Genomic DNA, 56,460 nt, shown 5'->3' on the forward strand with positions numbered 1-56,460 from the left:
CTGACCGGCACCCCTCTCGGCGGAACCCGCACCTCCCACCTCGAAGCCCTCATCCTCGCGGCCTGAGCGCCCGAATTACGCCTTTGCCAGCAGAGTCCTGAAGGCCGGGGCATCCTCCGGGGATCCCGGTGAAGCGCCCGGTGGGCGTCTTGCGTGGCTGGCCCCGCTCGGCGAGCCGGTTCAGCTTGGATGGTGTTTCCTCATGCCGGGCCGTAACAAATCTGCGGGTCGGCCCCACTACCTCACAACAGCACTTTCACCGAGGCTTACGGGAGGTACCGGCGGTGGCCGATGGATGAGACTGACGACGCAGACCGCTTCACTGCCATATACGACGCATGCCGACAGCGTGTATGGGCCTACGCTGCCGCACGCGCCGGACAACAGGCCGCCGACGATGCGGTCAGCGAGACGTTCGCCGTGGCATGGCGACGGATCCGCGACGTCCCGGAGTCGCCGCTGCCCTGGCTGCTTGGCGTCGCCCGCAACGTGCTGCGCGACAGCACCCGCGCGAACAGGCGGTGGCAGTCGTCCGCAAGCCGTCTGCCACCCAGTTGGACGGACCCGGCTGAGGAGGACGTCGCCGTCCTCGTCACGGAGCGCATGACGCTGCTGCGTGCCCTGGCCACCCTCCACGAGGACGACCGCGACCTGCTGATTCTGACCGCTTGGCAGGGTCTCGACCAGCGGGAGGCCGCGCAGGTCCTCGGCTGTGCTCCGACCACGTTGCGGGTGCGCCTCCACCGGGCTCGCAAGCGGCTCGTACGGGCCCTCGACAACGTGGTGAACGAGGCCCGGGACGGGACCTCGACGGGCGAAACGGCTGGGTCTTCGGGCCTGCATCCGACTACACCCCGCCCCCGTGTCCGAATCGCAGGAGAGGAAGTCCGTTGAAGCGCTCGATGAACCACGATGTGATGCAGCGTTTGGCCAACGCCCGCCCCGCCCACTTGGATCCCGACCTGCCGGTGGCTCCGCAGACACGGACGGCCGAGTTGCAGCGGGCAATGCTCAAAACCACAGGCACAACGGCTGTTCCGGCCACACGTCGCCGCTTGCCGGTCCGCCCGGCCTGGGGCATGCTCGCCGCCGCCACGGCCGTCGCCGTCGTCGTGGTTGCCACGGCCTCCGAACCCGGCAGCCACCAGCAGGCTTACAACTGGCACTTGGGGACACCGCGCGCGCAGGCCGACAAGCTCTCCGCCAGGCATGTTCTACTGGCTGCAGCTCAGACGGCACTCAAGGAGCAGCCCGCCGAGGGCCGCTACTGGCGGGTCGACTACGACCTGTGGCAGCAGTTCGCGGCGCGCAACGGGGACGACAAGTACGCTGTCGCCGGCGGCTACCACGCAACGGACTGGTCGGACACGAAGACCGGCACGTTGCACGGGCCTGCCGAGACTGTCCCGTACGCTCCGGCAACCGAGGCGGACGAGGCGGCATGGAAGCAGGCAGGGTCGCCGAACCCGGTACCCGTTCAGGAGGGTGTGCCCTACCTACCGGTGGGGTTCGAGGAGGGTGACAAGCTTCGGATCCTGGGCGACCCGGCAGACGCCGCCCAGGTCGAGCGGGTCTCCCGCCCCGGCAGCGCCCCCGGCAAACCGTACGTGATCGGTCGGGCGGTCGACTTGCCCGAGCTGCAAGCCTTGCCTGCCGATCCGGACAAGCTCAAGGCCGACCTCCTCACCGGTTACACCGGCCGGGCGAAGCGGCTGAGCGCGTCCCGCGAGGAGTTCTTGTTCGATGCGGCCCAGGGACTGATCCTCGACCTTCCGGTCAGGCCTGCCGTCCGCGCCGCGGCCTTCCGGATGCTCGCCGATTTGGACGGCATCACCGTACTCGACCACGTCACCGACGTCAGTGGCCGGACGGGCACAGCTGTCACTATCAACAAGGAGGGCAGGGGCGGGGGAACGGCTCAGCACCGGATCATCTTCGACCGGGCGACGTCCCGTGGCCTCACCGCCGACACGGTGGTGGTCGAGCCCACCGGGGACTACGTCGGCTTCAAGCCAGGTGCAATCGTCTACTCGCAGGTGGTCAAGAAGACCGAGTGGACGGACGAGAAACCTGCGGAGACGACCGGAAGCTGACCCTGAAGGCTGTCCGGCCTGGTCACCGCCGGTTCAAGTTCTTGTCCGGGCCAGGCGAACGCCTGGCCTCGGGCCCTGCAGGACGCGACGCCGCCGGTGCGTTCGAGACGGGCTAGCTCGTATGTTGAGGTTCGCGGCGCGCGTGACGCCGCTTCGAGGGCGTTGATGAGCTCGTCCAGGTATCCCTCCGCCCAGGCGCGTGCCGCGTCCAGCAGCTCGAGGTCGCGTACGCCTACGGACTGCGACGCAACGAGACGAGGGCTCTCGACCTCACCGACTTGGTTCGCGTGGGCGTATCAGCGGCAAGCACGGCTGGACGACGCGCGAAACCTGGCTGTCCATGCAGCCGACGGGGTCGAGAGGGACCACAGCGACACCCCGGCGGGATTGCGCGTATGGGGCGGCCTGTGTTGATGTCGGCTGCCACAAGCCACGCCCGGAGCGGCGACTACGAGCGCGCCGGCGACATGATGGTGACGGCCGAAACGGCAGCGGAGCGGCTCGCCAAGATGCCGACACCACAAGACGGCAAGCTACTGAGCGTCTTCAGTAAGTCCTCCGTTCGCATTGAACGAGTCCGGCTGGCTGTCCAGCACGAACGGCCGACCGAGGCTCTGTCTTGCTCGTGGAATGCGTCTGTCCAAAGACACGCCGCCGTCATGGCGAACCTGGCTGCTGCTGGATGTCGCCCGCGCACACACGGACCTGGGCAACGGGGAGGGGGCCGTCAAGGCACTGGAGTCGCTGAGACGCCACGCTCCCGCATGGATGCGGCACCACACCCTTGCTGTGGCCATCGTGCGTGACCTGTGGAACTGGCCGTCACATCCCGCCGGAGTCAGGCCACTCGCCCAGTTCCTGGGCATCGTCGATTAGCGTCCTGAGACTACGTAACGCGTTCCCTGTTGTTCCTGCTCAAGTCTCGCCAGGCTCGGCCTGTCAGGACCCCCGCGACCGTGCAGCCGGCCCGGGGGCGTGGCCAACGCTGAAGAGGAGCGCCAACATGGAGCACATTACTGCGCGAATCGTGGAAGGGCTGCGCCGGTTACTGTCTCCGGCCTCAGCACGTCATCGGTCCCTCGGCGTCCCGACCCCCATGCGATCCGTCGATACTCCCACCTTGACGCTTCCACGAATCCTTGCCGTGCCGATCGTCGACTACGACCCAGCTCCGCCGTACGTGGACGCGTACCTGCGGACGTGCGAGGGCACCCGGTGAGCGCGGCCACGCCATCACATGAGCCTCACGAGGGTTCCAGCCCGCACCCCACCCCACGGGAGCTGGAGCAGCGCGCGGAGGCTTTGGGCGAGGAAGTCCGCAAGCAACTGGACCGGTGGCGCGGGGGCGAAGTCGCCCATGGTGCGCCGGTGTCCCCGCCCATCGGTGTGGTGGTACATGTCGTGGGGGCTAGGCGGTGACCGGGTTGAACGGTTTGCGGCTGCTGCCATGGTCCAGCCCGGACGGTCGGCCGTGCTACTTGGCTGCGGACGGCACCGACAGCCGGCTGAGCCGACGGGCAGATGAACGCGTCTGCCGGTGGACAGCGACAGTCAGGTCGATTCCGAAGGCGGCGCGGACTGCGGCAACGTGTCAGGCAGCGGAGGGGAGACATCGTGACCCACTGGGAGATCAGCCCCGTCCCGGGGCGGGGCCTGCATCGCGCCGACGCTGGCGCCCTCGCGCTGCCGCTCCGGATCAGCAGCGGTGGGCAGCACCTCGCCGTCGCCGAACTGCGGCTGACGCTTGCCTCGGCGGAGCAGTTGCACGCGGCTCTGTGCTACGCGTTGGACGGGCAGCTCCCGCCCGACGGCGCCCCCGAGTGCCGTCAACCGGTCCACTACCCGGGCGGCCGACAACGGTACTGAAACAAGCCGCCTGCCCTTGCCGCGGCCTGCCCCGAGGCGGCAGGGACGGGCGGCTTCCCTGCGGCAGCGTGGATCACACCGGCCGCCCCGTCAGTTCACCGCTACCCAGGAGTAGCGGTGTTCGGGGCGGCCGGTGTCGCCGTATTTGAGGGTGAGGCTGATCCGGCCCGCGTGTTCCAGGTACTTGAGGTAGCGCTGGGCGGTGGAGCGGCTGATGCCGGTGCGCTCCGCGACCTCATGTGCGGAGAGCGGGTGTTCGGCCTGGTCCAGGGCGCGGCGGATGAGGTCGACGGTCGGCGCGGAGTGGCCCTTGGGAAGCGCGGTGCGGGCGGTCGCGTCGGGGGCCCGGAACGCGCCGAAGATACGGTCGACCCGCTCCTGGCCCGTCTCACCGCGCCCGCCGACACCCTCGAGCGTATGGCGCAGCGCCATATAGCCGTCGAGCTTGGCCCGCAGCCCCGCGAAGTTGAACGGCTTGACCAGGTACTGCAGCGCGCCGTACCGCATGGCGGCCTGGACGGTGGCGACGTCGCAGGCCGCCGTCACCATGATCACATCAGCGTGGTGGCCGAGCTGCCGCATCCGCCGCACCAGGGTCAGCCCGGTCTCGTCGGGCAGGTAGTGGTCGAGCAGGACGAGGTCGACGTGGGTGCGCTCCAAGGTGGCCAGGGCCTGGGCGGCGGTATGGGCGCGGGCGGCGACCCGGAAGCCGGGCACCTGGGCCACATACGCGGAGTTGATCTCGGCGACGTGGAAGTCGTCGTCCACGACGAGGACGTCGATCATCGTGACTCTCCCGCTGCGGTGAGCTGCTGGATGGGCGTGTTGTCTGCGTGGCCGCCGCCGGCCGGGACCTTTTCCCGCCCGGACGAGACAGAGGCCGGGGCCGGGATCAGCTCCGGGTCCGGGGTCAGGTCCGGGTCCGGGGCCAGCTCCGGGGCAGGGGCTCCGTCCAGGTCGAGCGCCTCGGGGAGGACGACGGTGAACACCGCGCCCCCGCCCGCCCGGGCGGTGACCCGGGCCATGCCGCCGTACCGCTCGGCGAGCCGCCGCACCAGGGCAAGACCGATGCCCCGGCCGCGCGGGGACAGCGCCGGGGAGGGGGCGGCCCGCTTGGTGGACCAGCCCTCGGCGAAGATCTGCTCGCGCATCCCGGGCGGCACGCCCGGCCCGTTGTCGCTGACGCGCAGTACGGCGGTGGTGCCCTCGGCGCGCAGCTCGACCTCGATGAACGGGTCGGGGCGGGGCTGCGAGGCCACGGCGTCCAGCGCGTTGTCGATCAGATTGCCGAGCACGGTCACCAGGTCGCGCGGGTCGACCACCCGCTCGGACAGCAGCGACTGGGGCGAGACGCGCAGGGCCACCCCGCGCTCCGCCACGATGGCGGCCTTCCCGACCAGCAACGCCGAGAGCAGCGGATCGCGCACCCGCTCGGAGATCTGCTCGGCGGAGGCCCGGTGGGTGTCGGTGAGGCCGGAGATGAATTCCGCCGCCCGCTGGTACATCCCGAGTTCGAGCAGCCCAAGCAGGGTGTGCAGCCGGTTGGCGTGTTCGTGGCCCTGGGCGCGCAGCGCGTCCAGCAGCCCGCGGGTGGAGTCCAGCTCCCGGCCCAGCAGCTCCAGCTCGGTGCGGTCGCGCAGCGTCGCCACCGCACCGCCGTCCTTGGTCGGCATGCGGTTGGCCACCAGGACCCGGCCATCGCTGACGGTCAGCAGATCGGCCCCGTCGGCCCGCCCCGCCAGCACCTCCGTGGTACGGCCCGGGGGCAGCGCCTCCTCCAGGCTGTGTCCGGTGGCGTCCGCGCCGACGCCGAGCAGCCGCCGCGCCTCGTCGTTGATCAGGCGTATCCGGCCCTCCCGGTCGAAGGCGACGACGCCCTCGCGGATGCCGTGCAGCATCGCCTCGCGCTCGTCGAGCAGTGCCGAGATATCGGCGAACGCGACCCCGTGTGTCCGGCGGTGCAGGCTGCGCGAGACGACGATCGCGGCCAGTACGCCGACGCCGAGCGCCAGACCCGCGTACAGCAGCAGCCGGGGCAGGGTGGCGAGCAGCTGCTCGTGGACGCTCCCGTAGCCGATGCCGACCGACACCGCGCCGACGATCTTCCCGTCGGCGGTGCGCAGCGGCACCTTGGCGCGGGCCGAGCGGCCCAGCGTGCCGACGTCGATCTGCATGACCTGCCGTCCGGAGAGCGCCGCCTTCGGGTCGGTGGAGACGTGTTCGCCGATGCGCGCGGTGGTGGTGTGCGACCAGCGCACACCGCGCCGGTCCAGCACCACGACGTACAGCGCCCCGGTGGCCCGGCGGATCCGTTCGGCCGTCTGCTGCACCGGCCCCCGCGCGCTCGGCTCGGTGGTCTGCAGATCGTGCGCGAGGCCGGGATCGGCGGCGGTGGCCTGGGCGATGGAGAGCGCCTTGTGCATCGCCTGGTCGTCGATCTCCGAGCTGAGCGGGGCGAGGAAGAGCCCGGTGGCAAGCACCATCACCCCGACGGTGATGGTCAGCTGCACGGCCAGCACCTGGGCGGAGACGCGTCTGGGCCAGCGGATCCGCATCTCGGTCACTCCGTCTCCAGGTCCTCCGCACAGGCGGTAGGAGCTATTCCGTTTATGTCGCTGCAATCGCACGGTAAGGGCGCTCTGTGGTGGTTGCCCAGGGTCCGTAGCGGATTCGTTGCCGTAGCGCGAGCTAAACGAGCAGAACGGGGTCTGTGCGCACAAGAGCGGGTTGTGCCCACAAGGCTGCCGGTGTGGCCCGCGCCACTCCTAGCCTCCCGGCCATGAGCAGACAAACCAGCCCTGCGATCGAGCTGCGGGGCACGAGCAAGGTGTTCCGGACTCCGTCCGGGGGCCTCCACACCGCCGTCAGGGATCTGGACCTGACCGTCGGGCGGGGCGAGTTCGTCGCCGTGGTCGGCCCCACCGGATGCGGGAAGTCCACGACGCTGACCCTGGTCAGCGGGTTGGAGGAGCCCACGGAAGGCGATGTGCTGGTGGCCGGTGAGCCGGTCCACGGCATCGGGTCCAAGGTCGGCTTCGTCTTCCAGCAGGACGCCGTCTTCCCCTGGCGCAGCGTGCTGTCCAACGTGATGGCCGGGCCTCGCTTCCGCGGCGTACCGAAGGCGGAGGCGAAGGAGCGGGCGCGGGAGTGGCTCGCCCGGGTCGGCCTCTCGTCCTTCGAGGACCGCTATCCGCACCAGCTGTCCGGCGGCCAGCGCAAGCGGGTCGCGCTCGCGGCCACCTTCGTCAACGACCCCGAGATCCTGCTCATGGACGAGCCGTTTTCGGCGCTCGACGTCCAGACCCGGGCGCTGATGTCCGACGAACTGCTCGAGCTGTGGTCCGGGACCGGCGCCTCCGTCGTCTTCGTCACCCACGACCTGGAGGAGTCGATCGCCCTCGCCGACAAGGTCGTGGTCATGACGGCCGGCCCGGCCACCGTCAAGGAAGTGTTCGAGATCGATCTGCCCCGGCCCCGCAAGGTCGAGTCGGTGCGGCTGGAGCCCCGGTTCATCGAGATCTACCGCGAGATCTGGTCCTCGCTCGGCGAAGAGGTACGGATCACCCGCGAGAGAGGAGCCTCGCATGCCTGAGGCCACCGCTGCCGCCACCCCCGTCAAGAGCGGCATCAGCAAGGACGGCGGGACAAACCGTACGACGGCCAGAGCACGGGCCGCCCGCAAACGCGCGATCCTCGTCCAGAGCACCCGGGCGCTGGTGCTGGTCGCGGTGCTCGGACTGTGGGAGTGGTTCGCCCGTACCTCCGTCATCGACCCGTTCAACTTCTCGATGCCCTCGAAGGTCTGGGACCAGCTGAAGGAGTGGATGCTGCACGGCACCGCGCAGGGCCCGCTCTGGGAACAGGTCTGGACAACGCTCCAGGAGGCGCTCATCGGGTGGGCCATCGGCGTGGCCGCGGGCGTCATCCTGGGCATCGGACTCGGCCGGGCCCGCTTCCTCGCCGACGTACTCGGCCCCTACATCAAGGTGCTCAACGCGCTGCCCCGTATCGTCCTCGCCCCGATCTTCCTCATCTGGTTCGGCCTCGGACCGGCCTCGAAGGTCGCCTCGGCGGTCGTGCTGGTCTTCTTCCCCGTCTTCTTCAACGCCTTCCAGGGCGCGCGGGAGGTCGACCGCAACCTGGTCGCCAACTCCCGGATCCTCGGCGCGAGCAACCGCCAGGTCACCCTCCAGGTCGTGATCCCCTCCGCCACCTCGTGGATCTTCACCAGCCTGCATGTCAGCTTCGGCTTCGCGCTGATCGGCGCGATCGTCGGCGAGTACATCGGCGCCACGAAGGGGATCGGGCTGCTGGTCGCGACCTCGCAGTCCACGTTCAACGCGGCCGGGGTGTACGCGGCGATGGTGATCCTCGCCGTCGTGGCGCTGCTGGCCGAGGGCCTGCTGACCTTCCTGGAGAGGCGGCTGTTCCGCTGGAAGCCGGTTCAGTCAGGTGCCGACCACTGAGGCGCCCCTCTCCCTCCCCTCTTTCGAATTCCCCTCTCCTCTTCCCCAAGGACGTGTGACATGCGCAGCTACGCCAAGATCTCCGCGGTGGCGGTCGCCGCGGCACTCTCCCTGACCACCCTCACCGCATGCGGCAGCGACTCCGGCGGGGACGGCAAGGACGGCAAGGTCAAGATCATGGTTGGTGGCCTGGACAAGGTCATCTACCTGCCCGCGATGCTCACCCAGCGGCTCGGCTACTTCAAGGACGAGGGCCTCGACGTCCAACTCCTCACCGAGCCGGCCGGCGTCCAGGCCGAAACCTCGCTGGTGGCCGGCGAGGTGCAGGGCGCCGTCGGCTTCTACGACCACACGCTGGACCTCCAGGTCAAGGGCAAGCAGGTGGAGTCCGTCGTGCAGTTCTCCCACGCGCCCGGCGAGGTGGAGATCGTCTCCAACAAGGCGGCGGGACAGATCACCTCGCCCAAGGACTTCAAGGGCCAGAAGCTCGGCGTCACCGGCCTCGGCTCCTCCACCGACTTCCTCACCAAGTACCTGGCCGTGAACAGCGGCGTGAAGACCAGCGAATTCAGCCCGGTCGCAGTCGGCGCGGGCCAGACCTTCATCGCGGCCCTGAAGCAGGGCTCGATCCAGGGCGGCATGACCACCGACCCCACCGTCGCCCAGATCATCGACCAGAAGCTCGGCAAGATCCTCCTCGACATGCGCACCCCCGAAGGCTCCAAGGCAGCCCTCGGCGGCCCGTACCCCTCCTCCAGCCTCTACATGAACACGTCCTGGGTGAACAGCCACAAGGACACGGTCCAGAAGCTGGCCAACGCCTTCGTGAAGACCCTCAAATGGATGTCCACCCACACCCCCGAGCAAATCGCCGCCAAGATGCCGGCCGACTACGCCCAGGGCGGCAAGGCGCTCTACGCTCAGGCGATCAAGTCCACCCTGCCGATGTTCACCAAGGACGGCGTCATGCCGGCGGACGGCCCGGCGACGGTCGAGCGCGTCCTGAAGTCCTTCAACCCGAACCTGAAGAACGCCAAGGTTGACCTGGACAAGACCTACACCACGGAGTTCGTCAAGAAGGCGGGCTGACCGGCCCCCGACCGGTCGGACGGCTCCCGGCGGACACCCACGTCCCGCTCCGGGAGCCGCCCACCGCACGTGCCCAGCGCACGCGTCTTGCCGCCCGCCTTCCCGGACTCCTACTGTGAACGTTCACAGTTGCTCGGCCGTGCACCACCCCCCCACCTCTGCGCGGAAGGGAAAACAACGCATGAGCCAGGTCAGCAGAAGGACCCTCGTCCGGGGTGCCGTCGTGGGAGCCACCGCCCTCGCCGCCGGCCCCGCCCTGAACATCGGCCAGGCGTCGGCCGCCGCCTTCGTGAAGGGCGCGGACATCAGCTGGCTGCCGCAGATGGAGGCGGGCGGCTACACCTTTCGCAACTCCAGCGGGACCCAGCAGGACTTGTTCACCATCCTGAAGGGATACGGCATCACCGCCGTCCGGCTGCGCACCTTCGTCAGCCCCTCCAGCGACCCCTCGAACGGCCACTGCAGCATCGATGAGACCGCCGCGCTGGCCAAGCGCGCCAAGGCCGCGGGCATGCAGGTGATGATCGACTACCACTTCGGGGACACCTGGAACTCGGTGGGCGTCCAGAATCCGCCCGCCGCCTGGGCAAGCATGTCGTACGCCCAGATGCTCGACGCGATGTACGACTACGTGTTCCACACCATGAACGTGGTCAAGGCGAACGGCGTCACCCCCGTCTGGGTACAGATCGGCAACGAGATCAACACCGGCATCTGCCGCCCGACCGGCGCCCTGGCCTACCACCCGGACCAGATGACCGGACTGCTGAACGCCGCCCACGACATGGTCAAGACGGTCTTCCCCAGCGCGTCGGTCCTCATCCATCTCGCCCAGCCGCAGAAGTACGACGCGATCAAGGCATTCCTCGATGCCTACGTCGCCCACGGCGGAAAGTGGGACATCACCGCCTTCTCCTCCTACGGCAGCGCGAGTGCGGCGCCGGGCATCGTCGGCAACATGAACTCGGCGCGGCAGACCTACGGGAAGCCGGTGATGCAGGTCGAGTTCGGCGGCCGCGTCGACCGCCCGGACGCGACGCGGGCCGCCCTTGAGGCGTACATAACCAACCTGAAATCGATCGGCGGGCTCGGTCTGTTCTACTGGGAGCCAGAGGGCTACTCCCCGTTCACCAGCTACAACATGGGCGCCTGGGACGCGAGTACGAGGCGGCCCACCACCGTGATGAACGGCTTCCTCAACGCCTGACCGAGCGGCCTCTGACACAGGGGGCGGCCGACAGTGATACCGAAAACGGCCGCTGGCCCTTGCGCCTCAGCGGACGTAGGCCTTCAGGATGTCGGTGTCGAGCGTGATGCCGAGCGGCTCGGGGAGCACGACCTGCTCCCCGAAGGGGGCGCGGTGGATGTCGCGGTAGCAGCCGCTCTTCGGGTCGGGGTTGGTATGCACGACGACCTCGCAGGCGTCGCGGTCCACGAGGAGGTAGGCCGGGATGCCTGCGGCCGCATAGGCAGCGGGCTTCTCGATGCGGTCGCGGCGGTCGGTGTCATGGTCATACGACGTGACCTCGACCGTCATCAGCACCCCGTCGGGGTCGGACCACTCACCGCGTCCCGCGAAGTGCTCTTCAGGTGCCAGTACGCCATCCGGGCGGGCGCGCCCCTTGCGGTATGCCTCGACCTTCAGACCACATTCCCCGGAGTAGAGCCAGAGGTCGGACCGGTGCTGCATACAGCGCCTCTGCAGCCACCTGATGATTTCGCTGTGGTCCCCGTCCGGCACGTACTTCTCCTCGATCCGTCCGTTGATGAACTCCAACGTGACGGTTTCGGGTGCGGTGGAGGCGAGCTTCTCGAAGGCCTCCACCAGCGTGTAAGACGTGCGCTCGCTCATAACCGTCATGTTGCACCCCATTCCTGGATGAAGCCAGCGTGCCTGGGTGCGTACGCGGCTGGGGCGCACTCCGCGGTAGATCACTCCTGCGAGTGATTGTGGCCCGAAAATGCGACTGGGGTTTCTCGGAAAACCGAGAAACCCCAGGTCAGTGCCCATAAGGGCCAAGGTGCGCCGCCAGGGACTCGAACCCCGGACCCGCTGATTAAGAGTCAGCTGCTCTAACCAACTGAGCTAGCGGCGCCTGCTGACTCGTAAATACTACCTGGTCCGGAGGGGTGCCCCTGACCACCCGGTCCTCGGCCCTCGCCCTTCAGATCGTGAGGGACAGCAGCACCGGGGCCGCCTCCCGGTTCAGGGTGTACGCGGCCTGGCGCAGGCGGTGGGCGTGTTCCAGGGGGAGGGAGAGGGCCAGGCAGCCGGCTGAGCGGCCGGCGGTTATGGGGACGGCGGCGCAGACGGTGCCGATGGCGTATTCCTGCAGGTCAAGGACGGGGACCGTGGCGGGCTGGCTTTCCAGCTTGCGGAAGAGGACCTTTTCGCTGGTGGTGGTGCGGGAGGTGAAACGGACGGTCTTGTGGCGGGAGAAGTGGTCGCGGCGGCCGTCGTGGTCGAGCTGGGTCAGCAGGCACTTGCCGACGGCCAGGGCGTGGGCCGCGGAGCGGAAGTCGACCCATTCGTTGACCTTGGGGGTGCCGGGGCTGTCGGCGTACTGGGTGATCCGGACCTCGCCGTCGATGTAGCGGCTGAGGTAGATCGCCGCGCCGACCGAGTCGCGCAGGGCGGCGAGCGACTTCTGGAGCTTGTGCTCGACCGCGGTCTGGCGGTCGGGGCCGGAGGAGCCCAGGAGGGACAGGGAGGCGCCGCCGACGTAGGCCCCGTCCGAGACCTGCTCCACATAGCCCTCGCGGCGCAGCATCCGCAGCAGCTGGGCGAGGTGTGCCGGTGGCAGGCCGGTTTCGCGGGCGATGCCGGCGTCGGTCACGCCGCCCGCGTGGTGGGAGACCACTTCGAGGACCCGGAGGGCGTGCCGTACCGAGTGGAACGGCGCGGTCGACTCGGGCTTGAGCGCCACGGTTTCCCCCTAGCAGGTTGTGACCGCTTGCGTCGGCGCCGTCGCCGCAGGTCATGGCCACAGGGTCAGCACCTAAGGATCAGCACCCCAGGATCACGCTGGCGGCTTTGCGCGGCGCGGCTTCGTACCACGATAGCCGCCAAGCGGGCGATTCGGTGCGGGTGTTGAACATATTGCTGGCGTGCGGCGGGCCGCTCAGCAGCGCTGCGCCACCCTGGCATATGCCATAGGCATGCTCTGTGGGCGGCGGCCCGACGGTGATCCCGCCGGTCCGCCGCCCTCGCGCCCGCTACAGCACGGCGCTCAGAAACTCGCGAGTACGCTCGTGCTCCGGCTCGGTGAAGATCTTCTCCGGTGGCCCGGCCTCGATCACCCGGCCCGAGTCGAACATCAACACCTCGTCGGAAATGTCCCGGGCGAAGTTCATCTCGTGCGTGACGCAGAGCATCGTGATGTCCGTCGTGTGAGCGATATCACGCAGTACGTCCAGCACCCCGGCCACCAGCTCCGGGTCCAGCGCCGAGGTCACCTCGTCCAGCAGCATCACCTGCGGCCGCATCGCCAGCGCCCGCGCGATCGCCACCCGCTGCTGTTGCCCGCCGGACAGCTGTGTCGGGTACGCGTCGCACTTGTCGCCGAGCCCGACCAGGTCCAGCAGCTCGCGGGCGCGCGTCTCGGCCTCGTCCTTGCTCAGGCCCAGGACGTGGACCGGGGCCTCGGTGATGTTCCGCAGCACCCGCATGTTCGGGAAGAGGTTGAACTGCTGGAAGACCATCCCGATCTTCTTGCGCACCTCGCGGGTGTGCTTCTCGCCCGCCTCGACCAGCTTTCCGCCGTGGTGCTCATGGGTGAGGTAGTCACCGTCGACCTTGATCGTGCCCTGATCCGGCTTGATCAGCGTCATCAGCAGCCGCAGGATGGTGGTCTTGCCGGACCCGGACGGGCCGATGAGGGTCACATGCTTCCCGGAGGACACCGAGAAGTCGAGGTCGTCGAGGACCGTGTTGTCGCCGAAGCGCTTGGTCACCCGGTCGAAGCGGATCAGTTCGCTGCCGTCCACGGCAGGGTTCGTGTGCTCGGTTTCAGTGGCCAAGGCGACGCTCCAGAGCTCGCATGAGAAGGGATGCCGGATAGGCGATGAGAATGAAGGCGATGCCGACCATCGTGTAGGGCTCGATGTACTCGAAGGACGTGGCGCCGTGCGCCCGTGCCTTCTGCAGCATGTCGACGACCCCGATGAGTGCGAGCATCGGCGAGTCCTTCAGCATCGCGATCACGTAGTTGCCGAGGGCCGGCACGACCCGGCGGATCGCCTGCGGAAGGATCACCGCGATCCAGGTGCGGCCGCGGGAGAGGCTGAGCGCGGTGGCCGCCTCCCACTGGCCCTTGGGCACTCCGTCGATGCCGGCCCGGTACACCTCGGCGGTGTACGTCGAGTAGTGCAGGCCGAGCGCGATCACCCCGGTGGTCAGCGCGGAGAACTTGATGTCCCAGGTCGGCAGCACGTAGTAGAAGAAGAACAGCTGGACCAGCAGCGGGGTGTTGCGGATGAACTCCACCACCGCGGCCACCGGCCAGCGTACGAAGCGCGTCGGCGAGCGGAAGGCCATCGCCCACACCAGCCCCAGGGCGAAGGACAGCACCGAGCCCAGGGCGGTCGCCTCAAGGGTGATCAGCAGCCCGTCGCCCAGCTGGGGCAGGAAGTCCTTCGCGACGTCCCAGTTCCAGTTCACTGGGCACCTCCCGCGGTGATCAGGTTGGAGGACTGCTCGTTCTCCTGGGTGGCGGACAGCTTCCGGGTCACCATCGGGCCCTTCCGGCGCCGGTCCGGCGCCTGCCCGATGGCCGCCTTGGCGCGCCGTTCCAGCAGCCGCATCAGTCGGGTGAGGATGAAGGCCAGCACGAAGTAGAGGGCGAGGATGATCGAGTAGATCTCCAGGCTGTCACCGGTCGCCAGGCGCGAGAGCTGGGCGGCGAAGGTGATGTCCGCGACGCTCACGGCGGAGACCAGCGCCGTCGCCTTCAGCAGCTCGATCAGGAGGTTGTTGAACGGCGGGATCATCTCGGGGATCGCCTGCGGCAGGATCACCCGCCGCATCCGCTGCGCGGGCGTGAAGCTGAGCGCGATCGCCGCCTCGCGCTGCGCGGGGGACACGGCGGCGAGCGCGCCGCGCACGATCTCGGAGCCGTACGCGCCGTACGTCAGGCCCAGGGCCAGCACCGCTGCCCACATCGGCACCAGCTGGAACTGGAACCCCAGCGGCATCACGAAGAAGAGCCAGAACATCAGCACCAGGGCCGAGGTGCCGCGGAAGACCTCGACGTAGAAGCCCGTGAGGAAGCGGACGATCCACAGCCTCGAGGTACGGGCGATGCCGACGCCGAAGGCGACGACGGTGGCGAAGAGCGCGCTGTAGAGGGTGAGCTGGATGGTGATCCAGACCCCCGGAAGGAGCCATTTCTCCCACAGTCCGGTTGTCATCGACACAGCTCCTTGGCAGTCAGACTCGTCATCTCGGCCTTGGTGAAGCCGAACGGTCGCACGATGCGCAGGAGTTCGCCGCTCTTCTTCATCTTGTGCAGCTCGACGTTGAAGGCGTCCCGGAGCTTGGTCTCCTCCGGGCGGAAGGCGAAACCGCCCGCGCCGATGTCCGGCTTGCCGTCGAGCAGCGCCTGGAACGGCTCGGTGGCCTCGACCCGGCGGCCCCCGCTCTGCCGGATCACGTTCCGCACCGTCACCGCCGTACCCGCGAAGGCGTCCGCGCGGCCCTGCTCGACCGCCAACAGCCCGGCCAACTGGTCGGGGAGCACCATGATGTCGCTCTCCTTCACTCCGGCGTTGACCGCGTAGCCGATCTGGGCGTACGCGGAGCCGCTGGCGAGCTTCGCCCCCGTCTTGACGATGTCCTCGTACTTGTGGAGGTTCTTGGGGTTGCCCTTGCGGACGATGAACGAGTCACGGACGCGGTAGTCGGGATCCGAGAAGATCACCTGCTGGCAGCGATCCGGATTGATGTACATACCGGCGGAGACCACGTCGAATTGCTGCGCGCGCAGCCCCGGGATCAGCGACGCGAACTCGGTCGGAACCGGCTGGACATGTGCCACCCCCAGCCGTTTGAAGATCACCTTCGCGATCTCCGGCGCCTCGCCGGTGAAGTCGCCGTTCTTGTCGATGTATCCGAACGGGATCTCACCCGCGATGCCCAGCCGTACCGTGCCCTGCGACCGCAGGCGATCCAGCAGGTTACCCCCGTCCTTGGAGTCGGCGCTGGACACCCGGCTGCAGCCCGTGGCGCCCAGCAGACCCATGGCCGCCCCGCCCGCCAGAAGCGCGCGGCGGTTCAGCCGTCTTCCGCTGATGTCCTTGTGTGTCCGTCGTGGTGGAGCCATGGGCGCGCGGCTACCCGACCGCGCGGAATATATGCAGATCGTTTTCGGCCCTTGACGGTTGGCCCTGCTGGGTAGGGGCTCCCGGCAACAGGTCAGGAAACGAGTGGGAGGAATGTCATGGCTGATCGGTTTATCGAGGTATCGCTCGCCAAACGAGGCGTGAGCTGCACGGCGAAGCTCCTCGACGACCGCGCGCCCATCACCTGCGAGGCGGTGTGGAACGCGCTGCCCCTGGGCGGCGACGTCTACCACGCCAAGTACGCGCGCAACGAGATCTACGCGCTGGTGCCCCCGTTCGCCCCCGAGGAGCCGCCCCTGGAGAACCCGACCATCACCCCCATCCCCGGCGACCTGTGCTACTTCAGCTTCACCGACACCCAGCTGGGCACCGCCTCCTACGGCTATGAGCAGCAGGCCAAGCACCAGGGGCAGCAGCAGGTCGTCGACCTGGCGCTCTTCTACGAGCGCAACAACCTGCTGATCAACGGCGACGCCGGGTGGGTGCCGGGCATCGTCTGGGGCGCGGTCGTCGACGGCCTCGACCGGATGGCCGACGCCTGTCAGGACCTGTGGCGGGCCGGCGCCCTGGGGGAGACGCTGAGCTTCCGCCGGGCGTAGCGCGGCGGCCGGCGCCCGGTCCCGCCCCATCCGGGCTGTGCGGCCCGGATGGGGCGGGGCGGTGGGCGGCGGGGTGGCCGCCGTCGTCAGCCGGCCGACGTCGGCGGCCTGACGCCGTCCGCCAGTCCCGCCTCGTACAGCGCGTGCGCTGCCCGCAGCACCACCGCGTCCGCGTGGCGGGCGGCCACCAGCTGAACGCCGATCGGCAGCCCCTCGGCGGACAGCCCGCAGGGCAGGCTCGCCGCGGGCTGCTGGGTCAGGTTGAAGGGGTAGGTGAAGGGCGTCCAGCCCGTCCACCGCGTATGCCGCGACCCCTTGGGCACCTCCACCCCCGCCTCGAAGGCGGTGATCGGCAGCGTCGGAGTGACCAGCAGGTCGTACGCGGAGTGGAACCGTCCCATGGCGTGGCCGAGCGCCATGCGCACATCCACGGCGGCCAGATAGTCCAGCGCGCTGTACGAGGCCCCCTGGGCGCAGATCTCGCGCAGCCCGGGGTCCAGCAGCTCCCACCGGTCCTGCCCGAGCGGCTGCACCACCCGCGCCGCCCCGCTGAACCACAGCGTGTGGAACGCCTCGACCGGGTCCTCGATCCCCGGATCGATCTCCTCCACGGACGCGCCCAGACCGGCCAGCAGGTCCACCGCGCGCCGGACCGCCGCCGCCACCTCCGGGTCGACCGCCGCCGACCCGCCGAGCGCCGGGCTGTAGGCGACGCGCAGCCCGTCCACGCCGCCCCCCTCCGCCGTGATGGCGTCACGGAAGCTGCCCTCGGGGGGCGCGAGCTGGGACCAGTCGCGCCAGTCAGGCCCGGAGATCACATCCATCAGGAGAGCCGCGTCGGCCGCGTCCCGGGTCATCGGACCCACATGCGCGAGCGTCCCGAACGCGCTCGCCGGATACAGCGGAACCCTCCCATAGGTGGGTTTCAGTGCGAAGATGCCGCAAAAGGACGCCGGGATGCGCACCGAACCGCCGCCGTCCGTCCCCAGGCTCAGCGGACCCGCGCCCAGGGCCACCGCGGCGGCGCTGCCCCCGCTGGAGCCGCCCGCGGTGCGCCGCGGGTCGTACGGATTGCCGGTCACCCCGTACAGCGGGCTGTCCGTGACGCCCTTCCAGCCGAACTCCGGGGTCGTCGTCTTGCCCAGGAACACCGCGCCGTGCTCGCGCAGCCGGGCCACCGAGGGCGCGTCCTCGTCCCACGCCTGGCCCTCGGCCGCGACGGTCAGCGAGCCGCGCAGCGTGGGGCCGCCGCGCTGCAGCAGGATGTCCTTCACCGACACCGGCACCCCGTCCACCAGACCGGCGGGTTCGCCGCGCCGCCACCGCTCGGCCGACTCCTCGGCCTGCCGCAGCGCGGCCTCCGCGTCCACACGGCTGAACGCGTTGACCTCTGGCTGGATCTGTTCGATCCGCTCCAGTGTGGCGCGGGTCGCCTCGACGGGGGAGAGGTCGCCGGAGGCGTACCGCTTGAGGAGTTGAACCGCTGTCAGATCGTGGATATCGGTCATCCACCCTCTCCTTTTTGGTCGACCGGTACGTATCCCAGGCGCTTGTCGACGACGTTGAGCAGCGGTTTGCCCGCGGCCCAGCGGTCGTAGTTGTCCTGGAACTGCTGGGCGAGCTGGTCCCGCCAGCCGACCGTGTCGCCGCTCATATGGGGCGAGACGAAAAGCCCCGGGACGTCCCACAGAGGGTCGTCGGCGGCCAGCGGCTCGTGCTCGAACACATCCAGCGCCGCGCCGCCGATGCGCCGCGCGACCAGCGCCGCCACCAGGTCGTCCTCGACGACCAGCGGCCCGCGCCCCACGTTGATGAACAGGGCGCTGGACTTCATCCGGGCGAAGGCGTCCCGCCCGAACATGCCGCGCGTGCCGCCGGTCAGCGGCGCCGCGCAGACCACCCAGTCGGCCTCCGGCAGCAGCTTGTTCAGCTCGTCGGCGCCGCGCACGCCCTCGCGCGCCGTACGCCCCACCAGGTCGACCACGATGCCGAGCGCGGCCAGCGTACGGCCGATGGCCCGGCCGATCGGGCCGGCGCCGACGACGACCGCCCGGGTCCCGGCCAGCCGCACCGTCTCGCGATGGCGCCAGCGGCGCTGACGCTGCAGCTCCCAACTTCCGTAGAAGTCCTTGGCCATGGCGACGACGAGCCCCGCGACGTACTCGGCGATCGGCTGCTCGAAGACGCCCCGCGCGTTGGTCACCACCGTGGCGGACTCGGTCAGTTCCGGGCACATCAGCCGGTCCACGCCGGCGCTCGCGGTGTGGACCCAGCGTGGTCGGCGCCCGCTGCCGGGCCAGGCGGCGCGTACCGCCTCGGAGGTGAAGTCCCAGACCAGCAAGGCGTCGGCGGTGGGTAGCAGTTCGGGGAGCGAGGACTCGTCGCACACAAGGATCCTGGCCCGGCCGGCCAGCCGATCGAGACGGGCGGGAGGGTCGTCGCCGAAGACGACCACGGTGCTTTCGGTCATAGGCGGGAAACCGTTTCGAAACGTAGGTCCGCTTGGCTGTCGGGGGTGTGGTGGAAATCGCCTCAGAGCGAGGATTGACCACGCTAGGCAGCGGAAACTACCGTCGTCAACAACGGTATCGCTCCGGCATCTGTCCCGACGTCCCGGCATTCAGGCCGGCTCTTTTCCCTCTGGCCAATGGTCCAGCCCTCCGTTGTGTATTGGGGCTCGATAATGGACGTCTCTTTTCTGGGTGGCCCGCAGCCGCAGCGCGGTGTGGGCGTCGTAGCACCATTCGATTTCGCGCTCGACCGTGAGCTGTGGCGCTGGGTGCCCGACAAGGTCTCCTTGCATCTGACCCGCACTCCGTTCGTTCCGGTCGAGGTGAGTCTCGACCTGGCGCGGCTCGTCAGCGAGCACGAGACTCTGCACGAGGCGGTGCGCGCCCTGTGCGCGATCGCGCCCGAAGTGGTGGCGTATGCCTGTACATCGGGCAGTTTCGTCGGCGGCGTCGCCGGTGAGCGCGCGATGTGCGCGGCGATGACGCAGGCGGGCGAGATGCCGTCGCTCACCACGTCGGGAGCGCTGCTCGAAGCGCTTCAGGAGATCGGCGCCCGGCGCATCGCCGTGGTGACGCCCTACACCAAGTCGGTGACCGACTCCCTGGAGGAGTACCTGGGCGAGGCCGGGATCACCGTGACCGGGCGGGCGTACCTCGGGCTGACCAGTCACATCTGGAAGGTGCCCTACCGCGACGTGGTCGACATGGCCCGGCAGGCGGTGGTCGGCGCGGCCGACGCGCTCTTCATCAGCTGCACCAATCTCCCCACGTACGACGTGATCCCGCAGCTGGAGGCCGAACTGCGGATGCCCGTCCTCTCGGCGAACCAGGTGACGATGTGGGCGGCGCTGCGGGCGATGGGCGAACGGGCGGTCGGGCCGTACCAGGCCCTGCTGGACCTGGCGGCCCGGCGCGGGCCGGCCGGGATGGAGGGTCCGGCGGGGATGGCCGACTCGGCGGGCCTGGCCGGGATGGCGGGTGTGGCGGGGCTGGCGGGTCCGGGCAGCCCGATGATCGACCCCGCGGATCCCGTCGCGGGGGCGATAAATCACCTGGTCGGGCCGGTGGAGCCCGTGGTGATTCCCTCCGTGCCGCTGGCCGATCCCGCCCCGTCCGTGGCCATGCCGGAGCCCGAGGCGGCGCTGGCCGGGTCGCCGCAGGCGCCGGATGGTGAGCCCGGGGACGGGCTGGACTCGGCGTTCGGCTCCGGGATGGGGGACGCCCCGTACCGGGATGAGTCGGGAGGTACTCCGCCGGCGATGTGAGGGAACGCGATGGGCGGCCGCGGTGTATGAGAAGTGTCAGGCGGACGGGGCGGCGCCCGAGGGGGCCGCTTGAGAGGGAGGCAGCCATGGTGGAAGCGGCGACGGGCGGGACTGAGGGCGAGTCGGCGGGCGACACCGTGGGCTTCCTCTACCCGGGATACTCCGCCGAGGACGACTATCCGCGGCTCGAGGGCATCCTCGGCGCCGGTGGCGCCGGTGTTCGGCTTCCCCTCGTCCATACCGACATCGGCGAGGACGCCCATCGTGTGGACGCCCTGCTGGAGATGGGCTCGGCCGCCCGCCTCGGAGCCGGGGTGGGGGAGCTGAAGGCGCGCGGCGCCCAGGCCGTGGTCTGGGCCTGCACCAGCGCCAGCTTCGTCTTCGGCTGGGACGGCGCGCATGAGCAGGTGCGCGAGCTGTCGGAGACGGCGGGCCTGCCCGCCTCCAGCACTTCCTTCGCCTTCGCACACGCCGTGCGGGCGCTCGGCGCCGAGCAGGTGGCCATCGCCGCGACCTATCCGGAGGATGTCGCGGATCACTTCAGGGCCTTCCTCAAGGCGGCGGGGGCGGAGGTCGTCGCGATGCGTGGCAGCGGGATCATCACCGCCGCCGAGGTCGGCACCTGGGGCCGGGAAGAGGTTCTGCACCTGGCCCGCGCCGGTGACCATCCCGACGCCCAGGCGGTGCTCCTTCCGGACACCGCCCTGCACACCGCCGCCTGGATACCCGACCTGGAGGAGGCCCTCGGCAAGCCGGTGCTCACGGCGAACCAGGTCACCGTCTGGGAGGGGCTGCGGCTGCTCGGGCAGGACGTGTCGTCCGACCGGCTCGGGGAGCTTTTCCGCCCCGCGTGAGCCCTCCCGGGAACAAGCGGAGCCCCTGCGGGAATAAAGCGGAGCCATTCTCCGGTTGGCAGTCTGCGGTGCGGCGTGACGCACACTGAGCAGCGCGGACAGGGCGACAGGGAGGCGGGCCACCGTGGCCGACCAGCAGGACCGGCAGGGCGAGCAGAACCGGCAGCAAGACGGAGAAGGCCGACAAGGCGCGGAGAGCGGGCGCGACCTCCGGCATGAGCAGGGCGGGGCGCAGGACCATGGTGTCTATGCCACGCCCCGGGGAAGCGCCCCCATTCCGCTCTCGGTGCTGGACCTGGCGACCGTCGGCAGCGGGCTGACCGCCGCGCAGGCGCTGCGGACCACCGTGGCGCTCGCCAAGCTCACCGAGCGGCGGGGCTTCCACCGGTTCTGGGTGGCCGAGCACCACTCCATGCCCGGCGTCGCCAGCTCCTCTCCGGCGGTGATCCTGGCCCACCTGGCCGCGCATACGGAGCGGATCCGGCTCGGCTCCGGCGGGGTCATGCTGCCCAACCACGCGCCGCTCGTCATCGCCGAGCAGTTCGGGACGCTGGAGGCCCTGGCGCCCGGGCGGGTGGACCTGGGGCTGGGGCGGGCGCCGGGGACCGACGGGGCCACGGCCGCCGCACTGCGCCGCACCGACCGGCTGGGCGAGGGCGCCGACGACTTCCCGCAGCAGCTCGCCGAGCTGCTCCGGTTCCTCGACGACGACTTCCCGGACGGCCACCGCTACGCGCGCATCCACGCCGTCCCCGGGCCGGTGCAGGGCACGGTGCCCGGCGGGGTGCAGTCCGCCGACCGGCCCTCGGTGTGGCTGCTGGGGTCCAGCGGCTTCAGCGCCCGGCTCGCCGGGGCGCTCGGCCTGCCGTTCTCCTTCGCCCACCACTTCTCCGCGGCGAACACCCTCCCCGCCCTCGACCTCTACCGCGAGTCCTTCCGACCGTCCGCGATCCTCGACCGGCCGTACGCCTCGATCGGGGTCTCGGCGTTCGCGGCCGAGGACGAGAAGGAGGCGCGCCGCCAGGTGCTCACCGGCGCGCTGTCGATGGTGCGGCTGCGCACCGGGCGGCCCGGCCTCGTGCCGACCCCCGAGGAGGCGGAGGCGCATGAGTTCAATGCCGTCGAGGAGGACTTCGTCAACAGCTGGCTGACCAACGTCGTGTACGGCACCCCGGACGCGGTGCGCGACGGGCTCGACGGGCTGATCAAGCGGACCGGCGTGGACGAGATCAAGATAACGAGCACGGCCCACGGCCCCGAGGCCAGGCTGCGCTCGTACGAGCTGATCGCCGACGCCTACGACCTGCCGACGGCCGCGGCCTGACCTCTCCCGTGTCTGGTCCGTCCCGTGACTGACCCGCCCGGCGCCTGACCTCTCCGGCCGGCCCGACGCCCGCCCCTACTGCGCGCCCGTGGCCGCCGGATGGCCGCCGACCATGGCGGAGATACGGTCCGGCGGCACCGGGCGGGAGTAGAACCAGCCCTGCCCGGTGTCGCAGCCGATCCGCGCCAGCCGCTCCGCCTGTTCGGCGCTCTCCACACACTCGGCGGTCACCGTGAGACCGAGCCGGTGCGCGAGCTCGACGAGCGCTTGGACGATCGTTTCATCGGCCGGGTTCGGGTGTTCCTCCGCCCGGAACCCTTGGACGAACGACCCGTCGAGCTTCAGCGTGGAGACGGGGAGCCGGCTCAGATAGGCGAGGTTGGAGTAGCCGGTCCCGAAGTCGTCGATGGCGATGGCCACACCCATCTCGCTGAGTTGCAGCAGCGCCTGCAGCGGCTGCCCCGCCGAGCCCATCACCGCGGACTCGGTCAGCTCCAACTGCAGCAGATGCGGCGCAAGTCCCGTCTCGGCGAGGATCGAGCCGACGTCCGCGACCAGGTCCGAGTCCCAGACCTGACGGACCGCCACATTGACGCTGACGATCAGCGGGTTGCGGGGGTGGGCCAACTGCCAGTCGCGGGCCTGCCGGCATGCCGTCCGCAGCACCCACCGCCCCAGGGGGACGATCGCGCCGTTCTCCTCCGCCAGTGAGATGAACCGATTCGGCGACAGTCTGCCGAATCGCGGATGATCCCACCGCACCAGCGCTTCCACGCCCTTCACCGTGCCGTCGACCAACCCGACCAGCGGCTGGTAGTCGAGCACGAACTCCTCCCGCTCGACCGCCGGACGCAGCGTGCTGGACAGCGCCTGTCTGGTCATCCGGTGGGCGTTGCGCTCCGGGTCAAAAAGCGTCCAGCGCGCCTTGCCGTCCTCCTTGGCCCAGTACAGCGTGGTGTCCGCGGCCTGCATCAGCCAGGTGGTGTGCGTCCCGGCGGCTGGCCGCTCCACCACGCCGATGCTGGCCGACACCGACAGCCGCTGCCCGGCCACGTCGAACGGCCGCTGCAGCGCCGCCAGTACGGACTTGGCCAGCTCGCACAGCTGCTCCGTACCGGTGGAGTCCCGGACCAGCAGGGCGAACTCATCGCCGCCGAGCCTCGCCACCAGATGACCGCCGGGCGCGGCGCACTCGGTGAGCCGCTGGGCGACCGCGCCCAGGAGCCGGTCTCCGACGCGGTGGCCGAGCGTGTCGTTGATCGCCTTGAAGCCGTCGAGGTCGAGATAGCAGAGCCCGATCCGCCCGGTGCCGCCCCGGTCGTACGTGGCGGCCTCCAGCGCGGAGGCCAGCCGCTCGAAGAAGAGATTGCGGTTGGGCAGCCGGGTCACCGGGTCGTGCATCTGCAGATGGCGCAGCCGCCCCTGCAGATCGCGCCGCTCGCTGATGTCGGCCATCGACAGCAGCACACTGCACCCGTCCGGCACCGGCTCGACGGTGATCTCGGCCCACAGGGCATGGCCGTCGGGGCGCTGCAGCCGACGGGTGCAGCACAGCCGCCGGCGGCGGCCGTGCAACACCTCGCGGTACTCGCTCCAGATTCGCGGATCCTCGCGCAGATCGGCCAGGTCCGCGGCGCTGCGAGCGATCAGCCGGGCCGGCTCGGTGCCCAGCAGCACGCCGAGCGCGGGGTTGGCGTCGAGCACCACGCCCTCACGGTTGACGACGGCCATGGCGAGCCGCGCGGCGTTGAACGCGGCCCGGTAGTCACTCGGCGCGGTGCCGGGCGGTGGTGTGCCCCCAGGGGGAGTGCTCCCTGAGGGAGTGTTCCCCCCGGGGGCGACCTCTGCGGGCGCGACCCCCGCGGGGGTGCTCCCTACGGGGGTGCTCCCGGGCGGCCCGGCGCTGGGCGCCGCGTTACGTTCCGTGATCGTCGGCAGAGTCGCGCCGGGCGCGCGGCCCTGGCCGTCGGGGGATCCGCTCACCGCTCGCTCCCGCGTGGCGCTCGTCTCGTACAGGTCTGTCGTACACATCTTGTGCATGTCTCACACCGGGTGCCGGACGGGCCGTGAATGCCCGCCCGAATAGGGAGTCCCCGCTGGAAATGTGCCGATCATAGAGGCTCGTGCTCCGACCGTTCCAACAATGCGATCGTGACCATTGATGCGTTGTACATGTGTTTGGTCGTATCTGTTCGACTCTGCACGGACCCACTGCCCTCACGACCGACTGTGACCGTCTGTTACGTACCCGCATCGGGGCCGGTTCACTCGACTGGGCCAGCCGAACAGGGCGTACCGCTCGCATCCGCCTCAGGGTGGACGGGGTGGTCCGACTATGTCCGGGAGGTCGACATGGCGCGTCCTCAGCTACCCGAGGGGGTGGGCCGACTCCCCGAGGGGGTGGGGCGCCCGCCTCGGCTGCGCCGCACCGGGGCCGTGCTCACCTCCCTCAGTGCCATGATCGCGACCACCGTGGTGTCGGGCCCCGCCTTCGCGGCCGGCGCGGGCGGGCCGTGCACGCTGGAGCGCACCGGCGCCCACCACTCCGAGGGCGTCGACACCTGGAACGCGAGCTACCCCCGCCCCGCCCACACCCTCCACGCGGCCATGGTCTTCCTCTCCTTCCCGGACGCCACGCCCAAGGTGACTTTGCGACGGCTGGCCGCCGACCACATCCCCGCGACCACGGCATTCTTCCGGCGCGCCTCATACGGGCAGTTCAGGCTGCGGGTGCACGCCGCGAAGCGGTGGATCACCATGCCCGAGGCGTCCACCTCGTACGCCATAAGGCGTGACTGGAACGCCGGGCGGCGGGCCGCATATCTGCGCGACGCCATCGCCGCCGCCGACCCCTCCATCGACTTCGGCCGCTATGACGTCGTCTACCTCGTCGCCGACCCCGACGCCCCGGGCGTGGACGCCGACGCGACAAAAGTGGTCAACTTCGAGCAGCCGCTGCGCGCCGACGGCGTCGAGCTGCGCCGACTCGTCACGGTGTTCGAGCACCATCCGCCGGACCGGAATGTGCTGGCCCATGAGACCGGCCATGTCTTCGACCTCCCCGACCTCTACCACCGGCCGAAGAGCGCCGACGGTGAAGGCGACTGGGACACCTATGTCGGGGACTGGGACCTGATGGGCAGCCAATTCGGACTGGCGCCCGACCCCTTCGGGTGGCACAAGTGGAAGCTCGGGTGGCTGCGCCCGCGCCAGGTGCAATGTGTGCGCGCCCCCGGCGCGACCCTGCACACCCTCGAACCCCTCGGCGCGCCCATGGCGGGCGGCGGCCCGGCTACCGACAGCCGCACCCGCCTCGTCGTGGTCCGCACCGGCCCCACCACCGCGCTGGCCATCGAGGCACGCGGCGCGTACGGCAACGACGCCGGCACCTGCACCGAGGGCGTGCTGGTCTACCGCGTGCGCAACGACACCGCCTCGGGCAACGGTCCGATCGAGGTGCTGGACGGCCACCCCGGCACCGGGGCGTGCTGGAACGAGTCGGTCTACCCCGAACTCGCCGATGCGACGCTGGGCGTCGGGGAGACCCTTTCCGCGCGGGGGGACAACGTGCGCGTGACCGTCACCGGCCGCACCACGGGCGGCGGCTGGACCGTGCAGATCGACCGCAAGGCGCGGTCGACCTGACGGCCGGGGAGGGGGCGTCCCGGCTACCGCTGGGAGGTACCCCCACCCAGCGGTGGCCGGAGGCGAACCGAGCCGCAAAAGCAGGCGCCACATGGGCTCACCTCGAGTGGGTGCTCTTCCGGTACGCGGAGGCCGCATACGCGCCGAACACCGCGAACCACCCCGCCAGCACCACCACCGCGCCGACCGCCGGCAGCGCGCCCTCGGACACGTCCCACCCCAACTGCGCGAAGCGATTCGTGGGCGTCCACTCGGCGATCGAGCCGAACCAGTGCGGGAAGGCGCTCAGCGGAATCCACAGCCCGCCGATGATGGACAGCCCCATGCTGGCCGCCGTGTTCACCATGCCCGTGCTCTGGGCCGACAGACGGTAGCCGTTGCCGAGGCCCAGCAGCGTGAACGGCAGGGTGCCCAGCCACAACACCGCCACCAGGGCGAGCGCCCGCAGGACCGGCATCCGCACCCCGTTGACCAGGAACCCGGCCCCCAACACCGCCACGATCGACGGCAGCACCACCAGCGAACCCGTCACCGCCCGCGCGCCCACCACCTGCAGCGGTGTCAGCGGGGTGATCCGCAGTTGCCGCAGCCAGCCGCGCCCCCGGTCCTCCGCCACGCCCGTGCCGTTCGCCAGGGCCGCGCCGAGCGCGCCGTACGCCGCCATCCCGATCATCGCCGCGGTGTCCCGTGAGTCCCCGTCGCCGTCACCGCCGCCGACGTTGGTGAAGAGCAGGTACATCACCACCGGCAGGGCCACCCCGAAGGCCAGGAAGGCGATGTCACGGGTGGTCCTGCGCAGCTCCAGTGCGATGGACGTCAGCATCAGACCACCGCCTCCTCTCGGTCCTCGTAGCCGTCGTTCTCATGGCCGTCGCCGGCCCTGTGAGCCTGCGAGCCCTCCTGGCCGTCCAGGTCGTCCTTGCCGGTGGTGAGCGCGACGAAGGCGTCCTCCAGCCGGGACACCCGCACCTCCAGATTCCGTACGTCCCCGCGCTCGGCGAGCGCCAGCACCGTCGCGTCCGAATCGGCGCTGCGCAGATACGCCCGGCCGCGCCGGATCTCGACGCTCGTCACCCCCGGGAGCTGCTCCAGCCCCTCGGAGGAGCGGTCCCCCAGCTCGAAGGCGACGACATTGCCGCCCACCGTCCGCTTGATCTCCTCACCCGTGCCGTCCGCCACCTTGAGGCCCTTGTCGATCACCACGATCCGGTCGGCGTTCTCGTCGGCCTCCTCCAGATAGTGGGTGGAGAACAGGACCGTGTTGCCCCGCGCCGCGTAGGAATGCATCGCCGCCCAGAACTCCCGCCGGGCCCCCACGTCCAGCGCCGCCGTCGGCTCGTCCAGCACCACCAGCTCCGGCCCGCCCGCCATGGCGAGCGCGAACCGCAGCCGCTGTGCCTGCCCGCCGGAGAGCCGGTCCGCCCGCCGCTGCGCGAGCTCGGTCAGCCCCGCCAGCTCCAGCGTCTCGGCGACCGGCAGCGGCCTCGGGTAGGTGCCGGCCACAAAGGCGACCAGCTCACGGACCGTCACACGGGTGATCAGCGCACCCTCCTGCAGCATCGCGCCGATCCGCCCCGAGCGGACCGCCGCCTCGGGCGTGTCGCCGAAGAGCCGCACCCGGCCCGCGCTCGGCGGCAGCAGACCGAGCAGTATGCCGATCGAGGTGGACTTGCCCGCGCCATTGCGGCCGAGCAGGGCGATCGACTCGCCGCGCCGGATGGTCAGGTCGATGCCCTTCACCGCGCGCACCGCGCCGTAGTGCTTCGCCACACCGGCGAACTCCACCACGGGCGGCCGCCCTGTCATCGCTGTGCTTGTCATGGAACAGACGCTACGGAACGTAACCAGGCGGCGGCAGTGTCGACAGTCCGCAGTCCAGCAGGACAAATGTCATGGCCCCAGGTATGACCCGCACAGGTTTGCCTCTTGTCCTATGACCTGTCCAAGTTCGAGCCGCCTTCGAGTCGCCGCCCCGACACTTTCTTCGAGCCGCCGCCTCGCTGCCTCGACACCTCAATGCCCCCTACCGAGGTGGCGAGGCGGTGTGGGGCCGGGTCCCGTCAGGCGCTGGGGAGACGAGAATGCACCGACATGCGAATCTGGCCGAGGCCCTGATGGACCGGGCCATGCTGTGCGCCACCGGCGAGGCGCTGGTCCACCCGGCCGAAGGGGGCGGCGAACAGCGGATCAGCTACGCCGCCCTCGACGCCCACGCCCGCGCCGTAGCCGCCTGGCTGCGCGCCCGCGACGCGCCCGGCCGCCGGGTGCTGCTCGTCCTCGACCCCGGTCCGCACGCGGCGGCCGCGCTGCTCGGCTGCCTGTACGCGGGGGCGGTCGCGGTCCCCGTCCCCGCACCGACCGCCTCCCGCACCGAGGCGGAGCGCACCGCGGCCATCGCCAAGGACGCGGCAGTGGACCTGGTCCTGACCGAGACCGCACACGCCACGGAGACCTCCCGCAGGCTTTCGCTCATCGGCCGCACCGGCATCACCTGCCTGGCCGTGGACGGCCTCCGCCCGCACGCCCACGCCGCCCCGCACGCCCACGCCGCCGCGGCCGACACCACCCCCGTGCGCACCACGCCCGACAGCCTCGCCCTCCTCGCCTACGACGCCGGGCCGGCCACCGCGCCGCGCGGGGCGCTCATCACCCACGGCAACCTCCTCGCCGCCATGCCCGCCCTGCGCCAGGCGCTGGGCACCGGCCGCCGCTCCCGGATCGGCGGCTGGCTGCCGCGCCACCACACCCCCGGCCTCATCGGCCAGCTGCTGCACCCGCTGTGGCTCGGCGCCACCGCCGTACCCCTGCCCGGACGCCCGCACCTCGCCGACCCCGTCGCCTGGCTGCGGGCCCTCAGCCGCCACGGCATCACCCACACCGTCGCGCCCGACACCTGCTACGCCCGCTGTGCCGCCGAGGCCACCGACGAGCAGCTGGCCGGGCTCGACCTCTCCCGCCTCCGTACGGCGCTCAACGCCGCCGAGCCGGTCTCGGCCGCGACCATGGCGGCCTTCCACCGCCGCTGCGCGGCCGCCGGGCTGCGCCCCGGGACCCTGGTCGCCGGATACGCCCCGGCGCAGGCGGCGCCGTTCCTCACCGCTGAGGGACGGGGTCCGGTGCCCGGCCTGGACCTCCGCGTCGTCGACCCGGCGACCCGGCGACGGCAGCCCGACGGCGTGGCCGGTGAGATCTGGGCGCGCGGCCCCGCCGTGGCCGCCGGCCACTGGGGCCGCACACCCGACACCGAGTCCGCGGCGGGCGGATTTCTGCGCACCGGCGACCTCGGCATCGCGGGGGACGGCGAGATCCGGATGACGGGCCGCACCCATGAAGGCGGCCTCGCCGACAGCCTCATGGTGGACGGGATGACCCTGCATCCACAGGATGTGGAGCGCGAACTGCTGCGCTGTGGCAGGCCGTTCGGCTCCGCCCGGGTGTTCTGTGCGGGGCCGGGCACCGGGCCCCTGGTGGTGGTCCAGGAGGTCCGTACGGCGGGCGGTTCACACGCCGTACTGGCCGGGCTGGCCGGGCGGGTACGCGACCGGGTGGCGGAGGAGTTCGGCGCCGCCGCGGGTGGGGTGCTGTTGGTCCGCCCCGGTACGGTCCGCCGTGCCGGATCCCACAAGGTGTCCCGCGCCACGCTTCGCGAGCAGTTTCTGCGGGGGGAAGTCCGGCCCCTGTACCAGGATTTCGCGCCCTTGCTGCACGAGCCCGTCGCCGGAGGTGCCGCGTGACGGTGGACGGCTCACCCCCGCCGCCACTCTCGCCCCCGCCTCCTCCACCACCACCCGTGTCACCCCTGTTGCTGACCGGGCCCGACGGCCCCTGGCGACCAGTGCGGGAGGCATATGCAGCGCACGGCCGGGCGGTCGTCCACGGCCGGTGGCGGGAGTGGCTGCCGGCCGGCCCCCAGGACGTGGCCCTCGACCCGGTCCTGCGCGGAATGCTCGACGACCGCGACCGGCGGCGCCTGCGCACACTGCCCCGCCCGGCGGCCCGTGGGCGCTTCATGGCCTCGCGACTGCTGCTGAAACACCTCGTCGCGGCGGTGTCGGACACCACTCCCGAGGCGGTGTGCCTCGCGTACGAGCCGGGCGGGCGGCCGTACGCCCGCCGTGTGGGGGCCGACCGGGTGGAAGTGGGCCTCAGCCACACCGGGGAACTGCTCGTCGCGGGCGTCAGCCGGCGTGGCCGCATCGGCGTGGACGTCGAGGCGGCCGGGCGGCCGATGCCGTACGCCGACGTGGGCCGGCGGCTGTGCGCCCCCGCCGAGCGCGCGGCGCTGGCCGGCCTCGTGGAACCGGAGCGCGAGCGGGCGTTGCTGCGGCTGTGGACATTGAAAGAGGCATATACAAAAGCGCTGGGGCGTGGAATGCGACTGGCATTCGATGAATTCGAGTTCGATGCCGTCGTGTCGGGTGGCGGATGGCGATGCGCCGTTTCCCAAGTGGACAGTGGTCATCCGAGTAGCAGTCATATCATAAGCTCGGTGTGGCGACAGTACGAGTGTTCGGTGGGCGGATTCGGCCGAGAATTGGTGGAGCGGCCGAGAAGATTTGGGAATAATCGTATGCGGGCATACGGCGGGGGTTGAGCAGGCAGGGGCAGGGCGACGTGGTAAGAGTGCTGATAGCCGAAGACATGCACATGCTGCGCAAGGCGCTTGTCGCACTGCTGGAATTCGAGCCGGACATCGAGGTCGTCGCCGAGTTCTCGAGCGGTGCCGAAATCCTGCCGCGCGCGAAGGAGCTCCGCCCGGATGTCGCGGTCCTCGACATCGATCTCCCCGGCATGGACGGCCTGACCGCCGCCGCCGAGCTGCACACCGCCGTGCCCGAGTGCCGGACGATAATGCTCACCAGCCTTGGCCGGCCCGGCAATCTGCGCCGCGCCCTGGCGGCCCATGTCTCGGGCTTCCTGCTCAAGGACAGCACCCCGGACAAGCTCTGCGACGCCATCCGCGCGGTCGCGAAGGGCGAGCGGGTCATCGATCCGCAGCTCGTCCTCGCCGCCTTGGACGACAAGCCGCAGCCGCTGACCCCGCGTGAGCTGGAAGTACTGCTGCTGGCCTCCCAGGGGGAGGGCTCCGCGCAGATCGCGGCCCGGCTCTACCTGTCCGTGGGTACCGTGCGCAACTATCTGACGTCCGTCGTCACCAAGCTGAACGCGCGCAACCGGGTGGACGCCATCCGGATCGCCCGCGAGGCCGGCTGGCTCTGACGGCGATGCCGCTACGCCGTCACGGCCGAGCCGTACTCGTCCTCCGTACCCCGCTCACGCCCCTCCGGGGCTGAATCCACGGGCAGTTCGAGCTCGGCCCGGAGCTCGAACCAGCCATCGTCCCGTACGCCCGCGCGCAGCCGACCGCCCAGATTCTCCAGCCGGACCTTGAGGTTGCCGATTCCGCTGCCGCCGTCCGACCTGTCGGCGCTGTCCGCACGCAGAATGGTCGAGGGCTTGCCCACCCCGTCGTTGGAAAGCGTCAACCGGACGGTCTGATCGGCGCGCCGCGCCTCGATCGCGCAGTGCTCCGCCTTGCTGTGCCGCAGCACATTGGTCAGCCCCTCCCGCAACACGCTCGCCAGCACGGTGTCCACCAGGTCGGGCAGCGCCCCGCAGTCGACCTCGGCCGTGGTGCTGATGCCGACCGCGGCCAGCATGGACTTGGCCGTGCCGGCCTCCGCCGACAACGACATCTTGCGGTATCCGCTGGCCACGGCCCGTACGTCCGCGAGCGCCTGGCGCGAGGTCTGCAGGATCTCGGAGAGCTCCTGCTGGGCACGGGAGTTCTCCGGCGGCACCAGGCGGTGGACGAGTTCGCACTTGAGGGTGATGGTGGACAGGCTGTAGCCCAGCAGGTCGTGCAGATCGCGGGCGAACCGCAGCCGCTCCTGGGCCACCGCCAGCCGGGCCAGTTCGGCCCGTGACCGGGACACCTCGGCGACCAGCCCGGACAGCCGCGAGAGGCCGAAGACCACCAGGCCGGTCAGGGCGGTGGAGACGGTGGTGTACGCCACCTCGCCCCACCCGAACCCCACCTGGAACAGCAGCACATCGGTGCACCCCATGATGGCGGCGAAGGCCACCCAGGACAGCGGGGGCGCCAGCACCAGCAGCGAGGAACCCGCCAGGAACCCCGGCATGCCGAGCCAGGCGTGTTTGAAGACCGCGAAGGGGAGGAAGGTCAGCAGCGCCTGCAGCCCCAGCGTCCAGTGCCGCGCCCCGCTGAGCCGGGGCGCGAGCCCGGGGAAGGAGTGCGTCAGCTGCAGCCCCAACAGGGCGGCCAGCACGGGGAGCAGCGCCAGCATCAACAGGGCGGCGTCCAGGGCCCGTCCCGACGGGCGCGCGTCGACCACGTAGGTGACCGCGACGCAGAAGTAGCCCACGAGCACCACCGCCGTGATCACCACGGCCAGGCGCGGCGCGAGATCGTCGCGGTGACGAGCCGAGTCGCTCCCGGCGTCGTCGGGCAAGGGGATGCCCTGCACTCGTCCTCCGGATGGTCGGGCTGGATTGGGTAACTTGCCCGAGAGTATCCGATCTTTTCCGGTCGTGGAGAGGTGGCGTAGGGCGCTGACTGTACACAGAGGGTTACTTGATCTCACAGTCGATCACAGGTGATTACAGAAAAAGGGGGACAGGGTTGAGGTGGTGGTAGGGGGTCGGTTCCGCCAGCCGCCCCAGGGCCACCGGCGTGTGGAAGAGCCGGCCGGGCGCGAAGCGGGCCCAGTGCGGACGCAGCCCGGGCACCAGCACCTTCGCCACGGGCAGCCCGACGTCCGGCCGCGTCTGGTCCAGGACGAGCAGCTCCATGCCGCGCCCGCGGACCAACTCGGCTATGAGGTCAAGGGTGTCGGCGCCATGTGGACCGGGGGTGCCCGCGCCCTTGGCCACCGCTCCTGACGGGGCGAGATAGGGCTGGTTGGCGACGGTCGCGGTGCGGAACCAGCACAGCGCCTCCGGGTCGGCGCTCACGCCGTACCCGTCGCCGTCGGCGCGGGCCTCGACCACGGGGGGCAGCATCTGGTTGAGCTCGGCCAGGGCGTGACGCAGCGCGGTGTGCCGGTCGAAGTGGGCACCGAAGCCCAAAGTGATGTCCTCGGCGGGCTTGTCGGTACGGCGGGAGACGGCCGCCACCACGGGGATGCCGAAGTCGGAGGTGAGGTCGAGCGCCCACACCTCGCGCCGCAGTCCGGCGTGGACGTGCCGCAGTTCGGCGATCCACGGGTCGTCGTAGGCGTCGAGGTCGAGCGCCGGCTGGCGCGTGCGGTTGTACCACCAAAGGGCGACCGCGTCCCGCTCCACCAGCTCCAGGAAGCCGCGCACCACCGCGTCGGCCAGACTGCCCCCGGCGGCCGCGCCGTTGGAGTCGGCCCGGCAGTAGCGCCGCCCGGCCGGCTGTGGGGTGCCGTAGTACAGCAGGGCGGTGGGCAGCAGCCGGTGCCGCTGTGCGGTGAGCGACCACACCGGCGTCCAGTCGAGCTCCGCCCGCTCGTCGAACGGATCGCAGACCCGGTGGCGCGCGGAGGTGCCCCGGTCGCGGAACTGCCGTGGGTCGAAGAGCTGCACCGCGTTCGGGTGCACGGCGTCGTCGGGGTCGAGGTCGCGGTAGCGGGCGCGCTGTCGCGGCTCGTCCCCCTGGAAGTGGCCGCTGTAGTGCTCCAACGCCTCACACAGCGCGCTCGCCTGAGCCTGCTCGGAGGTTATGCCCTTGCCGTGGGCGGCGGTGCGCAGCCCGGCCCGTACGGCGTCGAGGCCGGGGGGCGCCCCTGGGCCGGTGGGATCGGCGCGGCCGGTGAGGCCGGCGGGGGAGGCGGGGGTGAGGTCGACGGCGGCGTACGCGGGGTGCCTGGCGTGGAAGCAGTTGAGGAAGGCGGGCCCGCGCGGGTCGCGGCGGATCTCGCTCACCAGCCCGGTCACGGGGCTGATCAGATGCCCGTACGTCTCCATGATCCGTCGCGGTGGGCTGTCGGCGATCTGCCACGGGGCGTCGTCGGCGCGCGGGGCCAGTGTCAGGGGCGTCCGTATCCGCGCCGCGACCAACCGCGGGTCGCCGCAGGCGGGGCACTGTGGGCGGCGGCTCACCGCGTGGTGCTCCAGGGCGGAGGTGAGGGTGTCCAGGGTGCACAGCGCCCGCTGCCCCGGGTGGCGGTGCCCGGCCAGCCAGGTGGCCGCTTCCAGCGCGGCCAGCTGCAGCGCGGCGGCGCGGCTGGCGGCCAGCGACGCGGGCGGGCGCGGCACCGGGCCCTGACGGCCGAGTCGGTGCTGGAGGTGTGCCTCGGCCTGCCGTCGTCGCCACAGCCGGTCGGCCAGGCAGGACCAGCACGGGTCGTCCTGGGCACCCAGGAACGGGCCGATCCACGCCGTCGTGCCGACCGGCTTGACCGGCAACCAGCGGCGGCCGGACGCGCGGTGCTCGGCGTCGAACGCCGCGAGGCGTGGATCGAGGTAGTCGTCACAGACCACAAGAGTGAGGTAGGCGTCGCCATGTTGACGCCTCTCGATTTGACATGTTCCGTCCGCCCCGTCCCCGTCCCCGTCCCCGTCCCCGTCTCCATCCCCATGCCCGTCCCCTTCCACGGCGCGGATGCCCGCGGCCCGCAGCGCCTGGACGGCCTCGTCCCGCTCGGTGCTGCCGAGGGCCACGGGGACCACGACGGCGGACCGCAGGTCGTCGGCGCAGGGGGCCCTCGGGATGGCGGCGGGGGCCGGGGCGGGGGCGGCGGTCACGCCGGCCAGCCCCCAGTACGCGTCCTCGGGGCGCGGGTAGCGGCCGCGCTCACACACCAGGCCCGCCTCGCACAGCCGGGCGATGACGCGGGTGACCAGCGCGGCGGCTTCGGCGGGATCGGTGCGTACATCGGCCTCGGCGAGGATGCGCTCCAGGTCCCTGGAGCCGTCGAGCAGAGGGGCGAGCGTCTCGGCCGTCCGTCCGTGCAGCGCCGTGACGCCGCGCTCCGAGACGAGGTAGACGGCCTCGCCCGGCACCTGCTCGACCCGTAGGTGCGGAGAGAAGCCCAATGTGCCCATCAGCCGACGCTGATGGTGCAGATGCAGATGCCCGGCGCGGCCGCGGGCCATGGCTCGGCGGAGAGGTCCTCTATGACCAAGTCGTCGACGCCCAGGTCGGCGGGGCTGGGGCCCGCGGCGCACAGGGCCGAAGGACTCGCGGGGACGGGTGATGTGTCGGTCATTGTGGGCTCTCCTCAGGGTGAGAGGCGGTCCTGGCAAGGAGTCTGCGATGACGGATCCACGGCTTGCCAGTGCTTTCCTCATAACCAGGGTGTGAACTTGTCATGACCTCCGCCTCACAGGACTCATGCACGGTTCGGGAGTCCGGCACTGGCCGCATCCACCACCCGCACGCGAGGCTCATATGTGCCTCAATGGCAGGGCCGCGCGGCCAAAGAGGCACCTGGTGGACCGTCTGACGGAGGGGTACACGACCATGGAAATCAAGGTGTTGGGGCCGCTGAGTGTCGAGGCTTGCGGTCAGTCGATCGTGCCCAGCGCGGGCAAGCCGCGGCAGATCCTCGCATTGCTTTCCGTGTACGCCAACCAGATGCTCCCGGTGCCCACCCTTATGGAGGAAATCTGGGGCGCGCAGATGCCGCGCAGCGCGCTGACGACGCTGCAGACGTACATTCTGCAGCTCCGGCGCAGACTGGCCGCGGCGTACGGTCCGCAGGCGCCCGAGGCCTCGAAGAACGTGCTGGCCACGCGGTACGGCGGATATGTGCTGGAGGCCCAGCCCGGCGCGGTGGACATCCATGAGTACGACCGGCTGGTGGCCGCCGGGCGGGACGCGCTCGACACCGGTGACGATGTCGAGGCTTCCTTTCTGTTCCGCGAGGCGCTGACGGTCTGGCGCGGTCCCGCCCTCGTGGACGTGCGCGTCGGACCGATCCTGGAGATCGAGCTGGCCCGGCTGGAGGAGAGCCGACTCGGCGTCCTGGAGCGCCGGATCGAGGCCGACCTGCGCCTCGGCCGCCACGCCGAGCTGCTCACCGAACTCACCGAGCTGACGGCCCGACATCCGCTCCACGAGGGGCTGCACGCCCAGTGCATGGCCGCCCTGTACCGGTCCGGCCGCCCGTGGCAGGCGCTGGAGGTGTACCAGGGGCTGCGCGGCCGGCTCGTCGAGGACCTGGGGCTCGAACCCTCCCCGCGGCTGCAGAAGCTGCAGCAGGCGGTGCTCGCCTCGGACCCCGCGCTGGACCTGGAGCTGGGCGGGCAGTGGCGCCGGCCCGTGCTCGACCTGTTCGCCGCGTAGGTCCCTGCCGCTCAGCTCTTGGTCGTCAGCCCTCAGTCCTTCCCGCCCCGCACCACAACCGCGTATGCCCCCCGCCCCATCGCACCTCCCCTGAACGCCCGGCGCCGCCCTTCTTGCCGGGTCGGCTACGGCTCCGCTCCCCAACACCCCCCGCGAGGGCGAGCGGAGCCGTAGTGCTGTCCGCGTTCGTTTCCGGCTGTTCCAGCCGTATTCCAGGCGCTCCTGACACCGTCCGGCGTGATCCTGCCCAACGCCAGCCGTAGGGGGCCGCTTTGCGCATCATCGACCTGTCGACACCGGTGGACGCCTCCGGCTGGGAGCCGGACCCGCTGGTCCACGAGATCATGACGCCGGCCGAGGCGGCCCACCACATGAGCGAGGAGATGCGCGAACACTTCGGCATCGAGTTCGACCCGTCGGAACTGCCGGGCCAGGAACTGCTCTCCCTGGACACGCTCACCCTGACCAGCCACACCGGCACACATGTCGACGCCCCCGCGCACTACGGCTCCACCGGAGCGTATGGAGTGCCCCGCACCATCGACCAGATGCCCCTCGACTGGTTTCTGCGCCCGGCCCACGTCCTGGACATCAGCGCGGCGGATCCGGAGACCCGCACCGTCGGTGTCCCGCACATCGAGAAGGAACTGGCCCGCATCGGCTGCCGGCCGCAGCCGCTGGACATCGTCCTGCTGCACACCGGCGCCTCCCGGTGGGTCGGCACATCCAGCTACTTCACGGAGTTCACCGGCCTCGACGGGCCCGCCACCGACTATCTGCTCGACCTCGGTGTCCGCGTCATCGGCACCGACGCGTTCAGCCTCGACGCCCCGTTCTGCGACATGATCCGCCGCTACCACGCCACCGGCGACCAGTCGGTGCTGTGGCCCGCCCACTTCGCCGGCCGCCGTCGCGAGTACTGCCAGATCGAGCGGCTCGCGCGGCTGGAAACCCTGCCGCCCACCGGGTTCCGGGTCGCCTGCTTCCCCGTGAAGATCGCGGGAGCGGGCGCCGGCTGGACCCGGGCGGTGGCGTTGCTGGACGAGTGAGCGGCGCGCCACCCGCCGTCGCGCCGCTCCGTCCCGAGTCGAGCGCGGGTTGAGAGCGGGGCGGCACTGTCGCAGCCGAGTCCCACAGGCGGGCACCGAGCAGGAAGGTCGAACCGACGTGATGCATCAGCGCGTTATCGATCGACGGGGGAGGCGTCGGGTGGCGATCACCGGCATAGGCGTGGTGGCCCCGGGCGGCGTGGGGGCCAAGGAGTTCTGGTCGCTGCTGACCGAGGGCCGCACCGCCACCCGCGCCATCTCCCTCTTCGACGCCACCCGCTTCCGCTCCCGGATCGCCGCCGAGGCCGACTTCGACCCGCACCACGAGGGCCTGACCCCGCAAGAGGTACGCCGGATGGACCGCGCCGCGCAGTTCGCGGTGGTCGCGGCCCGGGAGGCGGTGTCCGACAGCGGGCTCGAGGCGGCCGGGGCGCTGGGCACCGCCGGGCTCGACCCGTACCGCGTGGGCGTCACCGTCGGCAGCGCGGTCGGTGCCACCACCAGCCTGGACACCGAGTACCGGGTGGTCAGCGACGGCGGCGCGAAGTGGCTCGTCGACTACACCTACGCGGTGCCGCACCTCTTCGACCACTTCGTGCCCAGCTCCTTCGCCGCCGAGGTCGCCTGGGCCGTGGGCGCCCAGGGACCGGCGTCCGTGGTGTCCACCGGCTGCACCTCGGGCCTGGACGCGGTCGGCCACGCCGTCGAACTCATCCGGGAAGGCAGCGCCGACATCATGGTCGCGGGCGCCACCGACGCGCCCATCTCCCCGATCACCGTCGCCTGCTTCGACGCCATCAAAGCCACCTCGCCGCGCAACGACGACCCCGAACACGCCTCGCGCCCCTTCGACCGCACCCGCAACGGCTTTGTCCTGGGCGAGGGTTCGGCGCTCTTCGTCCTCGAAGAGCTGTCCCTGGCGCGCCGCCGAGGCGCCCATGTCTACGCGGAGATCGTCGGCTTCGCGTCACGCTGCAACGCGTACCACATGACCGGGCTGCGCCCCGACGGCCGGGAGATGGCCGAGGCCATCCGGGTCGCCCTCGACGAGGCCCGGGTACCGGTGACGGCCGTCGACTACATCAACGCCCACGGCTCCGGCACCAAGCAGAACGACCGCCACGAGACCGCCGCCTTCAAACGCGCCCTCGGCGAGCACGCCCGGGCCACGCCCATCAGCTCGATCAAGTCGATGGTCGGCCACTCGCTGGGCGCCATCGGCTCCCTGGAGATCGCCGCCAGCGCCCTGGCCATCGAGCACGATGTCGTACCGCCCACCGCCAACCTCCACGAGCCCGACCCCGAGTGCGACCTCGACTACACCCCGCTGGTCGCCCGCGAGCAGCGCGTCGACACGGTGCTGAGCGTGGGGAGCGGGTTCGGTGGTTTCCAGAGCGCGATGGTGCTGGCCCGGGCGGACGGGGGCCGGGCGGAAGGCGATGGGTCGGAGAGGGGTGCGTGGTGAGCGCCGCGGCCGTGTTCACCGGCATCGGCGTGGCCGCGCCCAACGGCCTGTCGACCCCAATGTGGTGGAAGGCCACGCTGAACGGGGAGAGCGGCATCCGCCCCATCAGCCGCTTCGACGCCTCCGGCTACCCGGCCCGGCTCGCGGGCGAGGTGCCCGGCTTCGACGCCGCCGAACACATCCCGAACCGCCTGCTCCCGCAGACCGACCACATGACCCGCCTCGCCCTGGCCGCCGCCCAGGAGGCGTTCGACGACGCGGACACCGACCCCGCCCAGCTCCCCGAGTACGCCGCCGGGGTCGTCACCGCCGGCTCGGCCGGCGGCTTCGAGTTCGGCCAGCGCGAGCTGGAGGCGCTGTGGAGCAAGGGCGGGCAGTACGTCAGCGCGTATCAGTCCTTCGCCTGGTTCTACGCCGTCAACACGGGCCAGATCTCCATCCGGCACGGGCTGCGCGGGCCCAGCGGCGTCCTCGTCACCGAGCAGGCCGGCGGCCTCGACGCGGTGGCCCAGGCCCGCCGACGGCTCCGCGGCGGCAGCCGGCTCATCGTCACCGGCGGGGTGGACGGGGCGATCTGCCCATGGGGCTGGACGGCGCAGCTCGCGGGGGGCCGGCTCAGCCTCGCTGACGACCCCGCGCGCGCCTATGTGCCCTTCGACGCCGCCGCCCGGGGCTATGTGCCGGGCGAGGGCGGGGCGATCCTGGTCCTGGAGGAGGCCGCTGCGGCCCGCGCCCGCGGCGCCCGCGTGTACGGCGAACTGGCCGGCTACGCCGCCACCTTCGACGCGAAGCCCGGACACGAGCACATCAGCGGCGTCCCCGGCCTGCGCCGCGCCGTCGAACTCGCCCTCGCCGACGCTCACCTCGCCCCCCACGACATCGACGTCGTCTTCGCCGACGCCTCCGGCGTACCCCACCTCGACCGGGCCGAGGCGGAGACCATCACCGCCGTCTTCGGGCCCCGGCGGGTGCCGGTCACCGCGCCCAAGACCATGACGGGGCGGCTGTACGCGGGAGGGGCCGCCCTCGACCTCGCCGCCGCCCTGCTCACCATCCGCGACGCGCTCATCCCGCCGACCGTGAACGTCACCCGGCTCGCCGAGGGGCTCGAGCTCGACCTGGTGACCGCGGAGCCGCGCCCCCGCCCCGTACGCGCCGCCCTGGTGCTGGCCCGCGGCCGCGGCGGCTTCAACGCCGCGGCCGTGGTCGTCGGGGTCCGGCCCCACTGATCGCAGCGCACCGCTCGCAGCCCCACTGATCCGGCCCGAAGAGAGGCACCACGCGATGACACAGATGACCCAGATGACGCTGTCCGAGCTGACCACCCTCCTGCGCGAGTGCGCCGGCGAGGACGAGACCGTCGACCTCGACGGAGATGTGCTCGACACCCCCTTCACCGACCTCAACTACGACTCCCTGGCGGTCCTGCAGACGGTGGGCCGCATCGAGCGCGAATACGGCGTCCTGCTGGCCGACGACACGGTCGCCGAAGCGTCCACGCCCCGGCTGCTGCTGCAGTACGTCAACGCGGGCCTGACCGAGGCGCGCACCCGCCCCGCCCAGGCATAGGGGGGCACTGTCGTGCGCGTACTCATCGTCGTCACCCCGGTCAGCAGCCATCTGCAGCCGCTCGTCCCCCTGGCCTGGGCGCTCGCGGGCGCCGGCCATGAGGTGATGTGCGCCGGGGAGCCCGGGGCCGTGGAGGCGGCGCGCTCCGCCGGCCTGCACACCCTCGCCGTCGAGACCGAGCCGCTGCCCGCCGACGCCCCGCCCCCGGCTCCGGCCCGGCCCACGGACGGGGCGCCCGCCGCGGTGTGGGAACCCGACTGGGAGGCGCTCGCGGTCCGCTGGCGGGTCCGGGTCGGCCGGGTGCTCGACGGATATCTGAGGTTCGCCCGTGAATGGCGCCCCCACCTCGTGCTGTCCGACCCGGTCGAGTTCTGCGGGCCGATCGTCGCCGGCGCCCTGGGGGTTCCGTCGGTGGTCCACCGCTGGGGCACCGACATCCTGACCACCCTGGCCCGCGGCCCCGCCCGTGCCGCGCTGCGGTCCGTGTGCGAGCGGGCGGGGACCCCCGGAGGGCTGCTGCCCGACCCCGATCTGCTGCTCGACCCCTGTCCGCCGCTGCTGCGCCACCCCCGGGCGGCCCCGGCCAGGCCGGTGCGGTTCGTGCCGTACAACGGCCCGGGCAGCTACCCGGCCTGGGGTCCGCTGCGCTCGCCGGAGCAGCGGACCATATGTGTGTCGTTCAGCCCTCAGACGATCGAGGGGTCGGGAATGGCCACCCTGGCGGCGACGGCCCGGGCGTTCGAGGGGCTGGAAGGGGTACGGGGCGTGTTCACGTTGTCCCGGGCGCGCGCCGAGGAGCTGGGACCGCTGCCCGGCAACGTACGGGTGATCGAGCCCGCCCCGCTGTCGCAGCTCCTGAGGCGCTGTACGGCCCTGGTCCACCACGGCGGGTCCGGCAGCGGGCTGACGGCTCTGCACCACGGCCTGCCCCAGCTCGTCCTGGCCCCACCGCTGCCCAGCCTCGGCGTCTACGCCGAACAGATCGCGGCCTGCGGCGCCGGTCGGTCGCTCGACCCGGGTGAGCAGCGGGATCCCGAGGTGATCCGTACGGCGCTCCGCGAGCTGCTGGACGACCGGTCCTACCGGGCGGCGGCGGGCCGGGTACGCGACGAGATGGCCGCCATGCCGGCCCCTGCCGAGGTGGTCGCCGAGCTGGAGGAGCTGGCCGCGTCGCCCGTCGCCCCCTCGCGGGTCGCCGGTTCGCGCGCGGCCTGAGGGCGCACGGCACCGGCGCGCGGCCTGAGGGCGGGACCTAAGCGGTCACGGGCACCTCACGCAGGGCCATGGCCAGCCGGGCGAGGGCGGCGGCCTCCCGGCTGCCTTCCTCGGCGCCGAAGACATGCACGATCAGGCCCGTCTCGCCGGGTGTGGCGGGCACGTGCAAGGTCTCGTAGTCCAGGGTGAGCAGCCCGGCCGAGGGGTGCCGCAGCCGCTTGCGCCCCGCCCCGCACATCACGACCTCGCCGGTGGCCCAGACGCGCCGGAAGTCGGCGCTGTGCGTGGACAGGTCGGTGATGAGCGTGGCCAGTTCCGCGTCGTCGGGGTAACGGCCGGCGGAGACCCGCAGCTGGCCCACGCTCTCCGCCGCCCGGTCCGCCCATTCGGGGAAGACGGTCCGGGACGCGGGGTCGAGGAAGAAGTACCTGGCCTGGTTCCGGTCGCGGCGGCCCGGGTCGGCCAGGCCGCCGATCAGCTCGCCACCCAGCTCGTTCCAGGCGAGCACGTCGAGGCGGTGGTTCGTCACGAAGGCCGGAACGTGGGCCATGCCGTCGAGGACCTGCCGCAGCAGGGGGCTGACACGGGCCTCGGGCGGGGGCCCGCCCCGCGCGCCGACCAGGGTGGCGAGGTGCTTGCGCTCCGCCGCGTCGAGGCCGAGGGCCTTCGCGAGCGCGTCGAGCACCTCGGGGGAGGGCTGGGTGGCGCGGCCCTGTTCGAGGCGGACGTAGTAGTCCACGCTGATCCCGGCGAGCTGGGCCAGTTCCTCGCGACGCAGCCCATGCACCCGTCGCCGCCCGCCACCGGCGATTCCGACGTGCTCCGGTGCGACGCGCCCCCGGCGGGCGCGCAGAAAGCCGCCGAGCGCCCGCCGGGAGTCCCCGATCCCGTCGAGCCTGTCGATCCCGTCTGCGAGGCTGATGCCGTTGCTGTCCATGCGTTCCAGTATGGGTGGCCCTCGTGATACCAGGATTGCCGTTCCGCCGGTCACACAGGGTTCTGGCTACCGTGCCGCGCCCGGGAGAGCGTGGTGCGCATGACCGAAGCCACGCCGCAGTTGCGGAAGAAGATTCTGATCGTCAGCGCCCACCCGGAGCCCCGTTCGCTCAACGCCTCCCTGACCTCCTTCGCGGCCGAGGAGCTGCGCGCGGCGGGGCATGAGGTGCGGATGTCCGACCTCTACGCGATGAAGTGGAAGGCGGCTGTGGACGCCGACGACTTCCCCGACCACACCGCGGACCGGCGGCTGGATGTGCTGTCGGTGTCGGGCCAGGCCACGCTGGCGGGGCGGCTGTCGCCGGACATCGCGGCGGAGCAGGAGAAGGTGCGCTGGTCGGACGCGGTGATCCTGCAGTTCCCGATGTGGTGGTTCTCGGTGCCCGCGACCCTGAAGGGCTGGATCGACCGGGTGTTCACCTTCGAGTTCGCCCACGGCCCGGCCGTTCCCCCGCCGTACAGCGAGGGCGCCCTGGCGGGGCGGCGGGCGTTGCTGTCGGTGACGGTCGGCGCCCGGGAGTCGGCGTTCGCCGACCGGGGCATCCACGGGCAGCTGTCGGATGTGCTCTTCCCGCTCCAGCACGGCCTGTTCTGGTTCACCGGCATGGCGCCGCTCGAACCGTTCGCGCTGTACGACTCGCTCGATGTGCCGGAGGACCGGTTCGAGGCGGTGAAGCGGGAGTACGGCCGGCGGCTGGACCGGCTCTTCACGGACGAGCCGGTCCCGTTCCGGACGCTCACCGGCGGCGACTACGGCCGCGACATGCGCCTGCTGCCGGGGGTGGAGGCGCCCGGGGCGAGCGGTCTTGACATCCACATCCTCCCGCGTGGCTGAGGGCTCCAGGGTCTAGACGGCGGCCTCTTCCAGGGCGGTGACGCGGTCGGCGGGGCTTGGCATGCGCAGCATGTCCGTACGGAGGCGGGCGGCGGCCCGGGCGTGGCGGGGGTCGTCCACCAGGGCCTCGACCGCTTCGCTGACGGCGACGGGGTCGGACTGTCGCTCGGGCGGCAGGATGAGTCCGGCGCCGTGGCGGTGGAGGCGTTCGCCGATCTCGGCGGTGACCGGGACCTGGTTCAGCACCAGTTGCGGGGTTCCGGCCGCGGCCGCCGTGAGGCCGGTACCCGAGCCACCGTGGTGGACCACGGCCGCACAGGTGGGCAACAGCTCGGACATGGGGAGGCCCACGGCGACCCGTGCCTTCGCCGGGGCCGCGGTCAGCTTCCGCGCCTGGTCGGCGCTGATCGCCAGCACCACCTCCAGGCCCCGGCCGGCCAGGGCGCTCGCGGTCCGGGTCAGCAAGGGGGGCAGGGCGCCGGGGCGGACCTTGTGTCCGGAGACCCCGGCCGTGATGCACACCCGTGGCCGGGCGCGCTCCTCCAGCACCCAGCGTTCCACGTCCCCCGGGCCGTTGTACGGGACGTAGCGCACATCGATCCGGGTGCGCGGTGCCGGGTCGGGGAGCCGCAGCGCGGGCGGGAAGGGGTCGAACCAGGCGGTGGGACCGGAGCGCGGGGGCACCCCATGGCGCTCGAAGAGGCGTGAGTGGCCCGGCAGCGGGCGGGCGCCCAGCTCGTGGTTCTCCACGCGCATGATGGTGGCCGTGCCCCAGCCGTGCCCGTACGCGGGGACGCCGAGCGCGGCGGCGGCCACCGTGCCCGCGAAGCACAGCGCGTCGTGCACGACCACATCGGGGCGCCAGTGGCGGGCGAAGGCGAGGAGGTCCCCGGCCATCGCGTCCGCGACGCCGAACTGCTTGTCGGCCAGCGCGCGGAGCACCGTGTGCTGTGCGTCGTCCAGCAGCGCGGGCCGCGATGCCCAGCCCTCGGGCCAGCGGCCGGGGCTGCGCCAGGGCGCGAGGTCCGCGCGGCTCCTGATCTGCTCCACGGCCACGTCCCGGCCGACGGGCACCCCGGTCAGCCCGGCGCGCGCCGCCGACGCCATGCACGAGGGCGGGGCGGCGAGCCGTACCTCATGCCCGGCGGCCCGGCAGGCCCAGGCCAGCGGCACCAGGCTGAACAGATGGCCCGGCTCGGCCCAGGTGGCGAACAGCACCCGCATGTGATCAGTCCAGGTCGTCGCGGTGGACCCGACGGTCGAGCACCAGCCATCGGCCGTCCCGCCGTACCAGAAGGTCCGCGCAGGTGGTGGACGCCCGCAGGACGGACTGCCCGGCGCGCGGGGTTTCGAGGACCTGGGCGTACGAGCGGACGAAGACGGTGTGCTCGTCCTTCGGTTCGAGCGAGAGCATGCCCAGCCAGTGGCGGCGCCGGACGCCCCGCGCGGCGAAGTCGTCGGTGGCCTGGCGGGCGCCGGCGGCGATGGCCGCCCGGCCGGTGAACGGCTCGGGGTGGGCGTTGGCGGCGAACACGCCGTCTTCGGCGAAGGTCTCCGCCCAGGCCTCGGCCTCGCCGTCGTCGAGCAGCTGCATCTGACGGGCGTAGAACTGCTGGATCTCCGCGTACAGCTCGGCCGGACCGATGGGGCTTTCCGGGCCGGCCGGTCCTGTGACGGGGCGTGCCGTGACGGTCATGGCGGTCCCTCTCTCCCTCGTGCGCTCGCTTCCGGTGTGTCGCGCAGCAGCGTCGCCGCAGGCCCTCGTACGCCCCTTGACAGCCGGTCGAACGGTCCGCTCGACCGCCGTGCGATCGAGGATCGAGAGCACAGGGCCACGCTTCGGTGCAGACAACGCAACCAAGGAGCCCGGGGAGGACGCGCATGGCGAGCGACGAGCGGCGGGTGGCGCTGGTCACGGGGGGCACGAGCGGAATCGGTCTCGCGGTGGCGCGGGGCCTGGCGGCGGCGGACTTCGCGGTCTTCATCTGCGCGCGGACCCCCGAGTCCCTGGAGATGACGGTCAAGGAGCTGCGGGCCGCGGGCCACGAGGCCGACGGCGTCCCCGCCGACGTGAGCGAGCGGAAGGACGTGCGCGACCTGGTGGCGGCCGCGACCGGGCGGTACGGCCGGATCGACGTCCTGGTCAACAACGCCGGGCGCAGCGGCGGCGGCGAGACTGTCGGACTGGCCGACGAGCTGTGGTACGACGTGATCGACACCAACCTCAACGGCGTCTTCCTCACCACACGCGAGGTGCTGGCGGAGGGCGGGATGCGGGAGCGCGGCTGGGGCCGGATCGTCAACATCGCGTCGACCGGCGGCAAGCAGGGCGTCGTGCTCGGCGCCCCGTACTCGGCCTCCAAGCACGGCGTGGTCGGCTTCACCAAGGCGGTCGGCCTCGAACTGGCCAAGACCGGCATCACGGTCAACGCGGTCTGCCCCGGGTATGTCGAGACGCCGATGGCCGAGCGCGTCCGCCAGGGGTACGCGGCGGTGTACGACACCACCGAGGAGGCCATCCTCGAACGCTTCCAGGCCAAGATCCCGCTCGGCCGCTACTCCACGCCACAGGAGGTGGCGGGGCTGGTCGGCTATCTGGTCACCGACACCGCCGCGTCCATCACCGCCCAGGCGCTCAACGTCTGTGGCGGACTGGGGAATTACTGAGGAGCGCGTGCCCGTGACCACCACCGAGACATACCTCACCACACACGCCATCACGGTGCTGGCACCGGCCCGCACCGTGTACGGCATCATCGCCGGCGTCACCGACTGGCCCCAGCGCTTCGCCCCCAATGTGCACGTCGAACACCTGGAGCGGACGCCCGGCGGCGAGCGGATCCGGATCTGGGCCGCCGCGGGCGGCGCGGTGAAGAACTGGACATCGCGCCGCGAGCTGGACCCGGACGGACTGCGCGTCACCTTCCGGCAGGAGGTGTCCGCGCCACCGGTGGCGGCCATGGGTGGCGAGTGGATCGTCACCGCCCACGGTGAGAACGTGTCCCGGCTGGAGCTGCGCCATGACTTCCGCGCGGTCGACGACGACCCGTCGGGTGTCCGCTGGATCACCGCGGCGGTGGACCGCAACAGCGAGTCCGAGCTCGCGGCGGTCAAGGCGCTGGCCGAACTCGGCGGCGAGCTCGCGGAGTTGGAGTTCTCCTTCGAGGACACGGTGTTCACGTCGGGTGACGCCGCGCTGGTCTACGACTACCTGTACCGCGCCGATCTGTGGCCCGAGCGGCTGCCGCACGTGTCCCGGCTCGACCTCAAGGAGGACCCGGTCGAGCCGCGTGTCCAGGTGATGGCGATGGACACTCGTACCGCGGACGGCTCGGTGCACACCACCGAGTCCGTACGGGTCTGCTTCGGGCCGAACCGCATCGTCTACAAGCAGACCGCCGTGCCCGCGCTGATGACCGCGCACACCGGGAGCTGGACGATCACCCCGGCGGGCGACGGGGTGGCCGTCACCTCCCGGCACACCGTGATCCTCAACCCGGCGGCGGTGGAGCGGGTGCTCGGCCCGGACAAGACCGTCGCCGACGCCCGGACGTATGTGCAGCGGGCCCTGAGCACGAACAGCACCACGACGCTGCGCCACGCGCGGGCGTTCGCGGAGGCGGCGGCCACTCGTGGGTGAGGCGGGCGGCAGGGCCCGGGCGGTCGGCGGGACCGAGCGGCTCGACGGGCTGCCGGCCGAGGCGGCCAGGGCCCATCCCGCGCGGACCGCGCTGGTGTGGGGCGGGGCCGCCCCCGACGGCGGGGCGGCGGCGCTGGACTTCGCGGGGCTCGACCTGCGGGTGTCGCGCGCCGCGTACGCCATCCGCCGGCTGCTGCCGGGGCGGGGGAGGGCGTCGGTGGCGGTCGCCTCCGTGCTGCACCCGGACTTCGCCGTGGCCTACTACGCGGCCGCGCGCAGCGGAAACGTGGTGGCGGTGGTCAATCCGCTGCTGCGCGAGGAGGCGCTGCTGCACACCCTGTCGGTGAGCGAGGCGCGGCTGGCGTTCGTGGACGCCGGGCTGTACGCGCGGCTCGCCCCGGTGCGCGAGCGGTTGCGCGCGCTGCGCGAGGTGGTGCTGATCGGCCCGGTCGCGCCGAGGGCCCATCCGGACGTACCGCGCCTGGACGATGTCCTGGGGAACATGAAGAATCGGACGCTCGTCGGGCCGCCGGGCGCGGTGGGCCCGGACGACGTGGTGTGCGTCCAGTTCACCAGCGGGACGACGGGCCTGCCCAAGGCCGTCCGGCTCACCCATCGCAACCTCGTCGTCAACGCGGCGCAGATCGCCGAGGCACACCGCGTCGGCCACGGCTCGATCGCCCTCAACCACCTGCCCACCTACCACCCCATGCACCTCAACTCGGCGGTGTTCGCGGGCGCCACGCAGGTGTTGTGCGCGGCGCCCGACCCGATCGACGCGGTCGAGGCGGCCAACCGGCACTCCGCCACGCACTTCTACAGCCTGCCGGTCCGCCTCGCCCGGCTCGCCGCCGACCCCGCCGGCAGCGTGGCCGGGAGAGAGCTGACGACCGTGCGGCTGATCGCGTCCGGCGGGTCGGCGCTGCCGGTGCGGGACGCGACACGGCTCGCCGAGCGGTTCGGGGTGCCGGTGTTCCAGGGGTACGGGCTCGCCGAGACCTCCCCGCTGACCCACAGCGACGACCCCGGCCGCCCGGTGCCCGGCTCGGTGGGCCGCCCGGTGGCGGGGACCGAGTGCCGGGCCGTGGACGTCGAGCGCCGTACGGTGCTCGCGCCCGGCGAGGTGGGAGAGGTGCAGGTGCGCGGCCCACAGGTGATGAAGGGCTACCTCGGCGGCCCGGACGGCACCGGCCTTGAGGAGGGCGGCTGGTTCTCCACCGGCGACGTCGGCCGGATCGACGGGGAGGGGCGGCTGTTCCTGGTCGACCGGCTCGGGGACACGTTCAAGTGCGACAACTTCCTCGTCGCGCCGACGGAGATCGAGCAGGTGCTGCTCGGCCACGAACTGGTCCGGGAGGCCGTGGTCTTCGGTCTGCCGGACGCCGCGCGGGGCGCGCTCGCCGCCGCGCTGGTGGTGCTCCAGCCGGGTGCCCGCGAGCCGGAGGCCATCGCGGCGGATGTCGCCGACCGGCTCCCGTACTACCAGCGGCTTCACCATATCGAGGCGGTGGACGCCATCCCGCGCAACGCGAACGGGAAGGTACAGCGCCGCGCCCTGCGCGACGCCCTCATCGCGCGACTGCAGACGCGAACCCCCGACCATGCCACTGTGCGAACCCAGGAAGGCCGTACCGCGATGTCGTCATCCGACGAATGGGACCACCCGACCGGTCTGTTCACCGTCATCAACACCTTCACGCTCAAGGATCACGCCCGAGCCGATGAGTTCGAGCGGCGCTTTCTCGACCATGTGGCGTGGATGCGCGCCCAGGAGGGCTTCGACTCGCACCAGGCGGTGCGGCTGGTGGAGCGGCCCGGGGTGTACGTCAACCTCGGCCGCTGGCGCTCGCCGGAGGCCTTCCAGCGGGTGCGGGGCAGCGAGGTGTTCCAGGCACACGCCAAGGAGTTCCACGAACTGGTGGAGGTGGACGCCGACCCGTCCCGCAATGTGCTGCGCACCGGCGGCGACGTCACGGAGGGCGCGCCGGTGGTGGTCGTCGAGCGGCTGGGCGTTGAGGGGCCGAGCCTGGACGCGTTCGACGACTCCTACCGGGAGTACGCCCGTCTCCTGACGGCGCGGCCGGGCTTTCTGCACGCCGACTTCAGCCGGTCGCTGACGAGGCCCGGCAGCTACACCTTCGTCACCTGGTGGGCGGAAGCGGACGCCTGGCGGGCGGCCCGCGCCGAGGCCCCGGCCTTCGGCACGGCCGAGTGCGCCGTCCACCTCGCCGCGCAGGCCGCGGCCCCGAAAGCGGCAGATCGTGTTGGTTGAGGCGGCTGAGCCTGCTGCGTCGGCTGAACCTGCCGAACCGGCCGAACCGGCCACGCTGGGTCTTGAGGGGAAGGTCGCGCTGGTGACGGGGGCGACGCGCGGGGTCGGGTTCGCGGTGGCCCGGAAGCTGGCCGCCGCGGGCGCCCAGGTGATCCTCGACTACGCGCACAGCGAGGCCGATGCCGAACGCGCGCTCCGCGACCTGTCGGGCCTCAAGGGCGGCGCGATCGCCCGGCGGGCGGATGTGACCAGCCCCGAGCAGCTGCACGAGCTGCTGGCCGCGGTGCGCGAGCGGTACGGCCGACTGGACATCTTCGTGCACAGCGTCGCGTCCTGGCACCCGATGCCGGCGGTGGGGGCGCGCCCCGAGGACGTACGGGCCGATCTCTCGGCCGCCCTGGACCCGCTGCTGCACGGCGCCTCCGCGATCGCCGACCTCATGGCGGGCGGGCCCGGGCGGATCGTCGCGGTGTCCAGCAGCGGGGCCCACCGGGCCGTGCCGCGCTATGTCGGCCCCGGCATCGCCAAGGCGGCGCTCGAGAGCCTGGTGGGCTATCTCGCCGTGGAGCTGGCGGGCCGCCGGATCGCGGTCAACGCGGTCGCCACCGCCAAGCTCGACAAGGGGCCGGACACCCCCGACCCGGCGACCGCCGCGGCCCTGGCCGCGCGCACGCCCGGCGGCCGGCTGACCACGCCGCGGGACGTCGCCGATGTGGTGGCCCTGCTGTGCACGGCGGAGGCGGGCTGGATCCAGGGCCAGGTGATCACCGCGGACGGCGGCCTGGGGCTGCGCGCGTGAGCGCACCCGCGGCACGTCAGAAGGGAGCGCAGGTGGCCGAGGAGGAGTTCGACACCGATGTGTGCGTGGTCGGCGGCGGCCCGGCCGGGCTGGTCCTGGCGCTGCTGATGCTGCGCTCGGGGGTGCGGGTGACGGTGCTGGAGCGCTCGCGTACGCACCACCGGGAGTTCCGCGGCGAGATTTTGCAGCCCGGCGCGATGGCGCTGCTGGACGACCTCGGCGTGCTGGCCGGGGCCCGGGCGCGCGGCGGACACGAGCACGACCGGTTCCGCCTGATCGAGGGGGACCGGGTGCTGCTGGAGGCCGACTACCGGCTGCTGCCCGCTCCGTACGACCATCTGCTGAGCATCCCGCAGGCGCATGTGCTGGACGAACTGCTCGAGCACTGCGTGGGCTTCACCGGTTTCCGGTGGCTGGACGGGCGGCGGGTCGGCGGCCTGGTACGCCGCGAGGGGCGCGTGGCCGGCGTCACCGCCGCCGGGCCGGTGGGCCCGTGCACCGTACGGGCCCGTGTGGTCGTCGGCGCGGACGGCCGCTACTCGCGGATCCGGCGGCTGGCGGGCATCGGGGCGGGGCGCACGGAGGCCTTCGACCACGATGTGCTGTGGTTCAAGCTCAAGGAGAGCGAAAACCGGAGCCAAAACGCGGGCGTCGAGCCGCTCCTCCGCGATGTGCGGGTGTTCCGCGCCGGCGGCAGCCCCGTGCTCGTCTACGCCTCGTGGCCCGACCGCGTGCAGGTCGGCTGGACCCTGCCGCACAAGGGGTACCGCGACATCGCCGGGCAGGGACTGGACCACGTCAGGGACGAGCTCTGCCGCGCCGTGCCGCCGTACGCCCACCTCATCCGCGAACAGATCCGCTCGCAGGGCGACCTCAGCCTGCTGGACGTCTTCTCCTCGCGGGCCGAGCGCTGGGCCGACGACGGGCTGGTGCTGATCGGCGACGCCGCCCACACCCACAGCCCGATCGGCGCCCAGGGCATCAACCTCGCCGTCCAGGACGCGGTGGTGCTGCACCCGGTCCTGGTCGGCGCGCTGGCCGCGGGCGACACCAGCGCGGCACGCCTCGGGGCCTTCGAGGAGCGCCGGAGCCCCGACATCGCGGCCGTCATGCGGCTGCAGGCCCTGCAGAGCAAGGCGATGCTCTCGCAGGGCGCCTTCGCCACCCGGGTGCGCCCCCGGTTCGCGCGGGTGCTGCGGCATACGCCGCTCTACCGCAGGGTCCTCCACCGCATCGCGTACGGCAATCCGTCGATCCGAATCTCGGACGGCTCGGAAGAAAGGGTTATGTCATGCCGGAGAAGAAGCACGGCCCCGCCCCTGTGACGGTGGTCGCCCGCTTTGTGCTGACGGACAGGCACAAGGAGGACACGGACGCCTTCGCGGAGGCATTCGACGGCTACCGCGAATACATGACGACCCAGCACGGCTTTTGGCGCACCTCGCTGCTGAGGTCCCCGGACCATCCCGACCGGCATGTCATCGTCACCGAGTGGCGGGACAACTCCGCGTACAAGGCCGCCGTCATGGTCCCGGACTTCCTCCTGCTCACCGCCGCCGGGCTGATGGAACTGGCCGACCTGGTCAACGACCACGGTCCGGTGCTGGCCTCGGCCCCCGCGTCGGAGGCGGATGCGGCGGGGGCGGTCGGCGAAGGGGTCGGGCAGTACTGCGTGGTTGCCTCCCATGAGCCGGGCGACGAGAACCCGCCGGCGGCACGGCTCGACGCCGCGTCCCGCCGTGAGGGCTTCGTCTCCGGCTCGGTCATCGCCTCCGACCGCCGCAAGGGCGGCCATGTGAGCCTGATGCGCCTGCGGGACGCGGAGGCGGCGCGGGCCGGTGCGGGACCGGAGGGGGAGATCTACGAGGTGATCGCGGAGGCGTCCATGGAGGGCGCGGCCAGCCGCGCGGCCTGACCAGCGACCACTGAGGGCCGGCCCCGCGGGGCCGGCCCTCATACGTGTGCCCGGCTTGCACGTTTGGACGCCGCTGCCTCAGACCGGCTGCAACTCGGTCAGCCGCTCCAGATCGGCGACGACCCGCGACGGCACCGGCATCCGCTCCATGTCCTGCCGCAGCTCTCCGGCCGCCTTGGCGTAGCCCGGCTCGGACAGCAGCGTGGTCAGGGCCTCGCGCAGCACCTCGGGGTCGTCCTGGCGGGCCGCGTCGTCGATGGTGATGCCCGCGCCGACCGTCGCCAGCCGGTCCCCGGTGGCGAACATGCAGGCCAGCTGCGGCAGTACGAGCTGCGGCAGGCCGAAGGCCGAGGCGGTGAGCGCGGTGCCCGCCCCGCCGTGGTGGATCACCGCCGCACAACTGCCCAGGAACAGGTGCAGCGGGGTGGGGGCGATGATCCGTACGTTGTCCGGGACCGGGCCGAGCTCCTCGCGGTATTCCTCCTCGACGGTCGCGACCGCCTCGAGGTCGGGCAGCCCCTCGAAGGCGCGCAGCACCTGCCGCAGATGCGGGACGCCGTTGAGGATGAGGGTGCGCAGCCCCATGGAGACGGCCACCCGCCGGGGCCGGGAGCCGGCCCCGGCGATGTTCTCGTCGCGCAGCCAGTCCGGCATGACACCGCTGCCGTTGGCGGGTACGTACCGGATCGGGGTGCCCGGCTCGGCGGTGGGGAGCTGGAGCGCTGGCGGGCAGGGGTCCAGCAGCACGGTGGGGTCGGGCAGCCCGTCCAGGCCGAGGCGCTCGCACACCCCCTGGAGGGCCAGGCGCGCCGCCGGGCGTGCGGGGCGGGTGTACGGATCGACGCCCCAGCGGTAGTGCGCCACCGGCACGCCCAGCACCCCGCCGAGGATCGGCGCGGTGTACTCCAGCAGATCGGAGACGATCAGGTCCGGGCGGTAGGCGCGGGCGAAGTCGAGGTAGTCGGGCAGCAGGTACTTGGTGTGCACCATCCACATCCGGGCCGCCCCGGCCACCTGCTCCGACGCCGGGCGGCCGAGCGACTCGACGAGCCGTTTGCCCTCCGGGAGGCCGCCGAGCAGCAGGTCGTCGACGTGGAACCAGTCGCCGATGCTCACGGCGCTCAGCCCCGCCGAACGGGCCGGGCCCATCACATCCGGCTGCCCGGCCACCAGCACCTCGTGTCCCGCACTGCGCAGCGCCCAGGCCAACGGCACCAGGGGGGCGAAGTGGGAGGACACGGGGGTGGACATCATCAGGACGCGCATCTGCTCTCCTCAGGTGGACGGTTGCGGGGCGTCCGCGGTGGAGGTGGGTGGGGTGGAGGTGGGTGTGGGGGTGGCGGCGGGTGTGGGGGTGGCGGCGGGCCGACGATCCGGGGCGCTCAGCCGTACGTCCGGGATGAGGAGCGCGAGCACGAGGCCGGCCAGCATCACGCCGGCGGCGCACCGGAACACAGTGTCGGTGGCCAGGACGTAGGCGTGCACCGTGTGTGCCGGTCCCGGGCTTCCGGAGTAGCCGTGCTCCAGGACCGCACCGAGCACCGCCGCGCCGCACGCCTTCCCCAGCATCAGGAAGAACCGGGTGCCGGTGGTGATGACGCCGAGGCTGCCGCAGGGCGCGGCCGCCTGGGCGGTCTGCAGAACGACCTGCACGACCCCGCCGAGCCCGATGCCGAGCAGCACCAGCAGCAGTCCGAGCGTCAGGTCGGAGGTGTGGGCGTCGACCGTGCCGAACAGGGCCAGGGCGAGCGCCGCGATGCCGGTGTTCACGACGAGCAGCGGCTTGTAGCGGCCGAGTCGGGTGATCACCAGCCCGGACACGCCCATGACGATCATCACCCCCGCGGCCACCGGGGCCAGCCGCAGCCCCGCGTCACCCGCCGGCACGCCGCGGGCGATCTGCAGATACGCGACGATGAACAGGGGGGAGGCCAGTACCGCGAAGCCGCCGATGAACTGCAGCGGGGCGGCGATCCGGAAGACGGGGTCACGGAAGAGCGACATCGACAGGATCGGTTCCGCCACCCGCGTCTCCCACCAGCAGAACAGGACGAGAAGGGCGATGCTGGCCGCGCCCAGCGCGAGGATCGGCATCGAGGACCAGGCGTAGGGCCCACCGCCCCACTCGGCCACCAGCAGCAGCCCGGTGGCGCCCGCCGTGACCAGCGCCGCGCCCGTCACATCCACACGGCGGCCGGTGGTGCGGTGCGGCAGTCGCAGGGTGGCCAGGGTGATGGCGACGGAGACGGCGCCCAGCGGCAGGTTGACGTAGAAGATCCAGCGCCAGGACAGATGCTGGGTCAGAAAGCCCCCGAGCAGCGGACCGGCGAGGATGCCGAGGGCCACCAGACCGCCGCCCATGCCCATGCCACCGCCGCCGCTGCCCTGCCGGGGCGGGTAGACGGTGGCGAGGATGATCAGCGTCAGGCTCATCAGCCCGCCGCCGCCCAGGCCCTGAACGGCGCGGAAGGCGATCAACTCGCCCATGTGGGTGGCGGTTCCGCACAGCGCCGAGCCGAGGAGGAAGACCAGGACGGAGAAGAGGTAGACCCGCCGGGGGCCGAGCGTGTCGCTGAGCTTCCCGTACAGCGGCTGGGACGCGGTCGCGGCCAGGGCGTAGGCGGTGACCAGCCACGGGATGGCGCCGACGCCGCCGGCCGGATCCAGGTCCTGGGCGATCGGCCAGGCGGCGGTGGCCACGATGTTCTCGTCGAGCAGCGAGAGCAGCATGGTCAGCAGGGCGCCCAGCGAGAAGAGGTGGATCTGCCCCTCGGTCATCGCGGGCGGGCCGGTCATCGCGGGCGGGCCGGGCTTCGGCGGCGGGGCGGGCTCCGTGCTCATGATGCGGCGGCGAGGGCCGGGGCTGGGGCGGGGGCCTGGCCGGTGGCCGTCGCGACGAGCTGTTCGAGGTCCGCGGCGACCTGTGCGGGCGAGGGCATGTTCCGTACCTCGTCGGCCAGTTCGGCGGCGGCCCGGCGGTGTGCGTCGCCCGTGAGCAGGGCGGTCACCGCGGCGCGCACCCGCTCCGGGTCGTCCTGCGCCGCCGCGGTGTCCAGACTGATCCCGGCGCCCGCGGCGGCCAGCGCGTCACCGACGGTGAACTGGTCCAGGAGCTGGGGCAGGACGAGCTGGGGCAGCCCGGCGGCGGTCGCCGTCAGCGCGCTGCCGCAGCCGCCGTGGTGGACGACCGCGTCACAGGTGTGGAGGAACAGGTTCAGCGGGGTGGGGTCGACGACGCGTACGGCGGAGGGCACCGCGCCCACCTGGTCCCGGAAGCGGGGGTCGACGGTCACCACGGCCTCGACGTCCGTGCCATCCTCGAACGCCTCGAGCACATGGCGCAGCAGGGGCAGCCCGTTGGTCACCAGGGTCTGCCGGCCCAGGGTGACGCATACGCGCCGGGCGGCCCGCCGCTCGGTGACCCAGGCCGGCCTGGTGCCGACGCCGTTGAACGGCACGAACCGGATCGGTGTGCCGGGGGCGGCGTCCGGGTCCTGGAGCGTGGGCGGGCAGGGGTCCAGAATGGCGTGTGGCTCGGGCAGACCGTCCATGCCGAGCCGGCGGCACAGCCCGTCCAGGAAAATGGCGGCGATCGGCCGGGCCGGGCCGGTCAGCGGGTCGACGCCCCAGCGGTGGTGTACGGCGGGTACGCCCAGGGCGCCGCCGATCATCAGCGAGGTGTAGTCGAACTGCTCCCCCACGACCAGGTCGGGCCGCCACTCGCGGGCCACGTCCAGATAGGCGCGGACCAGGTAACGGGCGTGGGTGGCGTACACCTTGGCGGCGCCGGGCAGGACCTCCTTGTTGTTCCGGCCCAGGGCCTGCAGCGGCCGGATGCCCGGTGGCAGGTAGGGCAGCACCGAGTCGTTGCCGTAGTACGGGGCGCCGACGCTGACGCTGCTCAGCCCGGCCGAGTGGGCCGTCTTCTGGATGTCGGGCTGCCCCATCACCAGCACCTCGTGGCCCGCGGCCAGCAGCGCCCAGGCGAGCGGGATCATCGGGGCGAGATGGGACGGCGAGGGCGTGGTCGTCATCAGGACGCGCATGTGGGCTCCTCGCCGGGCGCGGGCGCGGGGGCGGGGGCGGGGGCGGCGCGCTGCGCGGTGAGCACCCGCCACAGCGCGGCGGGGGTGGCGAAGGTCTCCCCGCTCAGCGCGGCGTCGGGGAAGTCCACGCCGTAGGCCTCCTCCAGGCGGACCAGGAGTTCGACGGTGGCCATGGAGTCGAGCCCGGCCGTCTTCAGGTCGAGGCCGGGGTCGAGCGGCGCGTGGCGGGAGTGCTGTGGCAGGACACCGAGGACCAGACCCTCGAACTGCCGCTCCCAGGGGATGGAACGGTCGGAGTGCATGGCTGTTCTCTCTTCTCTGTCTACTGCTGGGGGG

At 71.8% G+C, this 56,460-nt stretch carries 52 protein-coding genes, 1 tRNA gene and 1 pseudogene (1 of these 54 only partly in view); 29 read left to right on the forward strand and 25 right to left on the reverse strand.

Translation table 11 applies throughout. From position 1 onward, the window contains the following. Positions 1–291 precede the first annotated feature (291 nt). The 4 genes and pseudogenes from PV419_RS29745 (at position 292) to PV419_RS29760 (ending at position 3,959) form a co-directional block, all read left to right on the forward strand. Complete coding sequence (locus PV419_RS29745) at positions 292–894, forward strand: sigma-70 family RNA polymerase sigma factor (protein ID WP_319694217.1); 603 nt, start codon at positions 292–294, stop codon at positions 892–894. Continuing rightward, positions 891–2,093, forward strand: coding sequence for a CU044_5270 family protein (locus PV419_RS29750; protein ID WP_319694219.1), 1,203 nt, complete (start codon positions 891–893; stop codon positions 2,091–2,093). The genes PV419_RS29745 and PV419_RS29750 overlap by 4 nt, the downstream gene beginning before the upstream one ends. A gap of 285 nt (positions 2,094–2,378) precedes the next feature. Next, positions 2,379–2,969 (forward strand): annotated as a pseudogene (locus PV419_RS29755) (transcriptional regulator); the annotation flags it as partial. A 738-nt stretch (positions 2,970–3,707) separates the two neighbouring features. Further along, entirely contained in the window at positions 3,708–3,959 is a 252-nt protein-coding gene (locus tag PV419_RS29760) for a hypothetical protein (protein ID WP_319694221.1), read from the forward strand. Between the two features lie 90 nt (positions 3,960–4,049). On the opposite strand, the gene PV419_RS29765 is transcribed toward PV419_RS29760, so the two are convergent. Continuing rightward, entirely contained in the window at positions 4,050–4,745 is a 696-nt protein-coding gene (locus tag PV419_RS29765; RefSeq protein WP_319694223.1) for a response regulator, read from the reverse strand. Next, positions 4,742–6,514: a sensor histidine kinase gene (locus PV419_RS29770; protein ID WP_319694531.1), complete on the reverse strand. Its 1,773-nt coding sequence runs from the start codon at positions 6,512–6,514 to the stop codon at positions 4,742–4,744. Before PV419_RS29770 ends, PV419_RS29765 begins: the two co-directional genes overlap by 4 nt. Before the next feature lie 224 nt (positions 6,515–6,738). Between PV419_RS29770 and PV419_RS29775 the strand changes: the two genes are divergently transcribed. The 4 genes from PV419_RS29775 to PV419_RS29790 all read left to right on the forward strand — a co-directional run bounded on the left by PV419_RS29775 (position 6,739) and on the right by PV419_RS29790 (position 10,721). Continuing rightward, positions 6,739–7,551 carry an ABC transporter ATP-binding protein gene (locus PV419_RS29775; protein ID WP_319694225.1) on the forward strand — a complete coding sequence of 271 codons (813 nt, stop codon included), beginning with the start codon at positions 6,739–6,741 and terminating at the stop codon, positions 7,549–7,551. Further along, positions 7,544–8,425: an ABC transporter permease gene (locus PV419_RS29780; RefSeq protein ID WP_319694227.1), complete on the forward strand. Its 882-nt coding sequence runs from the start codon at positions 7,544–7,546 to the stop codon at positions 8,423–8,425. The genes PV419_RS29775 and PV419_RS29780 overlap by 8 nt, the downstream gene beginning before the upstream one ends. Positions 8,426–8,485: 60 nt before the next feature. Continuing rightward, positions 8,486–9,514, forward strand: a complete 1,029-nt coding sequence (locus PV419_RS29785; protein WP_319694229.1) for an ABC transporter substrate-binding protein — start codon at positions 8,486–8,488, stop codon at positions 9,512–9,514. Between the two features lie 181 nt (positions 9,515–9,695). After that, positions 9,696–10,721, forward strand: a complete 1,026-nt coding sequence (locus PV419_RS29790; protein ID WP_319694231.1) for a glycosyl hydrolase 53 family protein — start codon at positions 9,696–9,698, stop codon at positions 10,719–10,721. 66 nt (positions 10,722–10,787) lie between these two features. On the opposite strand, the gene PV419_RS29795 is transcribed toward PV419_RS29790, so the two are convergent. The 7 genes from PV419_RS29795 to ehuB form a co-directional block, all read right to left on the reverse strand. After that, entirely contained in the window at positions 10,788–11,375 is a 588-nt protein-coding gene (locus tag PV419_RS29795) for a Uma2 family endonuclease (protein WP_319694232.1), read from the reverse strand. 161 nt (positions 11,376–11,536) lie between these two features. Then, positions 11,537–11,610, reverse strand: a tRNA-Lys gene (locus PV419_RS29800). A 69-nt stretch (positions 11,611–11,679) separates the two neighbouring features. Beyond that, positions 11,680–12,441 (reverse strand): IclR family transcriptional regulator, encoded by a 762-nt coding sequence (locus tag PV419_RS29805; protein ID WP_319694234.1) that lies wholly within the window; start codon positions 12,439–12,441, stop codon positions 11,680–11,682. Positions 12,442–12,730: 289 nt separating this feature from the next. Further along, complete coding sequence (gene ehuA, locus PV419_RS29810; protein WP_319694533.1) at positions 12,731–13,501, reverse strand: ectoine/hydroxyectoine ABC transporter ATP-binding protein EhuA; 771 nt, start codon at positions 13,499–13,501, stop codon at positions 12,731–12,733. A gap of 22 nt (positions 13,502–13,523) precedes the next feature. Next, positions 13,524–14,174, reverse strand: coding sequence for an ectoine/hydroxyectoine ABC transporter permease subunit EhuD (ehuD, locus tag PV419_RS29815; protein ID WP_319694235.1), 651 nt, complete (start codon positions 14,172–14,174; stop codon positions 13,524–13,526). After that, the gene (gene ehuC, locus PV419_RS29820) at positions 14,171–14,923 is read right to left on the reverse strand and encodes an ectoine/hydroxyectoine ABC transporter permease subunit EhuC (RefSeq protein WP_319694237.1); all 753 of its coding nucleotides are present in this window, start codon (positions 14,921–14,923) and stop codon (positions 14,171–14,173) included. The genes ehuD and ehuC overlap by 4 nt, the downstream gene beginning before the upstream one ends. Continuing rightward, positions 14,920–15,834, reverse strand: a complete 915-nt coding sequence (gene ehuB / locus PV419_RS29825) for an ectoine/hydroxyectoine ABC transporter substrate-binding protein EhuB (RefSeq protein WP_319694240.1) — start codon at positions 15,832–15,834, stop codon at positions 14,920–14,922. The genes ehuC and ehuB overlap by 4 nt, the downstream gene beginning before the upstream one ends. A 117-nt stretch (positions 15,835–15,951) precedes the next feature. On the opposite strand from ehuB, the gene PV419_RS29830 reads away from it, so the two are divergent. Then, a complete protein-coding gene (locus tag PV419_RS29830) occupies positions 15,952–16,452 on the forward strand; it encodes a DUF3830 family protein (RefSeq protein WP_319694241.1) in 501 nt (166 codons plus the stop codon). An 86-nt stretch (positions 16,453–16,538) separates the two neighbouring features. Here the strand turns inward: PV419_RS29830 and PV419_RS29835 are convergent, their stop codons facing one another. Then, a complete protein-coding gene (locus PV419_RS29835) occupies positions 16,539–17,960 on the reverse strand; it encodes an amidase (RefSeq protein WP_319694243.1) in 1,422 nt (473 codons plus the stop codon). Then, entirely contained in the window at positions 17,957–18,922 is a 966-nt protein-coding gene (locus PV419_RS29840; RefSeq protein ID WP_319694244.1) for a D-2-hydroxyacid dehydrogenase, read from the reverse strand. Before PV419_RS29840 ends, PV419_RS29835 begins: the two co-directional genes overlap by 4 nt. A 213-nt stretch (positions 18,923–19,135) precedes the next feature. On the opposite strand from PV419_RS29840, the gene PV419_RS29845 reads away from it, so the two are divergent. From PV419_RS29845 to PV419_RS29855, 3 genes are all read left to right on the forward strand, one after another. After that, a complete protein-coding gene (locus tag PV419_RS29845) occupies positions 19,136–20,227 on the forward strand; it encodes a decarboxylase (protein ID WP_319694246.1) in 1,092 nt (363 codons plus the stop codon). Positions 20,228–20,313: 86 nt separating this feature from the next. Beyond that, a complete protein-coding gene (locus tag PV419_RS29850; protein ID WP_319694248.1) occupies positions 20,314–21,081 on the forward strand; it encodes a decarboxylase in 768 nt (255 codons plus the stop codon). Between the two features lie 274 nt (positions 21,082–21,355). Then, entirely contained in the window at positions 21,356–22,405 is a 1,050-nt protein-coding gene (locus PV419_RS29855) for an LLM class flavin-dependent oxidoreductase (RefSeq protein WP_319694534.1), read from the forward strand. A gap of 75 nt (positions 22,406–22,480) precedes the next feature. On the opposite strand, the gene PV419_RS29860 is transcribed toward PV419_RS29855, so the two are convergent. Continuing rightward, on the reverse strand, positions 22,481–24,445 hold the full coding sequence (locus PV419_RS29860; RefSeq protein ID WP_319694250.1) for a putative bifunctional diguanylate cyclase/phosphodiesterase: 1,965 nt from the start codon (positions 24,443–24,445) through the stop codon (positions 22,481–22,483). A gap of 312 nt (positions 24,446–24,757) precedes the next feature. Between PV419_RS29860 and PV419_RS29865 the strand changes: the two genes are divergently transcribed. Then, on the forward strand, positions 24,758–26,050 hold the full coding sequence (locus PV419_RS29865) for a M6 family metalloprotease domain-containing protein (protein WP_319694251.1): 1,293 nt from the start codon (positions 24,758–24,760) through the stop codon (positions 26,048–26,050). A gap of 97 nt (positions 26,051–26,147) precedes the next feature. Here the strand turns inward: PV419_RS29865 and PV419_RS29870 are convergent, their stop codons facing one another. Together PV419_RS29870 and PV419_RS29875 are read right to left on the reverse strand one after the other, a co-directional pair. Further along, complete coding sequence (locus tag PV419_RS29870) at positions 26,148–26,873, reverse strand: ABC transporter permease (protein ID WP_319694253.1); 726 nt, start codon at positions 26,871–26,873, stop codon at positions 26,148–26,150. Beyond that, positions 26,873–27,871 (reverse strand): ABC transporter ATP-binding protein, encoded by a 999-nt coding sequence (locus PV419_RS29875; protein ID WP_319694255.1) that lies wholly within the window; start codon positions 27,869–27,871, stop codon positions 26,873–26,875. Before PV419_RS29875 ends, PV419_RS29870 begins: the two co-directional genes overlap by 1 nt. Positions 27,872–28,131: 260 nt before the next feature. Here PV419_RS29875 and PV419_RS29880 point away from each other — a divergent pair, with 260 nt between their 5' ends. The 3 genes from PV419_RS29880 to PV419_RS29890 all read left to right on the forward strand — a co-directional run bounded on the left by PV419_RS29880 (position 28,132) and on the right by PV419_RS29890 (position 31,270). Beyond that, positions 28,132–29,784, forward strand: coding sequence for an AMP-binding protein (locus PV419_RS29880; RefSeq protein ID WP_319694256.1), 1,653 nt, complete (start codon positions 28,132–28,134; stop codon positions 29,782–29,784). A 182-nt stretch (positions 29,785–29,966) separates the two neighbouring features. Beyond that, positions 29,967–30,644, forward strand: coding sequence for a 4'-phosphopantetheinyl transferase family protein (locus tag PV419_RS29885; protein WP_319694258.1), 678 nt, complete (start codon positions 29,967–29,969; stop codon positions 30,642–30,644). A 20-nt stretch (positions 30,645–30,664) separates the two neighbouring features. Beyond that, positions 30,665–31,270, forward strand: a complete 606-nt coding sequence (locus PV419_RS29890) for a response regulator transcription factor (protein ID WP_319694536.1) — start codon at positions 30,665–30,667, stop codon at positions 31,268–31,270. 11 nt (positions 31,271–31,281) lie between these two features. Here the strand turns inward: PV419_RS29890 and PV419_RS29895 are convergent, their stop codons facing one another. The 3 genes from PV419_RS29895 to PV419_RS29905 form a co-directional block, all read right to left on the reverse strand. Continuing rightward, positions 31,282–32,538 carry a sensor histidine kinase gene (locus tag PV419_RS29895; protein ID WP_319694260.1) on the reverse strand — a complete coding sequence of 419 codons (1,257 nt, stop codon included), beginning with the start codon at positions 32,536–32,538 and terminating at the stop codon, positions 31,282–31,284. A gap of 133 nt (positions 32,539–32,671) precedes the next feature. Further along, the gene (locus PV419_RS29900; RefSeq protein ID WP_319694262.1) at positions 32,672–35,080 is read right to left on the reverse strand and encodes a TOMM precursor leader peptide-binding protein; all 2,409 of its coding nucleotides are present in this window, start codon (positions 35,078–35,080) and stop codon (positions 32,672–32,674) included. Beyond that, a complete protein-coding gene (locus PV419_RS29905) occupies positions 35,080–35,244 on the reverse strand; it encodes a hypothetical protein (RefSeq protein ID WP_319694264.1) in 165 nt (54 codons plus the stop codon). Before PV419_RS29905 ends, PV419_RS29900 begins: the two co-directional genes overlap by 1 nt. A 254-nt stretch (positions 35,245–35,498) precedes the next feature. Here PV419_RS29905 and PV419_RS29910 point away from each other — a divergent pair, with 254 nt between their 5' ends. The 6 genes from PV419_RS29910 to PV419_RS29935 all read left to right on the forward strand — a co-directional run bounded on the left by PV419_RS29910 (position 35,499) and on the right by PV419_RS29935 (position 41,621). Next, positions 35,499–36,323: an AfsR/SARP family transcriptional regulator gene (locus PV419_RS29910; protein WP_319694538.1), complete on the forward strand. Its 825-nt coding sequence runs from the start codon at positions 35,499–35,501 to the stop codon at positions 36,321–36,323. A 272-nt stretch (positions 36,324–36,595) separates the two neighbouring features. Beyond that, positions 36,596–37,372 carry a cyclase family protein gene (locus tag PV419_RS29915; RefSeq protein WP_319694265.1) on the forward strand — a complete coding sequence of 259 codons (777 nt, stop codon included), beginning with the start codon at positions 36,596–36,598 and terminating at the stop codon, positions 37,370–37,372. A 121-nt stretch (positions 37,373–37,493) separates the two neighbouring features. Then, positions 37,494–38,837 carry a beta-ketoacyl-[acyl-carrier-protein] synthase family protein gene (locus PV419_RS29920; protein WP_319694267.1) on the forward strand — a complete coding sequence of 448 codons (1,344 nt, stop codon included), beginning with the start codon at positions 37,494–37,496 and terminating at the stop codon, positions 38,835–38,837. Beyond that, entirely contained in the window at positions 38,834–40,066 is a 1,233-nt protein-coding gene (locus tag PV419_RS29925; protein ID WP_319694269.1) for a ketosynthase chain-length factor, read from the forward strand. The genes PV419_RS29920 and PV419_RS29925 overlap by 4 nt, the downstream gene beginning before the upstream one ends. A gap of 55 nt (positions 40,067–40,121) precedes the next feature. Continuing rightward, a complete protein-coding gene (locus PV419_RS29930) occupies positions 40,122–40,406 on the forward strand; it encodes an acyl carrier protein (RefSeq protein WP_319694271.1) in 285 nt (94 codons plus the stop codon). A 12-nt stretch (positions 40,407–40,418) separates the two neighbouring features. Continuing rightward, positions 40,419–41,621 (forward strand): nucleotide disphospho-sugar-binding domain-containing protein, encoded by a 1,203-nt coding sequence (locus PV419_RS29935; RefSeq protein ID WP_319694273.1) that lies wholly within the window; start codon positions 40,419–40,421, stop codon positions 41,619–41,621. Positions 41,622–41,658: 37 nt separating this feature from the next. Here the strand turns inward: PV419_RS29935 and PV419_RS29940 are convergent, their stop codons facing one another. After that, the gene (locus PV419_RS29940) at positions 41,659–42,558 is read right to left on the reverse strand and encodes a helix-turn-helix transcriptional regulator (RefSeq protein WP_319694275.1); all 900 of its coding nucleotides are present in this window, start codon (positions 42,556–42,558) and stop codon (positions 41,659–41,661) included. A 99-nt stretch (positions 42,559–42,657) separates the two neighbouring features. On the opposite strand from PV419_RS29940, the gene PV419_RS29945 reads away from it, so the two are divergent. Continuing rightward, complete coding sequence (locus PV419_RS29945; RefSeq protein WP_319694277.1) at positions 42,658–43,452, forward strand: NAD(P)H-dependent oxidoreductase; 795 nt, start codon at positions 42,658–42,660, stop codon at positions 43,450–43,452. 12 nt (positions 43,453–43,464) lie between these two features. On the opposite strand, the gene PV419_RS29950 is transcribed toward PV419_RS29945, so the two are convergent. Together PV419_RS29950 and PV419_RS29955 are read right to left on the reverse strand one after the other, a co-directional pair. Next, the gene (locus PV419_RS29950) at positions 43,465–44,676 is read right to left on the reverse strand and encodes a nucleotide disphospho-sugar-binding domain-containing protein (RefSeq protein WP_319694278.1); all 1,212 of its coding nucleotides are present in this window, start codon (positions 44,674–44,676) and stop codon (positions 43,465–43,467) included. A gap of 4 nt (positions 44,677–44,680) precedes the next feature. Next, positions 44,681–45,148 carry a nuclear transport factor 2 family protein gene (locus tag PV419_RS29955; protein ID WP_319694280.1) on the reverse strand — a complete coding sequence of 156 codons (468 nt, stop codon included), beginning with the start codon at positions 45,146–45,148 and terminating at the stop codon, positions 44,681–44,683. 185 nt (positions 45,149–45,333) lie between these two features. Between PV419_RS29955 and PV419_RS29960 the strand changes: the two genes are divergently transcribed. The 6 genes from PV419_RS29960 (at position 45,334) to PV419_RS29985 (ending at position 52,078) form a co-directional block, all read left to right on the forward strand. Beyond that, the gene (locus tag PV419_RS29960) at positions 45,334–46,119 is read left to right on the forward strand and encodes an SDR family NAD(P)-dependent oxidoreductase (RefSeq protein WP_319694281.1); all 786 of its coding nucleotides are present in this window, start codon (positions 45,334–45,336) and stop codon (positions 46,117–46,119) included. Between the two features lie 13 nt (positions 46,120–46,132). Next, positions 46,133–47,092: an aromatase/cyclase gene (locus PV419_RS29965; protein WP_319694283.1), complete on the forward strand. Its 960-nt coding sequence runs from the start codon at positions 46,133–46,135 to the stop codon at positions 47,090–47,092. Continuing rightward, positions 47,085–49,364 carry an AMP-binding protein gene (locus PV419_RS29970; RefSeq protein WP_319694284.1) on the forward strand — a complete coding sequence of 760 codons (2,280 nt, stop codon included), beginning with the start codon at positions 47,085–47,087 and terminating at the stop codon, positions 49,362–49,364. The genes PV419_RS29965 and PV419_RS29970 overlap by 8 nt, the downstream gene beginning before the upstream one ends. Before the next feature lie 82 nt (positions 49,365–49,446). After that, entirely contained in the window at positions 49,447–50,163 is a 717-nt protein-coding gene (locus PV419_RS29975) for an SDR family oxidoreductase (RefSeq protein WP_319694286.1), read from the forward strand. Between the two features lie 32 nt (positions 50,164–50,195). Continuing rightward, positions 50,196–51,488: an FAD-dependent monooxygenase gene (locus PV419_RS29980; RefSeq protein ID WP_319694288.1), complete on the forward strand. Its 1,293-nt coding sequence runs from the start codon at positions 50,196–50,198 to the stop codon at positions 51,486–51,488. Continuing rightward, positions 51,455–52,078 carry an antibiotic biosynthesis monooxygenase family protein gene (locus PV419_RS29985; protein ID WP_319694290.1) on the forward strand — a complete coding sequence of 208 codons (624 nt, stop codon included), beginning with the start codon at positions 51,455–51,457 and terminating at the stop codon, positions 52,076–52,078. Before PV419_RS29980 ends, PV419_RS29985 begins: the two co-directional genes overlap by 34 nt. 78 nt (positions 52,079–52,156) lie before the next feature. Here the strand turns inward: PV419_RS29985 and PV419_RS29990 are convergent, their stop codons facing one another. The 5 genes in view from PV419_RS29990 to PV419_RS30010 are tightly spaced (at most 20 nt apart) and all read right to left on the reverse strand, a layout consistent with a single transcriptional unit that may run on beyond the window. Further along, complete coding sequence (locus PV419_RS29990; protein WP_319694292.1) at positions 52,157–53,344, reverse strand: nucleotide disphospho-sugar-binding domain-containing protein; 1,188 nt, start codon at positions 53,342–53,344, stop codon at positions 52,157–52,159. 9 nt (positions 53,345–53,353) lie between these two features. After that, complete coding sequence (locus PV419_RS29995; RefSeq protein WP_319694294.1) at positions 53,354–54,919, reverse strand: MFS transporter; 1,566 nt, start codon at positions 54,917–54,919, stop codon at positions 53,354–53,356. Continuing rightward, a complete protein-coding gene (locus PV419_RS30000; RefSeq protein WP_319694296.1) occupies positions 54,916–56,124 on the reverse strand; it encodes a nucleotide disphospho-sugar-binding domain-containing protein in 1,209 nt (402 codons plus the stop codon). The genes PV419_RS29995 and PV419_RS30000 overlap by 4 nt, the downstream gene beginning before the upstream one ends. After that, on the reverse strand, positions 56,112–56,426 hold the full coding sequence (locus PV419_RS30005; protein ID WP_319694297.1) for a phosphopantetheine-binding protein: 315 nt from the start codon (positions 56,424–56,426) through the stop codon (positions 56,112–56,114). Before PV419_RS30005 ends, PV419_RS30000 begins: the two co-directional genes overlap by 13 nt. A 20-nt stretch (positions 56,427–56,446) precedes the next feature. Further along, a protein-coding gene (locus PV419_RS30010) for a class I adenylate-forming enzyme family protein (protein WP_319694299.1) crosses the window boundary here: on the reverse strand, positions 56,447–56,460 show its end. Its footprint extends 1,546 nt past the window's final position; only the last 14 of its 1,560 coding nucleotides appear in the window; its start codon lies off the right edge, out of view; its stop codon occupies positions 56,447–56,449.

It is taken from the genome of Streptomyces sp. ME19-01-6 (assembly GCF_033793745.1).
Classification (GTDB): Bacteria; Actinomycetota; Actinomycetes; order Streptomycetales; family Streptomycetaceae; genus Streptomyces.

Excerpts from the sequence above, each read along its gene's own strand:
- PV419_RS29960 (WP_319694281.1), top strand. The coding sequence starts at position 45,334 with ATGGCGAGCGACGAGCGGCGGGTGGCGCTGGTCACGGGGGGCACGAGC.
- PV419_RS29770 (WP_319694531.1), bottom strand. The coding sequence starts at position 6,514 with ATGCGGATCCGCTGGCCCAGACGCGTCTCCGCCCAGGTGCTGGCCGTG.
- PV419_RS29870 (WP_319694253.1), bottom strand. The coding sequence starts at position 26,873 with ATGCTGACGTCCATCGCACTGGAGCTGCGCAGGACCACCCGTGACATC.
- PV419_RS29860 (WP_319694250.1), bottom strand. The coding sequence starts at position 24,445 with ATGCACAAGATGTGTACGACAGACCTGTACGAGACGAGCGCCACGCGG.
- PV419_RS29845 (WP_319694246.1), top strand. The coding sequence starts at position 19,136 with ATGGACGTCTCTTTTCTGGGTGGCCCGCAGCCGCAGCGCGGTGTGGGC.
- PV419_RS29785 (WP_319694229.1), top strand. The coding sequence starts at position 8,486 with ATGCGCAGCTACGCCAAGATCTCCGCGGTGGCGGTCGCCGCGGCACTC.
- PV419_RS29835 (WP_319694243.1), bottom strand. The coding sequence starts at position 17,960 with ATGACCGATATCCACGATCTGACAGCGGTTCAACTCCTCAAGCGGTAC.
- PV419_RS29830 (WP_319694241.1), top strand. The coding sequence starts at position 15,952 with ATGGCTGATCGGTTTATCGAGGTATCGCTCGCCAAACGAGGCGTGAGC.
- PV419_RS29955 (WP_319694280.1), bottom strand. The coding sequence starts at position 45,148 with ATGACCGTCACGGCACGCCCCGTCACAGGACCGGCCGGCCCGGAAAGC.
- PV419_RS29990 (WP_319694292.1), bottom strand. The coding sequence starts at position 53,344 with ATGCGCGTCCTGATGATGTCCACCCCCGTGTCCTCCCACTTCGCCCCC.
- PV419_RS29905 (WP_319694264.1), bottom strand. The coding sequence starts at position 35,244 with ATGACCGACACATCACCCGTCCCCGCGAGTCCTTCGGCCCTGTGCGCC.
- PV419_RS29780 (WP_319694227.1), top strand. The coding sequence starts at position 7,544 with ATGCCTGAGGCCACCGCTGCCGCCACCCCCGTCAAGAGCGGCATCAGC.
- PV419_RS30005 (WP_319694297.1), bottom strand. The coding sequence starts at position 56,426 with ATGCACTCCGACCGTTCCATCCCCTGGGAGCGGCAGTTCGAGGGTCTG.
- PV419_RS29900 (WP_319694262.1), bottom strand. The coding sequence starts at position 35,080 with ATGGGCACATTGGGCTTCTCTCCGCACCTACGGGTCGAGCAGGTGCCG.
- PV419_RS29795 (WP_319694232.1), bottom strand. The coding sequence starts at position 11,375 with ATGACGGTTATGAGCGAGCGCACGTCTTACACGCTGGTGGAGGCCTTC.
- PV419_RS30000 (WP_319694296.1), bottom strand. The coding sequence starts at position 56,124 with ATGCGCGTCCTGATGACGACCACGCCCTCGCCGTCCCATCTCGCCCCG.
- PV419_RS29945 (WP_319694277.1), top strand. The coding sequence starts at position 42,658 with ATGACCGAAGCCACGCCGCAGTTGCGGAAGAAGATTCTGATCGTCAGC.
- PV419_RS29880 (WP_319694256.1), top strand. The coding sequence starts at position 28,132 with ATGCACCGACATGCGAATCTGGCCGAGGCCCTGATGGACCGGGCCATG.
- PV419_RS29985 (WP_319694290.1), top strand. The coding sequence starts at position 51,455 with ATGCCGGAGAAGAAGCACGGCCCCGCCCCTGTGACGGTGGTCGCCCGC.
- PV419_RS29910 (WP_319694538.1), top strand. The coding sequence starts at position 35,499 with ATGGAAATCAAGGTGTTGGGGCCGCTGAGTGTCGAGGCTTGCGGTCAG.
- ehuC (WP_319694237.1), bottom strand. The coding sequence starts at position 14,923 with ATGACAACCGGACTGTGGGAGAAATGGCTCCTTCCGGGGGTCTGGATC.
- PV419_RS29995 (WP_319694294.1), bottom strand. The coding sequence starts at position 54,919 with ATGAGCACGGAGCCCGCCCCGCCGCCGAAGCCCGGCCCGCCCGCGATG.
- PV419_RS29840 (WP_319694244.1), bottom strand. The coding sequence starts at position 18,922 with ATGACCGAAAGCACCGTGGTCGTCTTCGGCGACGACCCTCCCGCCCGT.
- PV419_RS29745 (WP_319694217.1), top strand. The coding sequence starts at position 292 with ATGGATGAGACTGACGACGCAGACCGCTTCACTGCCATATACGACGCA.
- PV419_RS29790 (WP_319694231.1), top strand. The coding sequence starts at position 9,696 with ATGAGCCAGGTCAGCAGAAGGACCCTCGTCCGGGGTGCCGTCGTGGGA.
- ehuB (WP_319694240.1), bottom strand. The coding sequence starts at position 15,834 with ATGGCTCCACCACGACGGACACACAAGGACATCAGCGGAAGACGGCTG.
- PV419_RS29940 (WP_319694275.1), bottom strand. The coding sequence starts at position 42,558 with ATGGACAGCAACGGCATCAGCCTCGCAGACGGGATCGACAGGCTCGAC.
- PV419_RS29765 (WP_319694223.1), bottom strand. The coding sequence starts at position 4,745 with ATGATCGACGTCCTCGTCGTGGACGACGACTTCCACGTCGCCGAGATC.
- PV419_RS29875 (WP_319694255.1), bottom strand. The coding sequence starts at position 27,871 with ATGACAAGCACAGCGATGACAGGGCGGCCGCCCGTGGTGGAGTTCGCC.
- PV419_RS29930 (WP_319694271.1), top strand. The coding sequence starts at position 40,122 with ATGACACAGATGACCCAGATGACGCTGTCCGAGCTGACCACCCTCCTG.
- PV419_RS29920 (WP_319694267.1), top strand. The coding sequence starts at position 37,494 with ATGCATCAGCGCGTTATCGATCGACGGGGGAGGCGTCGGGTGGCGATC.
- PV419_RS29775 (WP_319694225.1), top strand. The coding sequence starts at position 6,739 with ATGAGCAGACAAACCAGCCCTGCGATCGAGCTGCGGGGCACGAGCAAG.
- PV419_RS29950 (WP_319694278.1), bottom strand. The coding sequence starts at position 44,676 with ATGCGGGTGCTGTTCGCCACCTGGGCCGAGCCGGGCCATCTGTTCAGC.
- PV419_RS29865 (WP_319694251.1), top strand. The coding sequence starts at position 24,758 with ATGGCGCGTCCTCAGCTACCCGAGGGGGTGGGCCGACTCCCCGAGGGG.
- PV419_RS29850 (WP_319694248.1), top strand. The coding sequence starts at position 20,314 with ATGGTGGAAGCGGCGACGGGCGGGACTGAGGGCGAGTCGGCGGGCGAC.